At 70.8% G+C, this 55987-nt stretch carries 57 protein-coding genes and 3 pseudogenes (2 of these 60 running past the window's edge); 24 read left to right on the forward strand and 36 right to left on the reverse strand.

Going from position 1 to position 55987, the window contains the following annotated elements; all coding sequences use genetic code 11:
* The 4 genes from BT341_RS31545 to mgtA form a co-directional block, all read right to left on the reverse strand.
* Window positions 1-762, reverse strand: the 5' portion of a protein-coding gene (locus BT341_RS31545; protein ID WP_245805175.1) for an aspartate kinase. 426 nt of this gene lie to the left of the window's left edge; 762 of the gene's 1188 nt are visible here — the first part of the coding sequence; the start codon lies at window positions 760-762; the stop codon falls past the left edge of the window.
* 723 nt (window positions 763-1485) lie between these two features.
* Complete coding sequence (locus tag BT341_RS31550; protein WP_072479730.1) at window positions 1486-2787, reverse strand: ABC transporter ATP-binding protein; 1302 nt, start codon at window positions 2785-2787, stop codon at window positions 1486-1488.
* Window positions 2788-2799: 12 nt separating this feature from the next.
* Window positions 2800-4539, reverse strand: coding sequence for an ABC transporter permease (locus tag BT341_RS31555; protein WP_072479731.1), 1740 nt, complete (start codon window positions 4537-4539; stop codon window positions 2800-2802).
* Window positions 4540-4606: 67 nt separating this feature from the next.
* Window positions 4607-7186, reverse strand: a complete 2580-nt coding sequence (gene mgtA, locus BT341_RS31560) for a magnesium-translocating P-type ATPase (RefSeq protein ID WP_072479732.1) — start codon at window positions 7184-7186, stop codon at window positions 4607-4609.
* Window positions 7187-7444: 258 nt separating this feature from the next.
* Here mgtA and BT341_RS31565 point away from each other — a divergent pair, with 258 nt between their 5' ends.
* On the forward strand, window positions 7445-7801 hold the full coding sequence (locus BT341_RS31565; RefSeq protein ID WP_072479733.1) for an ArsR/SmtB family transcription factor: 357 nt from the start codon (window positions 7445-7447) through the stop codon (window positions 7799-7801).
* 19 nt (window positions 7802-7820) lie between these two features.
* Here BT341_RS31565 and BT341_RS31570 read toward each other — a convergent pair whose 3' ends face one another.
* Entirely contained in the window at window positions 7821-8441 is a 621-nt protein-coding gene (locus tag BT341_RS31570; protein WP_072479734.1) for a transglycosylase SLT domain-containing protein, read from the reverse strand.
* A 42-nt stretch (window positions 8442-8483) separates the two neighbouring features.
* On the opposite strand from BT341_RS31570, the gene tatB reads away from it, so the two are divergent.
* Together tatB and BT341_RS31580 are read left to right on the forward strand one after the other, a co-directional pair.
* A complete protein-coding gene (gene tatB / locus BT341_RS31575; protein WP_072482288.1) occupies window positions 8484-8807 on the forward strand; it encodes a Sec-independent protein translocase protein TatB in 324 nt (107 codons plus the stop codon).
* Window positions 8808-9070: 263 nt separating this feature from the next.
* Window positions 9071-9868, forward strand: coding sequence for a hypothetical protein (locus BT341_RS31580; RefSeq protein WP_245805176.1), 798 nt, complete (start codon window positions 9071-9073; stop codon window positions 9866-9868).
* Between the two features lie 54 nt (window positions 9869-9922).
* Here BT341_RS31580 and BT341_RS31585 read toward each other — a convergent pair whose 3' ends face one another.
* Both BT341_RS31585 and BT341_RS31590 read right to left on the reverse strand, forming a co-directional pair.
* Window positions 9923-10339 carry a ribonuclease domain-containing protein gene (locus BT341_RS31585; RefSeq protein WP_084743055.1) on the reverse strand — a complete coding sequence of 139 codons (417 nt, stop codon included), beginning with the start codon at window positions 10337-10339 and terminating at the stop codon, window positions 9923-9925.
* Window positions 10340-10474: 135 nt separating this feature from the next.
* Window positions 10475-14278, reverse strand: a complete 3804-nt coding sequence (locus BT341_RS31590; RefSeq protein ID WP_084743056.1) for a Pls/PosA family non-ribosomal peptide synthetase — start codon at window positions 14276-14278, stop codon at window positions 10475-10477.
* A 320-nt stretch (window positions 14279-14598) separates the two neighbouring features.
* On the opposite strand from BT341_RS31590, the gene BT341_RS44570 reads away from it, so the two are divergent.
* A complete protein-coding gene (locus BT341_RS44570) occupies window positions 14599-15375 on the forward strand; it encodes a UbiD family decarboxylase domain-containing protein (RefSeq protein WP_177328940.1) in 777 nt (258 codons plus the stop codon).
* Between the two features lie 130 nt (window positions 15376-15505).
* On the opposite strand, the gene BT341_RS31600 is transcribed toward BT341_RS44570, so the two are convergent.
* Entirely contained in the window at window positions 15506-16090 is a 585-nt protein-coding gene (locus tag BT341_RS31600; RefSeq protein ID WP_072479737.1) for a TetR family transcriptional regulator, read from the reverse strand.
* Between the two features lie 122 nt (window positions 16091-16212).
* On the opposite strand from BT341_RS31600, the gene BT341_RS31605 reads away from it, so the two are divergent.
* From BT341_RS31605 to BT341_RS47945, 7 genes are all read left to right on the forward strand, one after another.
* Window positions 16213-17175 (forward strand): SDR family oxidoreductase, encoded by a 963-nt coding sequence (locus BT341_RS31605; RefSeq protein WP_072479738.1) that lies wholly within the window; start codon window positions 16213-16215, stop codon window positions 17173-17175.
* Window positions 17176-17218: 43 nt separating this feature from the next.
* Window positions 17219-18061 (forward strand): enoyl-CoA hydratase/isomerase family protein, encoded by an 843-nt coding sequence (locus BT341_RS31610; protein WP_072479739.1) that lies wholly within the window; start codon window positions 17219-17221, stop codon window positions 18059-18061.
* A 747-nt stretch (window positions 18062-18808) separates the two neighbouring features.
* On the forward strand, window positions 18809-19912 hold the full coding sequence (locus BT341_RS31615; protein WP_072479740.1) for a sensor histidine kinase: 1104 nt from the start codon (window positions 18809-18811) through the stop codon (window positions 19910-19912).
* On the forward strand, window positions 19905-20987 hold the full coding sequence (locus tag BT341_RS31620; RefSeq protein ID WP_072479741.1) for a hypothetical protein: 1083 nt from the start codon (window positions 19905-19907) through the stop codon (window positions 20985-20987). The genes BT341_RS31615 and BT341_RS31620 overlap by 8 nt, the downstream gene beginning before the upstream one ends.
* Complete coding sequence (locus BT341_RS31625; protein ID WP_072479742.1) at window positions 20972-21622, forward strand: response regulator transcription factor; 651 nt, start codon at window positions 20972-20974, stop codon at window positions 21620-21622. The genes BT341_RS31620 and BT341_RS31625 overlap by 16 nt, the downstream gene beginning before the upstream one ends.
* 171 nt (window positions 21623-21793) lie before the next feature.
* Complete coding sequence (locus BT341_RS31630) at window positions 21794-22417, forward strand: hypothetical protein (protein ID WP_072479743.1); 624 nt, start codon at window positions 21794-21796, stop codon at window positions 22415-22417.
* Window positions 22418-22472: 55 nt separating this feature from the next.
* The gene (locus BT341_RS47945; RefSeq protein WP_425426408.1) at window positions 22473-23315 is read left to right on the forward strand and encodes a hypothetical protein; all 843 of its coding nucleotides are present in this window, start codon (window positions 22473-22475) and stop codon (window positions 23313-23315) included.
* A 188-nt stretch (window positions 23316-23503) separates the two neighbouring features.
* Here BT341_RS47945 and BT341_RS47950 read toward each other — a convergent pair whose 3' ends face one another.
* From BT341_RS47950 to BT341_RS46875, 3 genes and pseudogenes are all read right to left on the reverse strand, one after another.
* The gene (locus tag BT341_RS47950; RefSeq protein ID WP_425426497.1) at window positions 23504-23632 is read right to left on the reverse strand and encodes a hypothetical protein; all 129 of its coding nucleotides are present in this window, start codon (window positions 23630-23632) and stop codon (window positions 23504-23506) included.
* A gap of 59 nt (window positions 23633-23691) precedes the next feature.
* Complete coding sequence (locus tag BT341_RS46870; protein ID WP_245805371.1) at window positions 23692-24648, reverse strand: DEAD/DEAH box helicase; 957 nt, start codon at window positions 24646-24648, stop codon at window positions 23692-23694.
* A gap of 144 nt (window positions 24649-24792) precedes the next feature.
* A pseudogene (locus BT341_RS46875) lies at window positions 24793-24921 on the reverse strand (hypothetical protein); the annotation flags it as partial.
* A gap of 137 nt (window positions 24922-25058) precedes the next feature.
* Between BT341_RS46875 and BT341_RS47460 the strand changes: the two are divergent.
* Window positions 25059-25184, forward strand: coding sequence for a hypothetical protein (locus BT341_RS47460; protein WP_281256018.1), 126 nt, complete (start codon window positions 25059-25061; stop codon window positions 25182-25184).
* Between the two features lie 362 nt (window positions 25185-25546).
* Here the strand turns inward: BT341_RS47460 and BT341_RS31650 are convergent, their stop codons facing one another.
* The 9 genes from BT341_RS31650 to BT341_RS31690 are packed head-to-tail and all read right to left on the reverse strand — an operon-like array spanning window position 25547 to window position 32229.
* Window positions 25547-26713 (reverse strand): pyridoxal phosphate-dependent aminotransferase, encoded by a 1167-nt coding sequence (locus BT341_RS31650; protein ID WP_245805177.1) that lies wholly within the window; start codon window positions 26711-26713, stop codon window positions 25547-25549.
* Window positions 26710-27105 carry a PPOX class F420-dependent oxidoreductase gene (locus BT341_RS31655; RefSeq protein WP_072479744.1) on the reverse strand — a complete coding sequence of 132 codons (396 nt, stop codon included), beginning with the start codon at window positions 27103-27105 and terminating at the stop codon, window positions 26710-26712. The genes BT341_RS31650 and BT341_RS31655 overlap by 4 nt, the downstream gene beginning before the upstream one ends.
* Before the next feature lie 16 nt (window positions 27106-27121).
* Window positions 27122-27694 carry a type 1 glutamine amidotransferase gene (locus BT341_RS31660; protein ID WP_072479745.1) on the reverse strand — a complete coding sequence of 191 codons (573 nt, stop codon included), beginning with the start codon at window positions 27692-27694 and terminating at the stop codon, window positions 27122-27124.
* A 25-nt stretch (window positions 27695-27719) separates the two neighbouring features.
* Window positions 27720-28139, reverse strand: coding sequence for a RidA family protein (locus BT341_RS31665; RefSeq protein WP_072479746.1), 420 nt, complete (start codon window positions 28137-28139; stop codon window positions 27720-27722).
* Window positions 28140-28162: 23 nt separating this feature from the next.
* Entirely contained in the window at window positions 28163-28978 is an 816-nt protein-coding gene (locus tag BT341_RS31670) for an amino acid kinase family protein (protein ID WP_072479747.1), read from the reverse strand.
* A complete protein-coding gene (gene argC, locus BT341_RS31675) occupies window positions 28975-30033 on the reverse strand; it encodes an N-acetyl-gamma-glutamyl-phosphate reductase (RefSeq protein WP_072479748.1) in 1059 nt (352 codons plus the stop codon). The genes BT341_RS31670 and argC overlap by 4 nt, the downstream gene beginning before the upstream one ends.
* Window positions 30030-30887, reverse strand: coding sequence for an ATP-grasp domain-containing protein (locus BT341_RS31680; protein WP_072479749.1), 858 nt, complete (start codon window positions 30885-30887; stop codon window positions 30030-30032). The genes argC and BT341_RS31680 overlap by 4 nt, the downstream gene beginning before the upstream one ends.
* Window positions 30884-31060, reverse strand: coding sequence for a hypothetical protein (locus BT341_RS31685; protein ID WP_218177786.1), 177 nt, complete (start codon window positions 31058-31060; stop codon window positions 30884-30886). The genes BT341_RS31680 and BT341_RS31685 overlap by 4 nt, the downstream gene beginning before the upstream one ends.
* A complete protein-coding gene (locus BT341_RS31690) occupies window positions 31060-32229 on the reverse strand; it encodes a beta/alpha barrel domain-containing protein (protein WP_072479751.1) in 1170 nt (389 codons plus the stop codon). The genes BT341_RS31685 and BT341_RS31690 overlap by 1 nt, the downstream gene beginning before the upstream one ends.
* 329 nt (window positions 32230-32558) lie before the next feature.
* On the opposite strand from BT341_RS31690, the gene BT341_RS31695 reads away from it, so the two are divergent.
* A complete protein-coding gene (locus BT341_RS31695; RefSeq protein WP_245805178.1) occupies window positions 32559-33317 on the forward strand; it encodes a LysE family translocator in 759 nt (252 codons plus the stop codon).
* Window positions 33318-34053: 736 nt separating this feature from the next.
* On the opposite strand, the gene BT341_RS31705 is transcribed toward BT341_RS31695, so the two are convergent.
* Together BT341_RS31705 and BT341_RS31710 are read right to left on the reverse strand one after the other, a co-directional pair.
* A complete protein-coding gene (locus BT341_RS31705; protein ID WP_072479753.1) occupies window positions 34054-34236 on the reverse strand; it encodes a suppressor of fused domain protein in 183 nt (60 codons plus the stop codon).
* Window positions 34237-34587: 351 nt separating this feature from the next.
* The gene (locus BT341_RS31710) at window positions 34588-35553 is read right to left on the reverse strand and encodes a helix-turn-helix transcriptional regulator (protein ID WP_072479754.1); all 966 of its coding nucleotides are present in this window, start codon (window positions 35551-35553) and stop codon (window positions 34588-34590) included.
* A gap of 117 nt (window positions 35554-35670) precedes the next feature.
* Between BT341_RS31710 and BT341_RS31715 the strand changes: the two genes are divergently transcribed.
* Both BT341_RS31715 and BT341_RS31720 read left to right on the forward strand, forming a co-directional pair.
* Window positions 35671-36348, forward strand: coding sequence for an alpha/beta fold hydrolase (locus BT341_RS31715; RefSeq protein WP_072479755.1), 678 nt, complete (start codon window positions 35671-35673; stop codon window positions 36346-36348).
* Between the two features lie 34 nt (window positions 36349-36382).
* Entirely contained in the window at window positions 36383-36949 is a 567-nt protein-coding gene (locus BT341_RS31720; RefSeq protein ID WP_143168691.1) for a GNAT family N-acetyltransferase, read from the forward strand.
* A gap of 965 nt (window positions 36950-37914) precedes the next feature.
* Here BT341_RS31720 and BT341_RS47465 read toward each other — a convergent pair.
* Both BT341_RS47465 and BT341_RS44590 read right to left on the reverse strand, forming a co-directional pair.
* Window positions 37915-38127 carry an ATP-binding protein gene (locus BT341_RS47465; RefSeq protein ID WP_072479757.1) on the reverse strand — a complete coding sequence of 71 codons (213 nt, stop codon included), beginning with the start codon at window positions 38125-38127 and terminating at the stop codon, window positions 37915-37917.
* 2940 nt (window positions 38128-41067) lie between these two features.
* Complete coding sequence (locus BT341_RS44590; protein ID WP_143168693.1) at window positions 41068-41355, reverse strand: hypothetical protein; 288 nt, start codon at window positions 41353-41355, stop codon at window positions 41068-41070.
* Window positions 41356-41395: 40 nt separating this feature from the next.
* Here BT341_RS44590 and BT341_RS31740 point away from each other — a divergent pair, with 40 nt between their 5' ends.
* Together BT341_RS31740 and BT341_RS31745 are read left to right on the forward strand one after the other, a co-directional pair.
* Window positions 41396-41767, forward strand: coding sequence for a GGDEF domain-containing protein (locus tag BT341_RS31740; protein WP_072479760.1), 372 nt, complete (start codon window positions 41396-41398; stop codon window positions 41765-41767).
* Between the two features lie 38 nt (window positions 41768-41805).
* Window positions 41806-41997: a hypothetical protein gene (locus tag BT341_RS31745; RefSeq protein ID WP_143168694.1), complete on the forward strand. Its 192-nt coding sequence runs from the start codon at window positions 41806-41808 to the stop codon at window positions 41995-41997.
* Window positions 41998-42538: 541 nt separating this feature from the next.
* Here the strand turns inward: BT341_RS31745 and BT341_RS47470 are convergent.
* The 7 genes and pseudogenes from BT341_RS47470 to BT341_RS31775 all read right to left on the reverse strand — a co-directional run bounded on the left by BT341_RS47470 (window position 42539) and on the right by BT341_RS31775 (window position 48875).
* Window positions 42539-42661 (reverse strand): hypothetical protein, encoded by a 123-nt coding sequence (locus tag BT341_RS47470; protein WP_281256019.1) that lies wholly within the window; start codon window positions 42659-42661, stop codon window positions 42539-42541.
* Window positions 42662-43046: 385 nt separating this feature from the next.
* The gene (locus BT341_RS31750; protein ID WP_084743058.1) at window positions 43047-43979 is read right to left on the reverse strand and encodes a proline iminopeptidase-family hydrolase; all 933 of its coding nucleotides are present in this window, start codon (window positions 43977-43979) and stop codon (window positions 43047-43049) included.
* Between the two features lie 775 nt (window positions 43980-44754).
* Entirely contained in the window at window positions 44755-45411 is a 657-nt protein-coding gene (locus tag BT341_RS31760; RefSeq protein WP_072479764.1) for a response regulator, read from the reverse strand.
* Window positions 45408-46526: a sensor histidine kinase gene (locus tag BT341_RS31765; RefSeq protein WP_245805179.1), complete on the reverse strand. Its 1119-nt coding sequence runs from the start codon at window positions 46524-46526 to the stop codon at window positions 45408-45410. The genes BT341_RS31760 and BT341_RS31765 overlap by 4 nt, the downstream gene beginning before the upstream one ends.
* 343 nt (window positions 46527-46869) lie before the next feature.
* Window positions 46870-47043, reverse strand: a complete 174-nt coding sequence (locus BT341_RS45615; RefSeq protein WP_177328943.1) for a hypothetical protein — start codon at window positions 47041-47043, stop codon at window positions 46870-46872.
* Between the two features lie 139 nt (window positions 47044-47182).
* A pseudogene (gene ligD, locus BT341_RS31770) lies at window positions 47183-47455 on the reverse strand (non-homologous end-joining DNA ligase LigD); the annotation flags it as partial.
* A 589-nt stretch (window positions 47456-48044) separates the two neighbouring features.
* On the reverse strand, window positions 48045-48875 hold the full coding sequence (locus BT341_RS31775) for a helix-turn-helix transcriptional regulator (protein WP_072479766.1): 831 nt from the start codon (window positions 48873-48875) through the stop codon (window positions 48045-48047).
* 101 nt (window positions 48876-48976) lie between these two features.
* Between BT341_RS31775 and BT341_RS31780 the strand changes: the two genes are divergently transcribed.
* The 4 genes from BT341_RS31780 (at window position 48977) to BT341_RS47955 (ending at window position 51626) form a co-directional block, all read left to right on the forward strand.
* Window positions 48977-49252 (forward strand): Atu4866 domain-containing protein, encoded by a 276-nt coding sequence (locus tag BT341_RS31780; protein ID WP_072479767.1) that lies wholly within the window; start codon window positions 48977-48979, stop codon window positions 49250-49252.
* A complete protein-coding gene (locus BT341_RS31785; protein ID WP_072479768.1) occupies window positions 49249-50022 on the forward strand; it encodes an SDR family NAD(P)-dependent oxidoreductase in 774 nt (257 codons plus the stop codon). Before BT341_RS31780 ends, BT341_RS31785 begins: the two co-directional genes overlap by 4 nt.
* A 35-nt stretch (window positions 50023-50057) precedes the next feature.
* A complete protein-coding gene (locus BT341_RS31790) occupies window positions 50058-50813 on the forward strand; it encodes an SDR family NAD(P)-dependent oxidoreductase (RefSeq protein WP_072479769.1) in 756 nt (251 codons plus the stop codon).
* A gap of 438 nt (window positions 50814-51251) precedes the next feature.
* Entirely contained in the window at window positions 51252-51626 is a 375-nt protein-coding gene (locus BT341_RS47955) for a lipoyl protein ligase domain-containing protein (RefSeq protein ID WP_425426409.1), read from the forward strand.
* 7 nt (window positions 51627-51633) lie between these two features.
* On the opposite strand, the gene BT341_RS31800 is transcribed toward BT341_RS47955, so the two are convergent.
* Together BT341_RS31800 and BT341_RS47960 are read right to left on the reverse strand one after the other, a co-directional pair.
* Window positions 51634-51894: an MDR/zinc-dependent alcohol dehydrogenase-like family protein gene (locus BT341_RS31800; protein WP_072479770.1), complete on the reverse strand. Its 261-nt coding sequence runs from the start codon at window positions 51892-51894 to the stop codon at window positions 51634-51636.
* Window positions 51830-52192 (reverse strand): zinc-binding dehydrogenase, encoded by a 363-nt coding sequence (locus BT341_RS47960; RefSeq protein WP_072479771.1) that lies wholly within the window; start codon window positions 52190-52192, stop codon window positions 51830-51832. The genes BT341_RS31800 and BT341_RS47960 overlap by 65 nt, the downstream gene beginning before the upstream one ends.
* Window positions 52193-52293: 101 nt before the next feature.
* On the opposite strand from BT341_RS47960, the gene BT341_RS47475 reads away from it, so the two are divergent.
* The 3 genes and pseudogenes from BT341_RS47475 to BT341_RS31815 all read left to right on the forward strand — a co-directional run bounded on the left by BT341_RS47475 (window position 52294) and on the right by BT341_RS31815 (window position 53834).
* On the forward strand, window positions 52294-52509 hold the full coding sequence (locus BT341_RS47475) for an aldo/keto reductase (protein WP_281256020.1): 216 nt from the start codon (window positions 52294-52296) through the stop codon (window positions 52507-52509).
* Window positions 52510-52609: 100 nt separating this feature from the next.
* A pseudogene (locus BT341_RS47480) lies at window positions 52610-52735 on the forward strand (aldo/keto reductase); the annotation flags it as partial.
* 241 nt (window positions 52736-52976) lie between these two features.
* Window positions 52977-53834, forward strand: coding sequence for an alpha/beta fold hydrolase (locus BT341_RS31815; RefSeq protein ID WP_072479772.1), 858 nt, complete (start codon window positions 52977-52979; stop codon window positions 53832-53834).
* 1 nt (window position 53835) lies between these two features.
* Here BT341_RS31815 and BT341_RS31820 read toward each other — a convergent pair whose 3' ends face one another.
* The 3 genes in view from BT341_RS31820 to BT341_RS31830 are tightly spaced (at most 17 nt apart) and all read right to left on the reverse strand, a layout consistent with a single transcriptional unit that may run on beyond the window.
* A complete protein-coding gene (locus BT341_RS31820; protein ID WP_072479773.1) occupies window positions 53836-54588 on the reverse strand; it encodes an SDR family NAD(P)-dependent oxidoreductase in 753 nt (250 codons plus the stop codon).
* A 17-nt stretch (window positions 54589-54605) separates the two neighbouring features.
* Window positions 54606-55940 (reverse strand): MFS transporter, encoded by a 1335-nt coding sequence (locus tag BT341_RS31825; protein WP_072479774.1) that lies wholly within the window; start codon window positions 55938-55940, stop codon window positions 54606-54608.
* Window positions 55937-55987 carry the end of a maleylacetate reductase gene (locus BT341_RS31830; protein ID WP_072479775.1) on the reverse strand. The gene runs 1002 nt beyond the window's last position, so 51 of the gene's 1053 nt are visible here — the last part of the coding sequence; its start codon lies off the right edge, out of view; its stop codon occupies window positions 55937-55939. The genes BT341_RS31825 and BT341_RS31830 overlap by 4 nt, the downstream gene beginning before the upstream one ends.

Below are 55987 nucleotides of genomic sequence, written 5' to 3' on the forward strand. Positions count from 1 at the left end.
GTGCGCGATGCCGACGACCTCGGTGCCGCGTTCCAGCGCGGGCGCACCGGGCCGGACCGTGGTGGCGGGCCCGGTGCGCGACGCGTGCGTGACCCGGACCGTCACGCCGTGCCGCCCGGCGAGCTCGACCGAACGCGGGTGCAGCACCGCCGCGCCGCCACGGGCGAGCTCGGCCATGACGTCGGCCCGGATGGACGGCACCGGGCGGCTGTCCGGCACTATCCGCGGGTCCGCGGTGTGCACGCCCGGCACGTCGGTGCAGATCTCGCACCCGGTGGCCCCGAGCGCCGCCGCGAGCGCGACGGCGGTGGTGTCCGAACCACCCCGGCCGAGCGTGCGCAGCTCGCCGGCGGCGTCCCGGCCTTGGAAGCCGGCGACCACGACCACCTGACCGGCCGCCAGCCGGCCGAGCACCGGCTCCGGGTCGACGCGCACGACCCGCGCCGCGCCCGGCTCGCCGTCGGTCTCGATGCCGGCCTGGCCGCCGGACAGGGAAACCGCGGCGACCCCGTGCTGCCGCAGGGCCAGCGCCATCAGGGCGGCCGAAACCTGTTCACCGGTGGCCAGCACCTGGTCCAGCTCACGGGGATCGGGCCGATCGGCGAACCCGCGGGCGAGCGCGACGAGCCGGTCGGTGGTGTCGCCCATCGCGGACACGACGACCACGACCCGCGCGCCCGCGCGGGCGCAGGCGGCCAGGTCGGCGGCCGCGTCACGGATGCGGCCGGGCGTGGCCAGCGACGTCCCGCCGTATTTGCGCACGACCGGCCCCGGTGGTTGCCCGGTAACCATGGTCCCGGTTTTCCCTGCCCTGAATGCGTTGTTCACCGGCCGTCCTTCCGTTTCGCGGCAAACCGGCATTACGAACACTCCGGGCTGGAATTCCTCGTCGGCACGCCCCGCTCCGGGGCCCACGGGATGGATCAGCTCGGCCGAGAGTTAAGTTAGTGCACCGGCCCGGCGGCTGGTACCTCCGTCCGCGCCAGGCAGAAAGTCGTGCTCGAGACGCGGCGGAGAGCACGCATTCCGCCACTCGGACGGTTATGAAGTGCCGGATCCATCGATGTGCTCCGCGGAATTTCCGCGAATTCTCCGCAATTCGTGGATCCCCTCGCGCGGAGATCGATCCGGATCGGTTCACGCGGCCGGGAACCGCGGAATCCGCGGCTGCCCGGCGGTTCTGCGGACAAGGCCGGTCGCCGCGACGGGAATTCCCGAAAAAACGGGCATAGCACGCCCGGTCTTTCCCCGGCCGGGACTTTCCCGTGCCCGGTGCGGGTCCAGCGCGTGAGCCCCGGGACCGACGGGCGAAGTCGGCCGGCGCGCGCCGGCGGTGCGGTCGCAATCCGGCCACCGCCGCTTTGCGAAATTCTTCGGTGTGAAATTACGTGTTCCCGCCGTCCTGTTCATGTCGCTTGCCGCCGCGCTCGGGCATCCGCCGAAGCGCGTTGCGAGACTCCGTCCGCCGGGCGAATGTCCGTTCTCTCAAGAAACGCGCCGGCCGTCATCCGACGCCGCCGTCCGGGCGGGGTCGAGGGTGATCTGGCCGGTGTCGGTGTCGTAGTCGAACAGCTCGGCGTAGCGGCCCCAGTCGATGGCGGTGTCCAGCTGCCGCCGGGCGTCGCCGGCGGAGAAGCCGCGGCGGAGCAGGTCGAGGATGAAGCCCTCGCGGAGGCGGCCGCCGGTGGTGAGCGCCTTGTCGATCGTGCGCACCAGCGGGGCGCGTTCGCGGGCCTGGGCCGCGAAGATCTTCTTGCTCTCCTGGATGCCCGCGGTGGTGAACGCGCTGCCGGTGGGCGTGAGGTGCAGGTCGCCGCCGGCGACGGCCAGGAAGTCCAGCATCGCGGCGGCGTCGACGAGCGGGAGCAGGTGGTCGACCTCGAAGCCGATGTCGGCGGCCATGCCGGGCAGGTCGGCGCGGCCGCCGCGGGCGTGGACGAGCTCCACGAGCCCGGCGAGGCCGCCGACGGAGACCTCCGGCAGCGGGCGGGCGGTGGGCGTGGCCTGCGACGGCTCGGCGACGCCGGGTTCGCGGCCGGTGAGCAGGTCGTAGAGCCGGTCGACGAGCGCCGCGAACGCCGGCGCCTTGCGGTCGCGGGGCCGGGCGAGGTCGACGGTCACCTCGGCGCGGAGGTGGCCAGGGCCGAGGACGAGGACGCGGTCGGCGAGCAGCACGGCTTCCTCGATGTTGTGGGTGACCAGGCAGATTCCCTTGGTGGGGAAGGCGTCCTGCGCCCACAGGCTCATCAGCTCGGTGCGGAGGTTCTCGGCGGTGAGGACGTCGAGGGCGGAGAACGGCTCGTCCATGAGCAGCACGTCGGGCTCGAGGACCAGCGCGCGGGCGAAGCCGACACGCTGGCGCATGCCGCCGGAAAGTTCCTTCGGGTAGGCGGATTCGAACCCGTCGAGGCCGATCAGGTCGATGGCCGCGAGCGCGCGTTCCCGGCGCCGCGCGGGCGGGACGCCGCGGGCGGCGAGGCCGAGTTCGACGTTGTCCTGCACCGTGAGCCACGGCATGAGCGCGAAGGTCTGGAAGACCATGGCGGTGCCGGGGTTGGCGCCGTTGAGCGGGGTGCCGCGGTAGCGGACGTGGCCCGTCGTCGGGCCGATCAGACCCGCGATGGTGCGCAGCAGCGTCGACTTGCCGGAGCCGGACCGGCCCAGCAGCGCGACGATCTCACCGGCACGCAGCTCGAGGCTGATGTCGTCGAGCACGCGCAGCTCGTCGCCTTCGGCACCGGTGAAGCTCTTGCTGACGTTCTCGACGGAGACGAGCACTTCGGACACGGGAGACCTCTCTCAGGACAGGGAAAACCGGCGTTCGGCGAGCGTGTACAGCCGTCGCCAGACCAGCCGGTTGAGGCCGACGACGTAGAGACTCATCACGGCCACGCCGACGAGGATGCGGCCCGCGTCGCCGGCGCCGGTGGCTTCCTTGATGTAGGCGCCCAGGCCGGTCGCGGTCAGCGTGACGCCGTGGTACGACACGATTTCGGCGACGATCGAAGCGTTCCACGCACCGCCGGCCGCGGTGATCCCGCCGGTGACGTAGCTGGGGAAGATCGCGGGCAGCACCAGCTTCCGCCACCACAGCCCGCGCGGCAGCCGCAGGTTCGCCGAAGCCTCGCGCAGGTCGTTCGGGATCGCGGACGCACCGGCGATGACGTTGAACAGGATGTACCACTGCGCGCCCAGCGCCATCAGCAGGATCCCGCCCCAGTCCAGCGAAATCCCGGTGGCCACGAGGACCGCGGAGACGAGCGGGAAAAGGAAGTTCGCCGGGAACGACGCGAGCACCTGCACCACCGGCTGGGCCAGCCGCGAGACGCGGGGGTCGAGCCCGATCCAGACGCCGACCGGTACCCACACGACGGTGGCGACCACGACCAGCACGAGCACCCGCCCGAAGGTCACCAGCCCCAGCAGCAGCGCGTGCCCGGCTTCGGCGAACCCGGTCGTGTCGCCGACGAACACGACCGCGCGCACGAGCCCGTAGGTGATCACGGCGAGCACCGCGGCCGCGAACACGACGTCCCCGGCGCGGCGGCGCACCGCCGAGGTCCGCAGCGGGTACTCGGCGAGCCCGAAGACGGCCAGCGCGCGGTCGAGCGGGAACACCAGCGGCCCGAAGACCCGGCCGAGCAGCGCCGGGACGCGGGACCGGCGCAGCAGGCCCAGGACCAGGCTGCGGGGCGCTTCGGCGGCTTCGGACTGCTCGATGCGGAAGCGCTCGGACCACGCGGTCAACGGGCGCCAGAACAAGACGTTCACCCCGGTCACCATGACGACCATCACCGCGATCGCCAGCAGCACCTTGCCCGGCTCGCCCGCGTCGGCGGCCGCGGCGACGTACGCGCCGATGCCCGGCAGGGCGAAGTTGTGGTTGTCGACGCTGAGGGCTTCCGACGCGGTGAGGAAGAACCAGCCGCCGCCGAAGCTCATCATCCCGTTCCAGACCAGCGGGATCATCCCGCTCGGCACGTCCACGCGCCAGAACCGCTGCCAGCGCGACAGCCGCAGGTCCCGCGCGGCTTCGTCCAGCTCGCGCGGCTGCGAGGTCAGCGAATGGTGGAAGGCGAACGCCAGGTTCCACGCCTGCGAGGTGAAGATCGCGAAGACCGACGCGCACTCCAGGCCCAGTTCCGAACCGGGGAACAGCGCGATGAACCCCGTGATCGTCACCGCCAGGAACCCGAGGATCGGCACCGACTGCAGGATGTCCAGCAGCGGGATCAGGACCTTCTCCGCGCGCCGCAGCCGGGCCGCGGCTGTCGCGTAGCAGAAGGTGAAGACCACCGACAGGGCCAGCGCGAGGAACATCCGAAGCAGCGAACGCCCGGCGTAGTACGGGAGTTCGGCCGGGTCGGTGGACACTGTGGACGGTGCCGTCTCCGGGTTCCACGGGACGGCGGTGCCGTGCGCCAGCCGCACGATCAGCCACAGCAGCGCGGCGGCGCCGAGGAACACGACCACGTCGGCGCCCGTGCGCCCCGGCCGCGCGAGCGCGCCCTTGGTCGGGAAGGTGCGAAGCAAAGCCATGCGTCATCCGTCTTTCGTGGTCGGCGCGCGGGCGCGCGGCAGTCGGGCTCGGCCGGGGCGGCCCGGGCTACCACCAGCCGGGGTGGCGCCGGGCGTACCACCGTTTGACCAGCAGGCCGGCCACGACGTAGGACGCCAGCACGGCGGCCAGCCACAGCAGGAAGGCGGCGGGCAGCGGCCGCATCAGCACCAGGCCGGCCGCCGGCGACCACGGCAGCAGCACCCCGGCGAGCGCGGCCGCCGCGGCCGCGAGCTCGACCGGCCTGCTCCCCCGGATGCCGCGCCCGCGCAGCACGAGCACGACCAGCAGCTGCGAGAGCAGGCTCTCGGCGAACCAGCCGGTCCGGAACAGCAGCGGGTCGGTGCCCGCGCCGAACACCCACCACAGCACCGCGAACGTCGACAGGTCGAACAGCGAGCTGACCGGGCCGAACACGAGCATGAACCGGGTCAGGCCGCGCGCGTCCCACCGGCGCGGGGCGTGCAGGTAGGCCGCGTCGACCCGGTCCCAGGCCAGCGCGATCTGGGCGGCGTCGTAGAGCAGGTTCGCCACGACCAGCTGGAGCGGCAGGATCGGCAGGAAGGGCAGGAACGCGCTCGCCGCCAGCAGCGTCAGCACGTTGCCGAAGTTCGAGGCGGCCGTGATGTTGACGTACTTGAGCGTGTTGCCCAGCGTCCGGCGCCCCTCGGCGACCCCGTGGGCGAGCACCCCGAGGTCGCGTTCCAGCAGCACGAGGTCGGCGGCGTCTTTCGCCGCGTCCGTGGCGGTGTCCGGGGCGATCCCGGCGTCGGCGGTCCGCAGCGCGGCGACGTCGTTGACGCCGTCGCCGACGAACCCGGCCACCCGGCCGTTCGCCCGCAGCGCCGTCACGATCCGGGCCTTCTGCGCCGGGGCGAGCTTCGCGAACACCGTCGTGCGTTCGACCAGGGCGCGCAGGCCGGCGTCGTCGGCCGCTTCGACGTCGGCGCCGAGCACCACGTCCCCGGCCGGGACGCCGACCTGTTCGGCGACCCGGGCGGCGACGTGCGGGTTGTCGCCGGTGAGGATCTTGACCGCGATGCCGTGCGCCGCCAGCGTTTCCACGGCCGCGGCGGCCCCTTCGCGGACCGGGTCGACGAACCCGGCGAAGCCCACGAGCACGAGCCCGGACTCGTCGTCCTCGGTGTAGCGCCCCAGCCGCACCGGCCCCTGGCGGGCCGCCACGGCCAGGATGCGCATCCCGTGTTCGGCGTAGGCCCGCACCAGGTCGGCGACGTCGCGGCGGGCCGCCGCGGTCAGTCCGACGACCTCCCCGGCCCGCCGGGCGTGCGTGCAGCGCGGCACGATCTCGTCCGGATCGCCCTTGCTGACCAGGATGTCGGCTCCTGCCCGGCGCACGACGACCGTGGCGCGGCGGCGGGCGTGGTCGAAGCCGATCTCGCCGGCCTTGGTGAACAGCGCGTCGGTCAGCACGTCCTCGCCGTCGCCGGCGAGCAGGCCGGCGATCGCTTCGTCCAGCCGGTCGGGCCGGCCGGTCTGGAAATGCACCGCCAGGTAGGCGTATTCGGCCGCTTCGCCGTCGGGGCGTCCGTCCACGTCGATGCTGTGCGCGAAGGCCACCCGGTCTTCGGTCAGGGTGCCGGTCTTGTCCACGCACAGCACGTCCATCGCGGCGAGGTCCTGGATCGCGTCGAGCCGCTTGACGATCACCTGCCGCCGCGAAAGCGCCGAGGCGCCCCGGGCGAGGTTGGTCGTCACGATGACCGGCAGCATCTCCGGGGTCAGGCCGACGGCGACGGCGACCGCGAACATCGCCGCCTGCGCCCAGTTCCCGGTCACCGTGCCGTTGACGGCGAGCACGATCGGCACCATCACGAGCATGAACCGGACCAGCGTCCAGCCCACGCGGCGCACTCCGGCGTCGAAGCTCGACTCCGCGCGCGGCGCATCGGCCTGCGCGGCCAGCGAGCCGAAGTACGTGGCCGCGCCGGTGGCCACCACGACGGCGGTGGCGTTGCCGCCGACCACCGACGTCCCGGCGAACGCGAGCGCGGGCGTGTCCACCGGCTGCGGCGGCTTCGCCCGGCGCCGAGGCCGCGACGGCAGCCGTTTCCGGACCGGCAGCGCCTCGCCGGACAAAGCGGACTGGTCCACCACGAGATCGGTGGCGGCAACCACCCGGACGTCGGCGGGCACGACGTCACCGGGGCCGAGCAGCACGACGTCGCCGGGCACCAGGTCGGCCGTCGGCACCTCGCGCTCGGTGGCGGGGTAGCCGTCACCGGCCCGGCGCCGGACGGTGGCCGTCGTGGTGACCCGCACCCGGACCGCGCCGACCGCCCGTTCGGACCGGGTGTGCTGCCAGAACCGCAGCAGCACGCTCAGGACGACCATCACGGCCACGGTGACCGCGCCGCGCACGTCCCCGACCGCCGCGAAAACCACGCCCAAGCCGGTCAGCAGCGCGACGAACGGGCTGCGCACCGCCGCCCGGATCCGCCGCGGTGCGCCGGCCCGGGTGGGTTCCAGGTGGTTGTCGCCGTGCTCGCGCAGGCGCTCCTCGGCCTCGGCTTCGGTGAGGCCCTTCGGCGAGCCGGCCAGCCGCCGGAAGACGGTGAGGACGGGGGCGTCGCCCAGTTCGGGCGTCACGCCGGGGAAACCGATCATGGGGGGAGGTCCTGTCCATCGAGGTCAACGCGGAGACACGCCGACGCGGACCGCGGCACCTACCCCAAGCCGGCCGGGGAGGGCGGGACGGCCGCGCGATCGCGGGGACTACTTCCTTCGCCGGTCACCCGGCTCACCTCCCTCCGTGGACGGGCCGCCGCACGCGGCCGGGGCCCAGTAGACCGCATCCGAGCCGAAACAGTCAAACACTTGTCGAAGTGAAGGGGTGTACGTCACGCTGGCGGAACCCGCGAGAGGATGACCCCCGTGCCCGCACCACCAGAACCCAGCCCGCTGCCGCCCGACCTGCTCCAGGACGCCGCGGCGGTGTTCGGCCTGCTGTCCGCGACCGTCCGGCTGCACCTGCTGTGGCTGCTGGCCCTGGGCGAGCGCGACGTGGGGACCCTGGCCGACGAGACGGGCCAGAGCGTGGCGACGGTCAGCCACCACCTCGGCAAGCTGAAGCTGGCGGGCCTGGTGCGCGCCCACCGTCAGGGCAAGCACCAGATCCACTACGTCGACGACCCGCACGTGGTGGAGATGGTCCGCCTCGCCGTGCAGCGGCAGCGGGAGACGCGGAGCGGCCCGGCCCGGTCCCCGGCGCGCGGGGCCTGAGGGCACGAGGGATACGCGGTCACGGCTCGCCGAGCGCGTGTCCCGCCTTCGCCCGGTTACCGCGCAAATTGTCCAAATAGGACTGCGCCGCCGGTCCTGGCCGCGCACCGCGGGCGAACGCCTTCATGGTGGCCGGACCCGCGTTGTAGCCGAGCGCCAGCAGTTCGTCGGAACTCAGGCCCTTGACGTGATCCGCCGGCAGCTGGGTCGCCAGGTCGTGCAGGTACCAGGCCGCCGCCTCGATGGCCAGATCGGGGTCGTCCGGAAGCTGCTCCCACGTGCGCGCGGCGAACGCGCGGCCGCGCTTGGTCGCGTCGAACGTCGCCCGGTGCATGTTCGCCACCCCGAACGCCGCGTCCGGCTTCCACTGCTGCCAGGCCCGTTCGAGCTGCGGGTCGTGCGGCTTGTACGACTCGTTGTACAGGATCGCCATCACCAGCCACGGTGTGACGCCCGCTTCCCGCGCCCGGGCCAGCACCTGCGGGGCGAACCGCGCCGGATCCGGATCGGCGGCCGCCGGGGTCGGCGCAGTCGTCGCGGGAGCGGGCGTGGGCGCAGGCGGGCTCGGCGTGCCCCCGCAGGCGGCCAGCCACAGCACGGGCACCAGCACCACCCATCCGCGCCACCGCCGCGCCGTCATCCGCTCCCCTTCCCGCCGCCGACCGGCTCTACCATGGCGGTCATGTTCGGTCTCAGCATTGAGCACCTGCTGATCCTGCTCGTCGTGGGGCTGTTCGTGCTGGGCCCCGAACGCCTCCCCGAGTCCGCCCGGTGGCTGGCCCAGACCCTGCACAAGGTACGCAGTTTCGCCGCGGGCGCCCAGGAGCAGCTGAAATCCGAGCTCGGACCCGAGTTCGAGCAGCTGCGCAAACCACTGCAGGACCTCCAGGCGATCCGCGGCTTCGACCCGCAGCGCACGCTCCGCCGCTACCTGCTCGACGAACCGACGGCGACGACGCCGCTCCGCCCGGGCGAACGGCCCCCGATCGACCCGGACGCCACCTGACCCGACACCGCACCACCCTCGTGCGGCACCCAGGGACCCGGTCCGCTCGGCATCCCCTCAACAGCTTCGGCCCAGTGTCGGCCGTGGCGTACCGGTTCGCGACGGGAGGTCCGATGCCGGCAGGCGCGATCGTGGCCGTCATTCGTTCCTGTGGCACCGCCGCGGCGGTCGACGACCGACCTCGCCCCGTCCTCTCAGCGTCCTCACAGGGGTCCGCTCAGTACATTCGCAGCGGCGAACGCCCTGGCACCGAGAGGACACCCATGGACGCGGCAAGACCATCGCCCGACCACGTACACCGGCTGAGGACGATCCGGGCGGAGCTGACGCACCTCGAGGAACTGCTCTGCCACGGCGCGCATCCGGTGTCCGACGCCGCGCACACCGTGGTCGACACCGCCAAGCGGGCCCCGGCCTGGCTGCGGGTCACCCGCGGCGAACAGCGGTGGGCGGTCACGGCGGCGATCGCGCTGGCCGTCACGCTCCAGCTGGTCCTGCCCGACCGGCTCGCGTTCCACCCGCACTGGCTGCTGCCGGCGCTGGAGGTCGCGCTCGTCGCCGTGCTGATCGCGTTGAACCCGGTGCGCATCTCCCGCGGCCACCCGTGGCTGCGGCCGCTGTCGGTGGCGCTGATCGCCCTGATCAGCCTCGCGAACGGCTGGTCCGCCGCGTTGCTCGTGATCGACCTGCTGGCCGCCCGCGCCGGTGAGGAACCCGGGCCGCTGCTGGGCAGCGGGGGCGCGATCTGGCTGACCAACGTGATCGCGTTCGCGCTGTGGTACTGGGAGTGGGACCGCGGCGGCCCGGTCGCGCGCGCCCAGGGCGAGCACCCACGCCCGGACTTCCGCTTCCCGCAGATGGAGGATCCCCAGCTGCACCCGGACTGGGAGCCGCACTTCGTGGACTACTTCTACCTGTCCTTCACCAACGCGACGGCCTTCAGCCCGACCGACGTGATGCCGATGTCGCGGTGGGCGAAGGTCCTCATGCTCAGCCAGTCCGCCGTCTCGCTGGTGACCCTCGCCGTCGTGGTCTCCCGGGCGGTCAGCCTGTTCAAGTGACGGCGACGCCGCCGCAACAGTCCACTTGGGACCGGCGGCGGCGCTCAGCGCGGCCTACAGGTGGTAGAAGTCGCTGTAGTGGTCGGGCGAGTACCAGACCTCACCGGTGTCGAGGTCGACGACGATCCGGTAGGCGTCCCGGTGCGCCCCGCACGCCCGCGGGTAGACGTCGTACTCCTGGAACGAGTCGCCGGCCGGCAGCTGCCCGTCGTTGTTGTAATAGGTGCCGCCGGCGAAGTTGCACTGCCCGTCCGGCCAGTCGTACCACCCCCGGGTGCCGGGATAGCCGTCGGACTGCCAGATGGAATTGGCCGACCGGGCGGCGGAGCAGCCGGAGACGGTGCACGAATCGTAGGTGGAGGCGTTCGCCGGCGTGGTGAGCGCCGAGATGCCCAGCGCCGAGACGAACACACTCGCCGTCACGCCGAGCCGCTTCGCCCACAACCGCCGGGGACGTTGCCGAGTCTGCACAGGTCCTCCTCGGGAGAGTTGCCGATCGCACCGATATTGGCTTTTCGTTCGGCCGCAGACAGGAAAATCACCGCCAAATGTGAATGAACTTCAGCCGGATCTCCGGCAAGCACCCCAAACCACCCGGACCGGTTTTCAGTGGACGGCGGGAAGGTGCCGTTCTTCCTCCGGCGCGATCGGGTTGCCCGCGAACCGCCGTCCGGCCGGAACGCGCTCACCGCGCATCACCAGGGAGTTGGCCCCGATCCGGCTGCCCGCGCCCAGGCTCGTGTCGAACAGCGTGATCGCGTGCGGGCCGAGCGTGGCGCCGGGACCGAGCGCCACCGGACCGAGCTGCAGCACCCGGTCCTGGAACAGGTGGGTCTGGACCACGCAGCCGCGCTCGACGACGGCGCCGTCGCCGATCTCCACCAAGTCCGGTTCCGGCAGCCATTTCGTCTCGCAGACGACTCCGCGTCCGATTTTCGCGCCGTAGGCCCGCAGCAACGCGGTGTGCAGCGGAGTGCCGACGATCCCGCCGCCGAGCCAGCGCATCGGCAGCTCTTCGTGGTACACCGCGACGAGTTCGTTGCGCCAGACGAATCCGCTCCAGAGCGGATGCCGCCCGGGATCCACCCGGCCCAGCAACAGCCACTTGGCCGCGACGGACACCAGTGCGGCGACCAGCCCCGCCGCGAGCACGACCGGACCGGAGGCGGCGACCGCCCACGCCACGCCGTCGCGGGCGTCGATCCCGGCCAGGGTGGCGAAGACGGCGTACGCCAAGCATGCCCCCAGCGCCACCGGCACCAGGCGCGTCAGCTCCACGGCCCCGCGCGCGAGCACGAGCCGCCGGGGCGGGGCGCTGGTGCGTGCCCGGTCGGCGGTCACCGGCGTGCGGGGAATGCGCCGGGCCGGCCGGCCGAGCCACGACGTTCCCTCCTCGGCCTGGCGCGGCGCGTGCGACAGGACTCCGATCAGTGAACCGGCCCCGACGGTGTGCCCGGGTGCCACTTCCGCCGAGTTCCCGACGAACGTCTTGTCTCCCACGGTCGCGACGTCGCACCGGAGCCGGCGGCCGCCCAGCCGGTACGGCGCGACGAGACTGTCGTCGGCGAGGAACCCGCCCGCCCCGACCGACATCAGCCGGGGCACGCCGGACACCGTGGACGCTTCCGTTCCGCGGCCGATCTTCGCGCCGAGCAGCCGGAGCCAGCCGGGCGTGGCGAGGCCGGCGTAGAGCGGGAAGAGGCTCTGCCGGGCGCCGTCGGCCAGTTGCGCGGTGAGCCACGCCGCCCACGCCGCCCGGCTGTGCACCGGATGCTCACCGGGACGCACCCACCGGCCCGCGAGCCGGGCCATGGCCGCCGTCAGCAGCGCGCCGAGCACGAGCGTCACCGGCCCCAGGACCGGCACCAGCCACCCCGCCGACGCCCCGGCGGTGTCGAGCCAGGCGAACACGACCGTGGCCGGCAGCACCGCGGCGAGCAGGACCAGGCCGGTCAGCAACGGCGTCGCGGTGTAGGCCGCGGCCCACCACCGCGAACCGGGCGCCGGCGCCGGCCGGCTCGGCACCGCGGGGACGCTGCCGGCCACGGGGGTTCCGGGCTCGACCACGGCTCCCGCCCCGACGACCGCGCCCGGCAGCAAGGTGGCCCGGGCGCCGACGGCCGCGCCGGGCCCGATCTCCACTCGGCCGACGCGGACCACCGCGCCGTCGACGTGCCAGCCCGCGAGGTCGGCGCCGGGTTCGGCCGCGCACCCCGCGCCGAACACGCCGAGCCCGGTGACCGGCGGCAGGGCGTGCAGATCCGTGCCGGGCCCGACCCGGTTGCCGAGCAGCCTGGCGTACCAGGCGTTCCACGCCGTGCCGGGCAGGCTGCCGACGCCGGCGATCGCGGCCACCCGCTCCGCCGCCCACAGCCGCAGGTGCGCACTGCCGCCCTTGCGGTACTCCCCCGGCCGCAGCCCCGCGGTGAGCAGCCGGGCGCCGGCGGCCGCCAGCGCGACCCGGCCCGGAGCCGAGACCAGCAGGACGAACCCGGCCGCCAGGAGCAGCCAGTGCGCCGCCGGGACGACCCGGCCGCCGAAGAACTGGTCGAAGACGGCGGTGCCGAGCAGCACGGCCAGCACCCAGCGGGCCCCGGTGACCCAGGTGGTCATGCCGTACACCGCGGTCCGCGCCACCGCGGCGCGTCGGGACAGCGGCCGCACCGGCTCGGCCGCAGCGGGAACCGCGCCGCCGGCACGGGACACGGCGGTGGTCAACGCGGCGAGCGTCGGGTTCCGGTAGACGTCGCCGATGGCGGCGTGCGGGAACCGGGCGCGCAACGCGGAGACGAGGCGGGCGGCGGCGAGGCTGGTGCCGCCGAGGGCGAAGAAGTCCGAGCCGGGCCCGGGACGGACGCCGAGCAGCTCATGCCAGAGCCCGGCGATCCAGGCCCGGTCCTCGTCCGGCTCTTCCCCGTTCGCGGACGCGGTGGGCAGCGGCCAGGGCAGGGCCCGCCGGTCGATCTTCCCCGCCGGGGTGAGCGGCAGCTCGGGGACCACGGCCAGCACCGGCACCAGTCCGTGCGGCAGGCGCCGCGCCAGCCGGGCCCTGGCCTCGTCCCCGTCGAACGTCCGATCAGGACGGTCGAGCCGCAGGTAGCCGGCGAGCACGGTGCCGTGGTGCACCGCCGCGGCCGCCGCGGCCACCCCGGGCAGCTCGCGCAGCGCGGCTTCGACCTCCCCGAGCTCGATGCGGCGGCCGGCGATCTTCACCTGACCGTCGGCCCGGCCGACGAAGGCGAGCCCGTCCGGTTCGGCGCGGACCAGGTCCCCGCTGCGGTAGGCGCGCGACCAGCCCAGCGCGGGCAGTGGCGCGTACGCCGTGGCGTCCTTGCCCGCGTCGAGGTAGCGAGCCAGGCCGGCGCCGGCGATCACCAGCTCGCCGGTCGCTCCGGGCGCCACGGGCCTGCCGTCCGGATCCACCACGGCGACGTCCCAGCCGGGCAACGGCACCCCGATCCGGACGGGCTCGCCGGCCCGCAGCCGGGTCGCCGTGCTGACGACGGTGGCCTCCGTGGGGCCGTAGGTGTTCCACACTTCGCGCTCGCCGTCGTCGAACCGCTCGACCAGTCCGGCGGGGCACGCTTCCCCGCCGAAAATCAGCAACCGGATGTCCCGCAGTGCTTGCGGTTCCCACAGCGCGGCCAGGCTCGGCACGGCGGACACGACGGTGATGCCCCGTCCGGCGAGCCAGGGACCGAGGTCGGGGCCCGACCGCATGACCGCCCGCGGCGCCGGGACCAGGCACGCGCCGTGCCGCCAGGCCAGCCAGATCTCTTCGCACGACGCGTCGAACCCGACCGACAGGCCCGCCAGGACGCGGTCGCCCGGCCCGAGTGGCCGGTGGCGCAGGAACAGGGTCGCCTCGGCGTCGACGAACGCGGCCGCCGAGCGGTGCGTGACCGCCACGCCCTTCGGCGTTCCGGTCGACCCCGACGTGAAGATGACCCAGGCGTCGTCCCCCGGTCCGGGTGGTCGCGCGGCGCCTCGCGCGGGCGCACAGGCGTGCACGGCGGGACCCGCGCAGACCACCGCGCAGACGCCGGCCTCGGCGAAGATCCGCGCCGCCCGCTCGGGCGGCTCGTCGGCGTCGACCGGAACGTACGCCGCGCCGGCGGTGAGCGTCCCGAGGATCGCCACGTAGAGAGCGTTCGTCCCGGACGGCACCGAGATCCCGACCCGGTCACCCGGCCCGGCCCCGCAGGTGCGCAGTTTTCGCGCGAGCTGTTCGGCCCGCTCGGCGAGAGCGCGATAGCCGAGTGTCTCGGCGCCGTCATCGAGGGCGGGAGCATCCGGGTGGGCCGCCACCGTCGCGGCGAACACGTCGAGAAGGGTTCGCGCCCGCGCGGCCGGGCCCCCGGACAAATGCGACGGGACCGGCCGCGCTCCGGCGGCCACCGCAGACGTCATCAACTGCTCCTGGCATTCGTAAAAGAAGAGGTAAGCGACCGAAGCGAATTCCGGCGCCGCCGCCAGGATGGCAGGAAGGAGACCCGGTCGCAGGCGACGGTCACCACCATCTCAGCGTGCTCTCAGCGTTGATCGGCCGAACCGGATTCGCGGCACCAAATTGCTTTGACCGATTCTCGGCGTGACGGCGCGCAGTTCACCGGAATCCCACACCATTCACCTTTTCCGGTGATTCGGCACCACGGTCGGGCTGCCCGGTCCAGCCGTCCGGACACCCGGCTCCCCTCGCCGTGCGTTCCGGCTGGCCCGACACGACCGGGTTGAGCTCGCCCGAACCGGTCGACAAGATCGCGGGCGTGATCTTCCACGGCAAGCCGTCGGTGAACGCGCCCAAGATCCTGCTGGTCGAGGACGACGTCGACATCACCGACCTCAGCCAGGTCGTGTGGGCGTTCGCCACCCGCTCCCACCCCGACGTCGGCCGCGGCGAGTTCCACTACCAGCCCGCCGTCAGCGACCAGCTCGCCGTGTACCTGTCGCCCGGCGAAGCCCGCTCTTTCCTGGCCGGGAAGGTCGTCTACAACTGCCTGCTCGCCGACATCCACCCGGAAGGGCAAGCGACCCGTCAAAGGGAGCTTCGAAAACGGCTGGCCCGCACAGATCCGGGAACGCGTCCTGACCAACTGGACCAAGTACGGGTATTCCCGGGCACGATGAGCGCTTCGATCGGCACCGTGCGCGGCAGGCGGGTTCTGCTGCTCGCATCCAACCCCGCCGTCTCCCGATTCTGGTGGTCCGAACTGATCCACGCGCTACTTCAGCCGGGCCATCCCCGAGCACCGGGATCAGCAAGCCAACTGGCTACGCCGGGGCGGCCCGCCGGTCTCCGACCCCCGCCGCCCGCCAACGCCACAACATCGTCGGACGCTGCCTCAACCGCCTCAAGCAGTTCCGCGCTATCGCTACCCGACTCGACAAAACCGCGACTTCCCACCGAGGCATGGCCAACCTGGCCACGCTGCGCAATCGGCCGCGCCGAGGCCCGGGTCTTCGGCGGCCGGCGTCGCCCGGATCCGCTCCGGCACGGCACGTCGTGAGAGCCGGCCACGACGCCGTCACCGCATTGAACGGAATCGGCCGCTCGCCCGGCCGCATCGCATCGCATTGATCAGCAGCATCGGCAGAAGGTTCAGCCGCCAGCTCACCCTCGACGGGGACGGGCTCTGCTCACCCCGACTCCGGCGCCGGCAGGGCGGCCGCGGACAGGGCGCGTAGATCGTCGAAGGCCTGGCAGAGACGCGCGTCCAGCCCCCGCGCCGGGTCGTCAACCCAGGCTTGCACCGCGTGCTGGTAGGCGGCCCAGCCGGTCCGGGCGGCCAGGTCGGCCGTCCCGGCGCCGACACCACGCTGCCGCAGCGCCTCCGCGACGGCGTCCGTGAGCCACGCATGCTTGGCCAGCTCCCGTTCGCGGAGCGCCGGTGTGACCGCGATGACCTTCCACCGTGGATCCGAGGACGGGCGGTGGTTTTCCAGATTCCGTGCGGATTCCCGGAACGCGCACAGCAGTGCGTCGAACGGTTCCAGGCTCCCGGGAGCCTCGGCTACCGCCTGCATCAGCGTCGCCCGCAGGTCGGCCTCGCCGTCGAAGAGCACCTCGCGCTTGTCGGGGAAGTGCCGGAAGAAGGTGCGCTCGTTGACCCCGGCCCTGGCGGCGATCTCCGCCGCCGTGGTCTGGTCGAACCCCCGTTCCTGGTACAGCTCCAAGGCCGCCTGCTGCAGACGGCGGCGCGCTTCCGCTCCGCTTCGTGGCACCGTCCGATGCTACCGCAAGGTGTCAGTGACTGGCGTCACGTTGCGTCAGTCAGTGGCACTACCCGTAGAGTCAGTGACTGGCGCTACTTAGCGCCAGTCAATGGCATTACCGGAGGTGCTCCATGCGTGTATTCGTCACCGGTGGTACCGGCCAGACCGGCCCCACCGTCGTCGCCGAGCTCGTCGCGGCCGGTCACGCCGTGACGGGCCTGGCCCGCTCGGACAGCGCGGCCGCTCGGCTGGAGTCGCTGGGCGCCACACCCCACCGCGGCAGTCTGGACGATCTCGACAGCCTGCGCGCCGGGGCCGAGAACGCCGACGGCGTCCTCCACATGGCCTACGGCGGCGACTACGCCGATCCGGATGACCTGATCCGCCGCGACTGCGCCGCGATCGAGGCGCTCGGCCGGCCCCTGGCCGGGTCCGGCAAGCCGTTCGTGAGCACGTCGGGCACGTTGGTGACCAAGGCCGGCCGGATCAGCACCGAGCGGGACGCGCCGGATCCCGAGTCTGTCGCCGCCTTCCGCATCGCGGGCGAGCGAGCCTGCCTGGCCTTCGCCGATCAGGGCGTGCGAGCCAGCGTCGTGCGGCTTGCCCCGACCGTGCACGGACCAGGTGACCACGGCTTCATCCCGGCTCTCATCGCGGCCGCCCGCAGAACGGGCGTCTCCGCCTACATCGGCGACGGCACCAACCGGTGGCCGGCGATCCACCGGTCCGATGCCGCCGTCGTTTTCCGGCTGGCGCTGGAGAAAGCGCCGGCCGGCGCCGTGCTGCACGGCGTGGGCGAAAGCGCCGTCACGATCAAGAGCATCGCCGAGCAGGTCGCGCGGACACTCGACGTCCCCACGGCCTCGCTGACCGTCGAGCAGGCCGCCGAGCACCTGGGGAACCCCTTCCTGGCCCGATTCTTCTCCCTGGACGTGCCCGTCTCCAGCGAGCACACCCAGGCGCTGCTGGGCTGGGCGCCGGCGCACGCGACGTTGCTCGAGGACCTCAAGACCGGCGACTACTTCACTCCGGAGGCCAGCATCCGCGCCGAGGAGATCTGGTCGCCGCACCGGCGCGAGCACAGCCAGAGCTGACGCGCACACCCGACAACCTCAACCCCGCGCAGAAAGGCCAGCCATGCCCATCGACGACCTGCGCCCCGCCATCGACTGGGGCAAGTACCAGACGCTCACCATCGAACGCCGCGACACCGGGATCCTGCTCATCACGATCGCCGAGCCCGACGGCTACCCGGCCCCCACCCTCACCCGCCGCCACACCGAGATCAGCTGCCTGTGGCGCGATTTCGCCGACGATCCCGATCTGCGCGTCGCGGTCATCACCGGCAGGGGCGAGCGGTTCTGGACGGTGGAAGGCAACGACGGCATCGACGAGATGCTCCAGAACCCCGGCAACTACAACAACACTGTCAATCTCATCCGAGAGGGCCTCACCAACGCACACGGAATCGTCAACTGCGACAAGCCGATCATCTCCGCCATCAACGGCGAGGCCATGGGATCAGGGCTGGCGACCGCCCTGCTCGCGGACATCAGCGTCGCCTCGACCGACGCACGCCTGATCGACGGGCATCTTCTCCAGGGCATCGCCGCGGGAGATCACTCGGTGATGATCTGGCCGCTGCTGTGCGGGTTGGCCAAGGCCAAGCTCTACCTGCTGGCCTCCGCGGACCTCACCGGAGAGGTGGCCGAGCGCATCGGCCTGGTCAGCCTCGCGGTCCCGCCCGGCGACGTGCTCGACACCGCGCTCGGCATCGCGCAACGGATGGCGGCCGGTCCACAGCACGCCCTGCGCTGGACCAAACGCTCGCTCAACCACTGGCTGCGGACCGCGGTCCCCGCCTTCGAGGCCTCGATCGCCTTCGAGGCAATGAGCTTCTTCGGGCCGGACCTCGTCGAGGCACTCACCGCCCAAGTCGAGAACCGCTCACCGCGTTTCGCCGAACCGCTCCCCTGGTAACCGTCGCGCGGCCGCCCTCCTGCTCCCAGAGCAGACCCCGGCAGCCCCGGCACAACGTGTATGCGGCGCGTCGTGTGGCCACGGCGCGCCGCTCGATCACCCGCGAGGGGCTCAGGGTTCGAGTCCCCTTGGCTCTCCCGGACGGCGCCCCCCGCCTCTGCTGCGGGGCGCGGCCCACAACCAACCTCACCGTCCGCACTTACGGCCCAGAAGTCACCTCCAAGCACCCGTTGTACGACACCTACCGGGAGACGGCGATCGCCAAACGGCGTCGATCCCGACGACCCCGTCCTCGCGGGATGCCGCGGGCAGCCGCCCGTACATCGACACCGACAGCGCAGCCTCGCCCGCTGACCGTGCCGTCGCCGCTGGCCAGGCGGCCGAGACCGTCTCGCGTGCCCGGCGCCTCATCCGCGAGTTCGATCCGGTCGGTGTCGCGGCCTGGCCGACCTCGCAGGCGGCCCTATCAGCGGGGTCGTGGAGCGTTCCACGCGCGCCGAGCAGCCGGTACTTCAGCGTCCACGAGGATCATCGAGGCGACACTGCCCCTCGATGCCCCCCCGGACTGGCCGCGACCAGGCCGGGCAGGCGTGACCTGCCCGGCCCGCGACGGACACGAGGACCTCGCCGCTGCCCTGACCACTCGGTGGCCGCCGGCCCGACCCGGCACACCCGCCGATTCGTCCCGGAGGGGCTGGTACAAACGGTTCGACCGGTTTCCGTGGGCGAACTCCGGGCAGGAGGGCGATGACCAGCGAGGCCGGGCCGGTGGAGCGGCAGTTCCGGGCGTCCGTCGCGCACTTCGCCGGGCCCTCCCGGGCGGTCGCGACCGCTGTCGTCGGGGTATTCGGCGTTGTCGCCACGCCCGGCAGAGCGCTCCCGCTCGCCTTCGGGCTGCTTGTGCTCACCCTCGTCGCGGGGGCCGTCGACGTCGCCGGGGCCCCGCGGACCTCGTTCGCGCTGTCCGTCCTGCGCGTCGGGGCCGTCGGTGCGGCGCAACCGTGGCTCACGTCCGTTCCCGGCGAGGCGAGCCTGTGGGCTGTCAACGTCCTCACCCTCACCGCGATCACCTGGCAGTGGGAGCACCCGCCGCGGCTGACCGTCCCGGCTCTCGTCCTGGTGCTGGCCGTCGCGGTCGGTGCCGATGCCGGGGTGTGGCTGCCCGTGGTCCCGCGGGTCGTCGTGGAAAGCGTGCTGGCCCGGCTCGCCTTCGTCGTCCTGCTCCGGTCGACCGCGCGGACCGACTCCGCGCGTGCCGGACGGGCCGCCGCCGAGCAGGCCGCCGCCCTCGATCGCGACCGGCGCCGCCGCGAGCGGGAGTACCTCGCCCTGCTGCACGACACGGCGTCCGCGACGTTCCTCGCCGTGGCCTCCGGCGCGGTGACCGATCCGGCCGCGGTGGCCGGCTACGCGGCCCACGACCTGGCCGTCCTGACCGGCGGCCACGATCCCGGCGCCGAAGACACCCCGCTCGACCTCGAAGCCGGCCTGCGCATGGTGGTCGCCGGCCGCGCGCTGCCGGTCGACGCCGGCTGGGTGCCGGTGCCGCTGGTGCCGGCCTCGGCCGCCCTCGCCGTCCTCCGCGCGGCCGACGAAGCGCTGCGCAACGCCGAACGCCACTCCGGCGCCGGCTCCGTGACCGTGCGCCTGGCTCCGGCTCCGGCTCCCGGCGGTGTCACGGTGACGATCGCCGACGACGGCGTCGGCTTCGACCCCGCGCAGGTCCCAGCGGCCCGCCGAGGCGTCCGCGGCTCGGTGGTCGAGCGGATGCGGGCCGCCGGCGGCACCGCGGAGATCACCTCCCGCCCCGGCGCGGGCACGACGGTGACGCTGAGGTGGTCGCGTGCCTGAACCATCGGCCCGGCTCGCCGCGACGATCCGGATCGTGCTGCTCGGGGTCACCGCGGTCATCCAGCCGGGCCTGAGCCTCCCACCGTTGCTGCGCCACCACGCCGGCTACCGGCCGCCCTTCGCGGCCGGCCTGGCCTACGGCGTCCTCACGGCCGTCACGGTCGTCTGCGCGTGGTGGCTGCTGCGCCGGAAGCCGCTGCCCGCACCGATCGCCTTCGGCGGCACGCTGGTCGTGCTGGCGGCGTCTTCGCTGGTGACGGCCGCGCTGCCGCCGGACTCGTTCTTCCGCGAGCCGCACTGGTCCTTCGGCCTGGTCGGCTGGCACCTGCTGGTCCTGCTCGCCGACCGGACCCCGGTGCTGCTGACGGCGCTCGCCGTGCACGTCACCGCCAGCGTCGTCCAGTTCCTGCTCGCCGGCCCGATCGTCCGGACCGAACTCGGCGACGCGGCGATCGTGCTGTTCGGCGTGACCACCTTCCAGCTCGCCGTCGCCGGGCTGATCCGGCTGCTCGACCGGCGGGCCGGCGAGGCCGCCGCGGCCGCCGCCGAGCGCGACCGCCTCGCCACACGGGCCGCGGTCGCCGCGCAGGCCGGGCGCGATCTGCGGGCCGGCTTCGCCGAGCAGCTCGGCGCCACCCTGCCGCTGCTGGCCGGTCTGGCGGACGGCACCGTCGACCCCCGCACCGCCGGCGCCCGCGCCCGCTGCGCGCTCGCCGCCGCGCAGCTGCGGCGGCTGTTCGCGGAAAACGACGACGTCCCCGACCCGCTGGTGCACGAGGTCGCCGCCTGCCTCGACGTCGCGGAGCGGCGGGGCGTCGCGGTGGCGCTGGCCGTGAGCGGCGACGTCGTCGACGTCCCCACCGCGGCCCGCCGCGAGCTCACCGGTCCGGTGCTCACCGCCCTGGCCGCCGCCCGCACGCGGGCGCGCGTCAGCGTGCTGCGCACCCCCGAACTGGTGCGCGTCGCCGTAGTCGTGGACGGTTCCGCCGAAGTGACCGGATCGGCGGAGGTCCCCGTGACGTCCCACTCCCGGGACGGGCAAACCTGGCTGGAGGCACGATGGCGACCCGAGTGACGGCCGTCGTGGTCGACGACCACCCGGCAGTGCGCGCCGGCGTAGCGTACTGGCTGGCGGCCGGCGACCCGCCGATCGACGTCGTCGCCGAGGGCGAGGACGTCAAAGCCGCCTGGCTCGGTCCGGGCGCGGACGCCGACGTCGTGATCTTCGACCTGCACCTGGGCGGCCCCGCGCCGGCGTTCGGCGACCTGCGGCGGCTGGCCGAGGCCGGGCGCCGGGTCGTCGTCTACTCGATGCGCACCGACGACGAAGTCGCCTTGCAGTGCCTCGAACTGGGCGCGCTCACCTACCTGACGAAGGCCGAAGGCGCCGAGCACCTGGTGGAGGCGGCACGGGCCGCGGCGCAGGACCGGCCGTACACGCCGCCGTCGCTGGCCGGCGCGCTCGCCGGAGACCGGTCGGAGGCACGGCCCGCGCTCTCGGCCCGGGAGGCCGAAGTGCTCGTCGAATGGTTCCAGTCCGAGTCGAAGGAGTTCGTCGCGCACCGGCTCGGGATCTCCACCAGCACGGTGAACTCCCACCTCGAGCGGATCCGGGTCAAGTACGCCCGTATCGGCCGCGAAGCGCCGACCAAGGCCGCGCTCGTCGCCCGGGCCATCCAGGACGGCCTGATCGGCGTCGACGATCTGTGACTTCCGTGTGGTGCGAACGGCCCACACCGCCGGCGGCGCGCCCGGGTTAGCGTCCCGCTGACGGAGCCGCGAGGGCGCCCCGTACCGGCCGCCGCGACCGTTCCTGGGGGCGGCCGCGGCGCCCGGCTCCCCCGGCCGGAACCCGTCCGGCGGGGCTGTTCAAGGAGATCCATGAAGCACGTCCGCACCACCGCCCCATTCGCCGTCTGCGTCGCCGGCCTCCTGCTCGCCGCGTGCGGCAGCGAGTCCGGCCAGGCGGCACCCACCACCTCGGCCTCCGCCACGCCCGGGTCGAGTTCGGCCGCCCCGACCCCGGCGTCCTCGACCGGCGCGGCTCCGGCGGGCGAGGTCACCAAGCCCGGCAGCAAGCTCAAAGTGGGCCAGCGCGCGGTCGTCCCGTTCAAGTACGGCACGACCAAGTCGGGCACCATCGCGATCACGGTGACAGCGATCGAGAAGGGCGACAACGCGGACCTCGCGAAGTACGGCGACAAGGCGAACGGCATCACGCCGTACTACCTGCGCGCGACCGTCGAGAACCTCGACGGCGCCGACCTGGCCTACGCCTCGCTGAACCTGCACGCCCTCGGCCCCGGCGGCAAGTCCACCGGCGTCATCATCAGCGGAAGCACCGACCGCTGCGAGTCCGCCACGGCGGGCAAGGACTTCACCACGGCGGGCGCCAAGTTCGAGACGTGCACGCTGCAGGGCGCCCGCGAAGGCACCGCGGTCGAGGCCGCGACCTACGACAAGGGCGACGGGTACGACAAGTCCCCGGTGGTCTGGACGAACTAGCTTCAGGACGACCGCGCGCCGCGGCGGCTCCCCCCGGAGACCGCGGTGCCGTCCTGTGCGCGGGAAGCGGCTGCTCACCGAGACGTCGGTCCTCCCGGCGACGATTCCCGAACGCCGTGATCAGCAGGCCAACCGGCTACGCCGAGGCCGGGCCGGTGGCCGACCGCGCCGCCTACAAGCGCCACAACATCACCTCAAGCAGTTCCGCGCCATCGCCACCCGCTCCGACAAGACTGCGACTTCCTACCGGAGCATGGTCGACCTGCTCCTCCGGCTTCGAGGACAGGTCCCAAGGGAGACGAGCCCGGCCACGACGGGGATCCATTCACCGATGGTCGGCGACGCCCAGCCGGGCGAGCAGCAAGCGGGCGGCCTCGAGGTCGGGCCTGGTTCACGGTGGTGTTGGCCATTAGTCCGCCTCCCCAGCGGCAAGGGCGGTACGGAAGTCGCGCAGCATCGCCTGCACCACGTGGTCGGGGTGCACAACGGGAACGTCTTGGCCGAGGCCTGCCCCGAGCAGGACGCGGCTGCGTGCGCGAACGTGGCAGCCGTGCCGGACCGGTGCGGGAAGCACGACATAGGGCTTCGTGGTCATCCGGAAGACACCGTCGCCACGGCGGCAGATCACGGCCGACCAGCGGATCTGGGCGAGGACGAGTTGGCCGAGCTGTCGGTGCGGGTGGTGCTCTACCGCCGTAACCAGGACGGGGAGCTGAGCCCGGTGTATCCGGACTCGGATGATCTGCGGGAGTCGGCCACGGTGCTGGCGGCGCCGGTCAACGTGCCGACGGCGGTGGTGCGGGCCTTGCTGGACGTCGAGGTGCCCGCGGACTTCGCCGCGGATCCGTGGCTGAACCGGCATCGTGCGCTGGTGTTCACCGACGGCCGGATTCGCTGATGCCGCCGAGCAGGCTCATCAGCATGGTGTGGGAGGGGTTGCGAGGCTGGAAGGGGCCGCCGAGCTCGGGGACTCAGAGTTCGACGTTGTAGGCGGCCATGCGGTGCGCGGTGAGGGAGAACTGGTTGCCGAACCAGCATCGGGTGCCTTCGCCGACAACGACTGCCGTCCACTGACGCGATGCTGTTTTAAGCGTGTTCAGGACTCGCCACGGTCAACCGTCCCCGGTCGGCGATACGGCGGTGCCGATGCACCCGGCCCGCTCGTTGAAACACCAGATCGATCGGCGCGAGATCGGTGATCAGCGTATCGAAAATCGAGGTCGAGGCTCTGCTCGATCGCCTGCGTCCCGACCACGATCGCCCGGCGTGGCCTCCTACCGTTCTGACCGAAGAAGCCCTGCAACTCCTGCTCGACTCGATCGCTCGCCGGACCAAGTTGTGCACGACCGCCACGCAGCGGTCCTGCACGGCCTGCTCCAGCAACCAGTCAACCACTCCGTCGTCGGGAACGTGCTCGAGGTGGACGACGCGGTCCCGGTTGAGATCCGAGATCTCCACCGGATCGTCGACCACCCCGGCAGCGTCGGCCACGGTGATCCGCGGGTCCGGCTGCGACGCCGGCGGGACATCGATCTCCTGCGGGTAGCAGCCGCGGCCCCTGTCTGCCACGCGGCGATCAGCTCAGCTCGGCGGCTCGATGGCAACGTCGCCGACAACAACACCACCGGCACGCCCAGCGCGCCCAGCCACATCAGCAGCCGCTGCAGCAACGTCGACATGAAGGTCTCGTAGGCGTGGACCTCGTCGAACACGACCACCTTGTTCGCCAACCCCGCCAGCCGGACGAACACGTGACCAGACCGGAACGCTCCCTTCAACGCCTGGTCGATCGTCCCGCACCCGAGCACGGCCAGAAGATTCCGCTTACGCGTGAGCCACGCCTGCGCCTCGGCATCCTGCATGCCTGGTTCGTCCACCCCGACCTGAGATGGAGCCGCCACCGCCTCCCGAGCCGCCGAATGCACCAAGCTCACGGTGGTCACATCGCCGAGACCAGTCAGCATCTCGTGCACGACGTCGAAGACCTGATTGCTGGTCGCCTGCGTCGGCATCCCGACATAGAATCCTGCGAGGCCGAGCCGGCCCACCATCGCCGCCGCAGCCTGCAGCGCAGCCTTCGTCTTCCCCTCCCCCGTCGGCGCTTCGACCAGCACCGACGCAGGTCCCTCAAGACCAGCAGCAGCCCGCTCCACCACGAGCTGCAACGAGCGAGGCGGCTGCTCGAACAGCTCCTCGAATCGGGCCTCGGCAGGCGGAGACCACGGCCTCATGGCCAACTTCTCGACCGCTGTCGCCGCCCGTGCAGCCGCCGTGTCCGCATAGGCATCGGAGTTGACCTCGCCCTCAGCGAAGGCGAAATTGGTCGTGTCCGAGGCCACCCAGTCACTGATCGTCGTGAGCCCGGCCAGCCCTACCGCCGCCGGCACCGACAGCTCGACGTCTCCCCACCGCAGCGACCGCGGATCAGGCAGACCTCGCAGCCAGACCAGCTCCTCCACCATGCTCGTCCGCCATTTCGCCCACACGTGCTCACCGTGGGCGTTGACCTCCCACCGAGCCTGCGCAACGACCTCGCCCGCCGGGAAATGACGATGATGCCCACGACCGGCTCGGCACCGTCACCGCGTTTGCCGCGTCCACCGGATCCGCCTGCCACAGCGGTGTCCATAGCCCCTCCCCCGTGCTGACGGCCATGGGTATGGAACCCGCGCGTGCCCTCGCCGCGCTGCGGCTGTCGCTGGGGCGCTGGAGCACCGACACCGACATCGACGTCATCGCCGCCGCGGTCGCCGATGCCGCCCGCTGACGAGCCGGCAACGAACCTTCAGCGGACCGGTGTGGAATCTCATCATGAGCCTTGAGGACGTCGCGCTGGCCCACGGCAAGAATTACCGAGCCCGGCCGGTGTTCGAGCCGGAAAACCTTGTTGCGGGAAGCGCGCCGCCAGCGCGGGCTGCCATCGGTGCCGATACCGCAGGTGGCGCTCGAGTGCGGATTCACCGACCAGGCACCTCTTTCGCGCGATGTGCGCTTGCTGGCGGGCCTCACCCCGACCGGCGCCCGGGGTCTGTCGATTCCCGGTCGTGTGCCTGGGCGAGGCGTGACGTGAATCGCCGGTTCGCATCTGTCCAAGACCGCGCACCGAACAACTTGAGGTGTCGTCCCGTCCTAACCGTCCCTTCGCAACAACTCCAGGCGAGGCCGTACTGCAGTCACCTCGCGGGTCGCAGCGATTCTGACGTGACCGTGGCCCGCGGGTCCGTACTGCTGTCCGGCCGCCACGATCAGCCCGGCGCGTTCAGCCGCATATCGCGCGAAGGCGACACCGTCGCCATCCGGTACAGCCAGCCAGGCGAACATGCCGCCGTCAGGTACGGAGCACGGCAGGCCATGGACGGCGAGAGCGCTCACCAAGTACCGTATCCGGTACTTGTTCATCTCGCGAAGTGCCTGCGCGTGGGCGTCATCGTCGAGCAGCATGGCCGCTTGGGCCTGCGAGTCGGACGAAGCCATGAAGCCGGCCGCACGTCGATGCGTCACCAGACCCGCGACGACGGCCGGGTCACCCGCATAGAAACCCACCCGTAGTCCCGGGGCATTGGACCGCTTGGACATGCTCTGCACCGCCAGCACACCGTCGCAGCCGTGTTCGAGCGCGGTTCGAGGTACGTCGCACCACGTGGTCTCCGCGTAGGCTTCGTCGGACAATACGAGCACGCCGCGTTCTCGCGCCCACCGGACGATCCGACCCAGCTCCGTCACCACACCCGTGGGGTTGGCCGGACTGTTCACCCACAGGCAGAGAGCCCGCTCGGCAACAGTGTCTGGCAACCGGTCGAGACGCATCCGAAACTGTTCATCCGTCGGAATGCGGTGCACGCGCAGTCCGGCCAGCCGGGCGCCCACCTCGTAAGGGGGATAGCCCAGCGCGGGAATCAGTACCGTGTCGCGGGTCGTCGGGCCCAGCACCTCGCGCAGGAACAGCGGCGCCGTGGAGATGAACTCCTTCGACCCCGTGGACGCCGCGACCGCGTCCGCGCTGATGGTGATCCCGTATCGGCGCGCCAGGTAACCGGCGGCCGCGACACGCAGCGGGAGCGTGCCGCGGCTCGCCGGGTAGGCGGCCGCTACGCGGGACACCGGCGCACGGCACCACGTCGGTGGCGGTTCGCCCGGCACTCCCAGTGAAAGGTCCAACGGCGCGTGGCCGGCGGCGACTGCGATCTCGATCGCCCGCTCGCGCGTCCAGCCGGCCGGCGTCGGCGGATCGGTTTCGGCGGACGCCGAGCCGCCGGCGGTCACCGGGTCCGCGGCCGTCGGCCGGACCGGGCTCACGCCCGGAACACCACGTGGGCGGGGGATATCCTGACGATCACGCGCTGAGTTTCCGGGGTGTCGGCGGTGAACGGGCCACCGGTGTAGGCCTGGGACAGCTCTTGGATGAGCTCGCCGCCCGGATCCTCATCCACGAGGACCGTCCCGCGCACCTCGCAGTAGCGGTACGGATCACGGTCCTTCGGCACGAGAATCGTCGCCTGCGGCACCCGCATCAGGTTGTGGTACTTGCGCCGTTCTTTGGTGGTGGAGAACAGGATCTTCCCTTCCTTCACCGTGACCCACACCATCGACAACTGCGGCTGCCCGTCGGGCTCGATGGTCGCCACGAAACCGAAGTTGGGCGCGCCGAACCAGGCTGCGGCTTCATCGGTCAGCTGAGAACTGGTCATCACTCCTCCTTTCTTCTCACGCGACTGACACCGGGAGGAGCCGGGAGAACGCCCGGATGAGCGCGAAGCCGTCTTCGCGGAACTCCAGGTGCGCCTGGGTCCCCAGGATCCGCCCGTCGTCGGACAGGATGACTTCGACGGGGCAGTCTTCGGCCCGGCCGATGACCGAAAACCCGTCAGGCGCCCGGTCCACGTACAGCGTGTGCCGTTGAAACAAGGACAAGTTCCGCTTGACACCGGCCAGGAAACCAGCGCCGGTATCAAGGTCGACCGGGTAGGTACCGACACGCTGCCTGCCGCGTGCGAGCTTTGCGCCGTGCGCCAGGGCGAGTATGTGCATCCCCCCGCAAACGCCGAGTGTGGGTACTGCCGATCCCAGGACGAGGTCGACGACGTGCCGGTAGTCACCTTCGTGGGCCGGGACCTTGGTGCCGCTCAGCACCAGAGCTTGGTGCCGGCCAAGCAACCCGACCGGAGCGTCGGCGACGGGCACGACGTCGGTCTCCAGGCCGAGCCGTTCGAACTTCCGGCGCAGCGGTCCGATGGAGAGACTGCCGTTGTTGATGATCAGTACGCGAGGCGCGGTCACGACCTTGCCTTTCCGATGATGGGTGTCATGGCTTTCCGGCATCCCTCAGGACGGCGGTCGCCGTGATTTCGACCAGGAACTCCTCGCGGGCGAATCCTGAGACCTGGATGATCGAGCTGGTGGGCGGGCTGGCGCCCAACCGGTTGTTCCGCACGGTGGTGACGGCGGGGAAATCCGCCATGTCCACGATGTAGATGGTCAGGGCCGCGAGGTCGTCCACGCTTCCGCCGGCTTCTTCGAGGATCTCCTCGATGAGGTGGAAGATCCGCTCCGTCTGCCTTCCGGCGTCGCCGATCGCGGTCGGCGCGCCGTCCGGCCCCTTGGCGACCTGGCCGCTGATGAACAGCAAAGCCGCGCCGTCGGCCGGAATGCGGACCGCCGTCGAGTAGTTGCCCGCGGGGTCCGGGTGCGAGGCCGGCTGCACTACCGTGCGAGACGATGTCATGGTCGGTGCTCCGTTCTTCTTGCTCAATCGCGGGTGATCACAGTGCCGGACCCTTCTGACAACAGAGCCGTGACGGATCCGTTGCCCAGGACGACTTTCGGTGTTCCGCCTTCGAGCGCTTCGACCGCTGCCCGGAGCTTCTTCCGCATTCCGCCGGAGGTCTTGCCGTCGCGATGCCGGATCGCCTCCGTTGCCGGTAGCCGGTCGACCGGCTCGCCGTCGACGAAGAAATGCGAGACATCGGTCACCAGTACCAACGCCGCCGCGCCGAGGGCGCCGGCGACTGCCGCCGCGGCCCGGTCTGCGTCGGTGTTCACGGTCCGCCCGCCGGCATCGCGCGCCAGCGGCGTGACCAGCGCAGCCGCCGGCTCGGAATGATCATCCACCTTCAGCTGCGCCGCGTCCACCGCCGCCACCGGGCCGACAAGGTTGTCGATTTCCACGAGCCGGCCGTCTTGCCACCACAACCGCTCGCCCGGGCCCGCCTGCAGCAGTCCCTCACTGCCGAGCACGCCTTTGACGCGCACGCCCCGGTCGGCCAGTTTCCCGGCGATCGAGGTCCGCACCGATTCTGCGACGAGCGTGATGTCGGCGATCACCTGCGGTGTGGTCCACCGGCTGCGGTTGCCGTAGCGGTCACGCAGGAACGCGGTGGGCTCACCGTGACGGGGATCAAGCCGCCTCAAGGGCCCCGACCAGCCGTGCACGAGCACGACACGCCGGTTCCGGATGATTCCCGCGAGATCGGCCCACCACGGCTCGTCCAGTTGCTCCACGCAGCTGCCACCGAGCTTGACCACCAATGGGGGCGGCTCGTCCTTTCTGGCTGACGTGCTCATGCCGGAACCACCGGTTGCATGGTCAGCCCGAGTTCCGGCTGGTGGCCGAAACGATGGTTGACGGCTTGCACGGCTTGGCCGGCCGCCCCTTTGACGAGGTTGTCCAAGGCGGCCAACGCCACGATCCGGCCGCCTTCAGGATCGTGCAGCGCGGTGATGTCGCAGAAGTTGGAACCCAGCACTGCCTGCGGGTCCGGCATCGGGATCACGGTCTCCCGGTGATCGCGGACGCGGACGAAGGGGTGGGCCTTGTAGTACCGCAGGTAGGCGCGGGCGAGCGTGCGCGAGTCCATCGGCCAGTTCCCGGACACGTAGCAGCTGGCCAGCAGCCCGCGTACGTGGGCGACGCCGTACGCCGACATCGACACGGAAACGCCGGCGCCGGGTGCCCGCTCGGCGAAGAAGCCCTGGACCTCGGCGGCGTGACGGTGGCCGATCGGCGCGTACGGCGTGATGGCGCCGTGGCGATAGGGGTGCAGGTTGGCACGCCGCGCCCGGAGGCCACCGCCGCTGGACCCGCTTTTGCCGTCCACCAGCACCGTGCTGTCCGCGAGTTCCAGCCCGAACACCAGCGGAGCGAGCGCGAGCGTGATGGCGGTGGCGTAACAGCCGGGCAGGGAGATCAAGTCCGCGCTCGTCAGCTCGTCCGCGATGAGCTCCGGCACGCCGTAGGTGAAGCCGGCGACCAGTTTGGGATCCCGGGTCACGCCGGGGTACCAGCGGTGGTGGGCCTCGTCTGAGCGGAGCCGGAAGGCTCCGCTCAGATCGATCACCGTGGTGCTGCCACCGGACAAGGCCGGGACGAGTTCGGCCGAGACTCCCGCGGGGGTGGCGAGGAGCACGACGTCACACCGCCGGTGGATCTCGGACGCCGACACGGCCTCGATGACGGTGCCGGCGGTGCTTCGCAACCCCGGGTGCACTGCCACCAAGGGCTGGCCCACGTTCCGGGAACCACCCAGGAACGCCAGCTCCAGGTGTGGGTGCTGGTCGACGATCCGCACCAGTTCCCCGCCGGCCAAACCGGATGCTCCGATGATGCCGACGCGCGTCATGACAGGCTCGTCTGGAGGTAGCCACCGAGCACCGAAACGATGTCGACCTCCGAGATCTCGCTGATCGCCCGGAAGGCCGGCGTGTGGTTCACCTCGTTGACCACCAGGGATCCGGCGTGGTCGAACAGGTCCACTCCGTAGATGCCGGGGCCGAGGACGTCGATGACCCGCTCGACGATCTGCCGCAGCTCCGCGCTGTGAGCGAGACCGCGCTGCGTCGAGCCCGTTGCGGCGTTGCTTCGCCATTCGCCGTCACTGCTGTTCTCGAATTCCGCCGCGGCGACGATCTCGTGCCCGGCCACGAGGCATCGGATGGAGTGGCTACCCAGGTAACGCTCGACCAGGCACGCTTGCTCGAACGCGTGACCGAGGTCGTCGATGTAGTCGTACAGCGACTGGGCGGTGTCCGCGTCCCGGATGAGGAACACCCGGCGCCCCATGCCGCCGAAGACCGGCTTGATCACCAGTGGCAGCGGCAGCTCCTCGAGCACCGTGTGAAAGTCCTTGCGGGAGAGCACGAGGCGGAACTCCGGCACCGGGATGTTGTTCTCGTGCAGCACCGAACGGGTGAGCAGCTTGTTCTCGCTCGCGTGGATCGCGCCTGCGCTGTTGATCGTCAGCACGCCATGGGCCGCGAGGTTGCTGGCGAGGAGGCCGCCGCGGGTGTAGCTCCGGCTTCTGATGAGAACGAGGTCGTTCGCGTTGAGGGAACCGGTCGAGGGAACGCCGAGTCCCAGCGATTCGTCATTCAGCCACAGGGTGTCGACCCCTCGTCGTTCCAGTTCGGCGGTCAGCTCCCGCTCTTCCCAGCCGACTCTGTCGGCGACGATCGCGACCCTTTCGGCACGGCTCACTGTCCCCAGTCCCTGAGCTGCTTCTCCACCATCTCCAGAACGAGGACGCCGTCTTCGACGGCGTTGATCCGCAGCGTCAGCACGCATTCCGGGCAGGTGAAGGTTTCCCCGACGGTGAGGTCGGACACGGCCAGTTTCGTCTCGCACTCCGGGCAGGTCCCGGTGAGTTCCATCATCGCCCCCCGGTGACCAGGTTCAGCGCCGCGTACTCACGTGCCAGCCCTCGGATCGAGTCCCGATCGAGGAGCGGGTTTCCCCGCTGTTCCTGGTGCGCGGCGAGCCAGGAACAGAAACGATTGGCGTCGACGGCGGGGTCGTGGCCCTCCAGCGCGAACTCGACCAGGGCCGGCGACAGCCGGGAACGCACGCGCAGCGATCGTTCGTTCCCCACCACTTCGGCCGGGGTGGTTTCGTACGCTTCCGGGTGGATCAATTGCCCGAGCAGCTCGTATGCGTAGGCGTGCGGTGTGGTGGGGCCGGACATGAACGCCGAGCCGAACCCGCCCCGGCGGATCGCCTCCCGAGTCAGCTCGGTCAGCTGCGAGAGGTCGCGGCCGGTGTCGCCGTAGGCGGCGCGAAGAGTGCACAGGACTTCGGCGAGCGGGCTGTTGCCGCCCCGCTCCCCGATCCCGCCCACGGTCGTCGAAATCCACGCCGCGCCGGCGTCGAACGCCGCGAACGAATTGGCGACCGCCATCCCCAGCATGTTGTGGGAGTGGATCTCGATCTCGGCGCCGTCGATCGCCACGAGACCGGCGACCAGTTCGGCGCAGTCCTGCGGCCGCAACGTGGCGACGGTTTCGGCGAGCCTGAACCGGTCCGCTCCCGCAGCGAACCCCGCGGCCACATAGTCGTTGAGCCGTTCGACGTCGGTGCGTGCGGCGTCCTCGCCACTGAAGGTGACGTGAAAGCCGCGGTCCTTGGCCTGAGTGATCGCCGATTTCGCGAGAGTCTTCAGGTAGCCGAGGCTCGACGAGGCCAGCTTCAGCTCCGCGTGCCTGGCCGAAGTGGGTATCGAGAGCATGATCGAGCGGCAGCCGAGCCGGCCGGCCTCCTCGAGCGCCCCGGCGACCTGCTTGCGGTCCCGGACCATCACCAGGCTCAGGCTGCGTTCGGGGCCCACTTCGCCGTGCACCGCGGAGATGAGTTCGGCGTCCGGCGAACCGGCCGCCGAGATGATTCCCACTTCGACCAGATCGACTCCGACCCCGACGAGAAGGCTGGAGATGCGGGTCGCGTCCTCAGGAGTGAACTCCACGCCCGCCATGTGCGCGGAATCTCGCAACGTGGCGTCGGAAATATGCGGAAGCCTGTATTTTTGTGCAGCGTCTGCGGAATTCATTGGACAGCTTTCTACGACATGGGCAGCGTAATTGACGTTCGACATGATTGGCAGCGCCCGCTTGTTCACTCACCCCCCGGCGGAATCGCGCTTGGCGAAACTACGCATCATCCGGTATACCGCACGGATCTTGGCGGCGCAACCCGTCCCAGGCCGAACATCAGCGCGTTTACGTCGCCGATCGATCGCAGGATCGCGCCTCGACCCACCCGGCAGCACGACTGAACAGGCAAGAAAAAGATCTTTTTAATTCATGTTTATCGTCAGAATTTCGAATTCCAACCCCGCTTGGGGCTGAACTGCGGTTTCTGACGCGACGCGGGTGCGGTATGACGTTTTTCGTGCCCACCATGGCAGACCACGAATGGGTGATCTTGGCGCGACTCGCCGCTTTCCACCACCTGCCGTGCATGAGCAGGGTTCCAATGGCGTCGCATCGGTGCTTTAATGGCTTGATGGACCTGGGACTGATCCTCGGTTTCGCGGGAGCATGCGTGGCGCTCAACCTGGTGCCGGGGCCAGGGATGATGTTCATGATCGCTCACGGAATCGCCGGCGGGCGCCGCGGGGGGATCGCCGCCACGTTGGGGATGGCCAGCGGTACGGTCGTCCATACAGTGGCAGCCGCGTTAGGCCTGAGCGCACTCTTGCGCGCGGCTCCTGCCGCGCTTGAAATCGTAAAGATCATCGGCGCGGTTTTCCTGTTGTACCTGGCAGTGACGACATTGGTGTCAGCCAGGAGATCGGCCACACCTTTCACGCTGCGCGCGAGCGCACGGACCACGCTGCGCAGGACCTACATGTCGGCGGTGTTCACGAATCTCGCGAACCCGAAGGTCGTTCTCTTCTACCTGGCCTTCGTGCCCCAATTTCTCACGCCGGGCGGCTGGCCTGTATCCGCTCAGATACTGACGCTCGGAACACTGCTGATCGTCATCGGTATCGTCATGGACGGTGCGGTCGGGATCGCTGCCGGCACATTCTCCGCATTGCTGCTCCGAAAACCGAAGTTCCAGCGTCGCCTCAAGGAGCTTTCCGCAGCGATTTTCGGCGGCTTGGCGATCCGATTGTTCACCGAGAGTTTATGAGACGTACGTTCACGTCGATGTCAGCAAGGAGGGCCCCGCGACGATTCCGTCGGTAATCGCAGCCGGCGGGACGACGTTGACCAAGGGCGGAAGCGCCTGCGGCTGGAACGAACGGGCGTGGGCGGGTGCGGGCAGCGGCTGCTCCGGCTGGTACGACAAGCCGGCCTGGCAGCACGACACCAACTGCCCGATGCGCTTCGTCTCCGACGTCTCCGCGGTGGGTGACACCTTCGCTGATGCCTTCGGGCCTGGCGCTATGGATGAGCGGCCTCCGCGCTACCGGTGGCACGGGGGCGCTCAAGTCCGCTGCGAGGATCGCGTGGGCCAGGACCGGCGGGATCGCGTTGCCGATCTGCTGGAACACCGCCGGGTTCGCCGGGACGAGGTCCGGCGGCAGCGCCAGGTTTCGCGGGGCACGGATCGAGGGCGCCGCACCGACGGCGCACCGCGCCAACGCGATGCTGGTGGATGTGCCGTACCGGCGGAGGCCGACCGGCCACTTCGTCAGTGGCGCTCGCGATACTCGGCGTTCTGATCCTGGACCCCATGGACGATGACGACTGCTCCAGCGTCCGCTCATGCCGCGGGTGGCACGCTCCTCCCGGCCTCGTGCATGGAGCGTTCTCACCAGCATCCGGGGGCCGCGCAGCCACCAGAGCAGGACGACGGTGTTACGAATGGCGGCCGGGGCGTCCCCGGGTCGCTATACCGGCTCGACCGCCGGAACCTCCGGCGCTCACCGGCCGGTCAACGAGAGCTCCGGCCGGTGCCGGCCTAGGAGGTCGGGATCATCCTTGATCAACTCGTCCTCGAACGCCCGCCGGCCATTGATGCCTACAAACTCGGCTTCACGTCGGGAAATCGGCACCAACCAGACGATCACCGCGCGATGTCCGTCGTCAAGGTGCCGCGAAGTCATCGTCGTAACAAACCGGCGACGCGCCGTACCGAGCTTCCATCCGGCTCCCCGGTACGAGCGCCCGCCGAGGACCGATCACGTCGCCGCGCAGAACCGCCCGACCCGATCCCACCACCTCCTCGGCAACCTGTCCGACCAGGCCGGGAAGGAATCCGTCCCCGGTCCGCCTCGCTCACCTACCAGAAGTTCTAACCGCACCTTGCGCGCCCCGACCTCGGTGACACCAGGTCGTCTCTGCTCAGCCCGATCATCGAAGAAGGACTGGACCCCGGGCAGCGCTCCTTCGGCGGACGAAGCGACACGGAACGGCCACGGCCGCCCGTCCGCGTCCTTGGACCAGCCACGTGCTTCCTACATCTCCTTGGGTGTCAGAGCTGCGGCGAAGCGCGTGGCGACCGACGCGACCGCGGCGCGCAGTTCGTCTCCTCCGTCGACGCGGAAGTCGAACGGTATGGTGGCCAGCCATTCCTGCGCGTACATCGCTGGATTGCTGGTACTGCCGGTGAGCACACATCCGTCGCCTAATGGGCGAAGCTGTCCCATGGGAGGCCGGACCCAGGGCGCCACCTCGGCCGGCGGGGCGTCGAACACGATGCGGGCGGGAAACTCCCAGCCGGTGCCCAGGTTTTCTTCCAGCGCCGCGACGGGGTCGAGGTCGACGGGTGGCACGAACTCGTGTGCTGTCTGCCTGACCGCGCGGACTCGGTCGATCCGGTAGGTGCGGATGGCGTCCGCTCGATGGGAATGGCACAGCAGGTACCAGCGCCCGTGGCGGGCCACGACCGCCCACGGGTCTACCTCGGCCTCGCAGGCGTTGCCGGTCTCGCTCCGGTAGGCGATCAGCACCCGGCGCCTGGCTGCGACGGCGGCGACGAGTGCGCTGGTGGTCGCGGGATCCGGGCGGGCCGAGTGTCGGTCGGGCGCGGCTTTGGCATGCGCGCGCAGTGCGGCCGCCTGCCGGCCGACGTTCTCGGGCAGCGCCTGGATGACCTTGCCGAGGGCGGCACCGACCGGGTCGTCGGTTTCAGTCGCGGTCGGCTTGCCGTCGAGCACCGCCATGACCAGGTCCAGTGCCTCGGTCTGGGTGAACACGATCGGCGGCAGCCGTGTTCCGCGCCGGAGCCGGTACCCGCCGTGCGGGCCCCGGGCCGATTCGATCTGGATGCCGGCTTCGCGGAGGATCCCGACGTAGCGGCGAGCGGCGCGTTCCGTGACGCCCAGCTGCGCGGCGAGCTGGTTGGCCGTGGTGCCGGGGCGGCCCTGGAGGATCTCCAGTGCCTGCAGCGCCCGGGCGGTGGGACTGACCTCAGCCGACATCTAGGCAGGCTAAGCGATCAACACCCGTACCGGAAGCGGACTGTCCGGAATTGGCTTTAGCGTGATGGTCGACGCACCGCGGTGAGCCCACCGCGTGGATGGAAGAGAGAACTGATCATGGACATCTTGCTCATCGCCGGGCTGTGGTTGGACGGATCGGCCTGGGACGACGTGGCGTCCGCGCTCCGGTCGCTCGGCCACCGCCCCGTGCCGCTGACCCTGCCCGGCCAGGGTGACGGACCGAGCTCCGCCACGCTGGACGATCAGGTGGCGGCCGTGCTCGCTGCCGTGGACGCAGCTTCCGGTAAGCCCATGGTGGTCGGGCACTCGGCCGCGGCCACCCTGGCGTGGCTGGCCGCGGACGCGCGCCCGGACCAGGTTGCGAAGGTCGTACTCATCGGCGGTTTCCCGGTCGGCGACGGGAGGCCCTACGCCGACTTCTTCCCGCTGCGGGACGGCGTCATGCCCTTCCCGGGCTGGGACCCGTTCGCGGGGCCGGACTCGGCCGACCTGGATGAGGAGGCCAGGCACGCCTTCACCGCCGCCGTGATCCCCGTTCCCGGCGACGTGGCCACCGGCATCGTGCGGTTGACCGACGAGCGACGCTTCACGGTCCCGGTCGTCCTCGTGTGTCCCGAGTTCACCCCGGCCCAGGCCCAGGCGTGGATCAACGCCGGTGATGTAGCCGAACTCGCGCAGGTCACACACCTCGAATTCATCGACATCGATTCCGGCCACTGGCCTATGCACACCAAGCCGGCCGAACTCGCCCGGTTGCTCGCCGCGGCGGCCTGAGCGGCCGCTGGCGAGGTCGGGGAAGGAGACACGCGTGTCGTACATCATCCGGCCGCTGGACGCCGCGACGTGGGACGCGTTCGCGGAGCTCGTCGAGCGCAACAACGGGATCTTCGGGGGCTGCTGGTGCATCGGCTACCACCCCGAACGCGGCCAGAAAGGGATCAGCCACCGGGCGGTCAAACAGGACCGGGTCCGGACCGACCGAGCCCATGCCGCGCTCGTGCTCGACGAAAACGGCCTGGCACAGGGATGGTGCCAGTACGGCAGCCCCGAGGAACTGCCCGCCATCAAACACCGACGCGAGTACGACAAGGACGCACCACCGCGGCCGGACTGGCGGATCACCTGCTTCTACGTCGACCCGAAACATCGCGGCCAGGGCATCGCACGAGCGGCGCTCGGCGGCGCGCTCAACCAGATCTCCCGAGCCGGCGGAGGTCTTGTCGAGGCGATCTCCGAGGTGACCACCGGTCGCCATGCTCCGGGCCGGTTCCTGTTCAGCGCGACCGTCGAACTGTTCGAGCAGTTCGGCTTCACCCGCGACCGGCAAGTCGGCAAGCACGCGTGGATCGTCAGCCGAATGGTTGATCCGATCTGAACACCGCCGCCCGGTCATCGGCCGCACGCCCGACAGGGCCGAGCCCGCAGAATCAGGTCATCCGCACACGCCGCTGTGTGCACAAGCACATGCCGCCGACCGCTGCTGCCGCCACGATGATCGGCTGGGTAACGCGGACGACCTCGCCGTATTCACACAGTTCCCCAGAACTGCCCGCCGGCCAGGTTGGGGACCGGGTCGGTCATGCCGCGAACGGCAAGGTACCCCAGCTGTGCGAGGTCGAGCCGGGCGGCGAGGCCGACATCGACGGCCCAGCGGTTGGCCGTGGTGATACCAGGTGGCCGGGTACCGGCCTGCGACGAGGCCAGAGCCTCCCACAGCAGGGTCAGCGCCGTTCCCGGATCGGCCGCGACAGCAGGGTGGCCCGCCTCTGATCGTCGATGCAGACGTAACCGGGGGTGGTCCGGGCGCGGATCACGACCAGTCGCGTGCTGTTCATCAGCTACTCGTGGTCAGGGCCATATCCCGCGCCGCGCAGCCGTGCGTCGAGCCGGTCCATCCACTCGGCGTCGTCGGACTGTCCCTCGCACAGGCCGGTCACCGGGGGGCAGGGTGACCCCGTCGGCCGTACCCACCATGCACATCTGCAGGCGCAGCAGGAATCCCCGCCATCCGGTAGCGCCAGGTCGCAGCGGGGGTGCACTGTGGAGAACATGCCCGGCCGGTCGCCGGCGTGCGCGAGCACGGCGTCCAGCAGCCGCTTGCCGGCTCCCTCTACCCTGCAGCCCGGTCCGCACGCCGTAGGTCGCCCTCCCGATGATGCCGGCGTCGAAAGTGAGTCGATCGGCAATCGCGGCGCATAGGCGCGGGGTCGGCGACGGTGCGCGCTCACCCACTGATCGCCGAGTTGCTCGCGATCGCGCTGCTCGAGCGTTCTCCCCCTCGGTGAAACCTGGAACGGCAGTTCTGCGCCGCACCGGTCCGGTTCGAGATGGCTCAGCCCATCAAGGCAGGGAGACCGGCGCGTCCGTAGCAGGCGATGGCTCTGGACAGGTGCTGTCGTTGGCGGCCTCGACGAGCTCGTTGACCAGCGCCGCGGCCGTGACGTAACAGATCCGGAACCCGGCCTCCGCCGCCGCGGTGCCGAAGCCGCGCAATAGGCGGGACTTGCCGGTGCCCGAGTCACCGTCCAGGCAGACCGGCCGCCCCACGTGCATCCCCGCGCCCTTCGGCCGGAGTGTGCACCTGAACCCTGCGGATGTGGGCCATGACACGTTCCCCTTCCTGGAAGTGTTGCTGAGCAACTGGTCGTAGGCCCCGACCGATGGCGGGGCGGCCAGGACTCGAGCGGCAGGTCGGTGATGCGGCGACGTTCGGGCAGCGAGAAGACATTGCTGCCGCTGCACCTCAGCGTGGACAGTTCCTCCGCGGTCCCGAACTTGTCTCCCGCGCGGACGCTGTGACCTCGGGTTTCCGGCGTCGAGCAGGTCGAACACGTGCCCGCCGCGGCCCGGCGCCGATGGGGGCTCGCCAAGGTAGAACATCGGGCGCTGCACGGTCCTGATGAACACTCGATCCTTCGGTCCGCCTGCGGCACGGAAGTCCGGCGCGACGAGGTAGTCGCCGCGGGTCATGACGACCCACAGCAACGGTGAGGTGGCCCGGTGCTTGTCCAGGCCCCAGTCGGCGCGGATCCCCGGGTCGCGGTGCCGCTGCTAGGCCTGCAGCTCGGCGGCGAACGGCCTCCCAGGAGGCGACCGGAATCCGCCAGCCGGCCGGTGCGCGGCACAAGCCTTACCGCTGAACCGGCGGGCAGGTTCCGGTAGCCTCGCCGATCGAATTGATCTCAGCATTGGCACGCGAATCCCCCGCGTAGTCATACAAGTTGGTGCACGACGCCTCCCCCGTCCGCGGCCCCGGCGGCGTGTTCACCTTGCCCCGCAGAACCGGCGGGCAGGTTCCCGTGGCCTCGCCGATCGAATTGATCTCAGCATTGGCACGCGAATCCCCCGCGTAGTCATACAAGTTGGTGCACGACGCCTCCCCCGTCCGCGGCCCCGGCGGGGTACGTCCACCCGAGCGCTTCACCGGTGCTTGTTTCTGCGTCGTGCCCGCGGCAGACGTGGCAGTGGTCGCGGTCGTGGTGGGCGCCGGCGACGAGACGAGTGCACTGCCGGCGGTGTTCGACGGCGACGAGCAGCCGGTCAGCAAAGCTCCGGCCAGAACGGCTCCCGTCGACAGCAGAGCGGCCGCGCGGAAGTTTCGCAGTGATTGCGGGAACATTGGTCTTCCCCTTCTTTCGATGCCGGCCGGGGCGATTTCCTCTTTGCTCGGAGGACGCCCCGTTACCGGCCGGGTTGCTTCGTCTGGGCGCGTTGCCCGAAGAGCCAGCCGGAGCTGCCCTCGATACCAACGCGGTTCCGGTCACCTCACCAGACCACGGGCGGCCACACGTGGTCGGGCGTCAGACCGTGGGAAACGGTTCCACCACGGCCAGCGTGCGCTCACGGGCCTCGCATGTGAGGCGATAGTCCTCAGTGGCCGCTGCCAGCTCCAGGTTTCCCGGGCAAGCCGGTACTATCCGGCATCACGCCACGCGATGCCCGCGTGCAACGTCACTTCCCCGGCTCGGCTCGTCAGGCCTTCGCGGGCGCACTCCGTACACATGTGTTGCGGCTGAACTCGTGCCGAACTTCGTTTTCCTGAGTCAGCCACCAGCACGGGGAGCTCGGCAATCGCTTGCTCGTAGCAGCCCAGTGCCTGCAGGACCCGGCCCGGCCGCAGGCGCGTGTGGACGGCCGGGCGGACCGCGGCCACCACCGCCCCGAGGATTTCCTTCGGTCAGTAGTCCGTCGCCGCCCTCCCGGGCCCGCCTGTGCGGCCTGGACGTATCGGCGGACGGTCTTGCGGTCCAGCCCGGCCACCTCACACAACGAGTGGCCCGTCAGCCACAGCACCTCCTTGATCTCGATCACACCACACGACACGTCCCATCAGCGGCAAACCCTGACTCGAGGCCCTGATCGAGGCGGGCCATCCACATGGCGAACAAGCGCACGGATGGTCCCATGCTCGTGGCAGACGACAGCGAGTCAAAGCACAAAGCGTCCGGTCTGTTCGGCGGCGTGTCCTATCTTCGTTGCCGGTCGGCAACGTTATAGGCCCGGCGGCCGGGAGTCGTCACCGTTTGGGGACATCTGTGCGTAGCTCGCGCGGGGCACAAAGTGCCACCTGGCCGGCGCCGTCGGCGTTGACACGCGGGACATTCGGGCAGGCTCGCGTGTACGGGAGTCTTTGCCGACGACTGGATCGAGTACGCCGCGGGAGCTGTCGTGTAGACCTGGTCCAGGCTTCCGCTACGAGTGAAGGAGTTCATTTGTTACGCAAGGTTGTCACCGGGTTCGGTGTTGCCCTGGCGATGTTCGTCGGCATGGTTTCGACTTCAGGGCTCGCTCAGGCCGCTCCGAACGACGGCAGCGTGCCGCCCGTTCCGGGTGGGGGGACCTGGGTCTACGTCCGGTGGTACGAGGGACACACCATGGAGTCCTATGCGCGCTGCAGCGACGATGGCGCTCACCTCTACCCCGGCCGCCTCTACCAGTGCAGGCAAGCGGACAATCCTGCCACAACCCAATTGTGGGTGCTGTACTGAAAACCAACGTGGTGTCGCGTTGCGGCAGAGCTTGACTGTGAGGCGCCACGGTCGCTCGGAGACTATCGGAGATGGTCCGGTCGGACCTGAAGGGAGTCGTCCGTGGCAGCACGAGGAAGTACCGCGGTGAGCTGAGGGCTCGGGCTGTCCGGTCGTGTCGGGAGTCGGATCCCAAGCCGGTGATCCGGCGGCCGACCGGGCAGCTCGGAGTGCGTCACGAGGGCGATCACCGTCCTGTCCGCGACCGGAGACACCATCAGCCGGCGGGAGCCGATCTGGTTCGCCATCCTGACGGCCGCGTCGATCGTGCACCTGGAAGCGGCGCGCATGATCGAGCGACGCCGCGAGCAGGCACCCAAGCATTCCCCCTACACCAACCTGAAGTCACTGTGGGTCTTCGCCGCGGTGCTGCTGGTCCCGTTACCGCTGGTCATCGCCTGACCGTCGTCTCCTACCTGTACTGCTGGCTGCGTGTCTACGGCCCGACCGTCGCCGTCCGGAAGGTCTACTCCGCGAGCACCTTCGTGATCGCCTCTGCCACCGCCGAGCCGTCCTGCACGCCGGCGGCCTTGTTACCGCGCCTCGCCTGCCGACCGGCGCCTGGTCCCTGCTCATGGTGGTCGCCGCGGCCGCGGCCTGGTGGCTGACCAATTACGCCCTTGTTGTACTGGCGATCGTGCTGTCCTCCGCCGAACGCATCAGCGCCAAAGCTGCCCTCGGACACCCCGCCGACCAGCTGGTCGTCGCGGCCGCGCTCGGCCTCGGGGTGACCATGGCGGTGGTGCTGGTGCACTCCCCGTGGGTGCTGCCCGCCCCCATGCTGGCCGTGCTGTGTGCGCACCGCGACCTGCTGCTGCCCCAGTACATGCACCAGGCCCGCACCGGCCAGAAACCGGCCTCGCCGCCCTGTCTACTGGTCCGACGCCCTGGCGGCCGAACTGCGCCGTGCCAAGCTAGCCCACACGTCAATCGGTGTTCTGTTCCTCGACCTGGACAGATTCAAAGAGATCAACGACATCTACGGGCACCCTGCCGGGGACCAGACCATCGCCAACCTGGTGCAGGCCGAGGTCCGCTCCTCGGATCTGGTAGCCCGCTGGGGCGGCGACGAACTGGCCATCATGCTGCCCGACCTCGGGCATCAGCAGCTCCTTGATGTCGCCGAACGCATCCGTTCCGGCTCGCCAGCACACCAATCACCCTGACCGCCACCAGCGACGGCAAGCAGCACATCCTGCGCGGAGTGACCACGTCCATGGGCGCCGCCTCCCTCCCCCAGGCCGGCGACACCCCCGACGAGCTTCTTCTCGCCGCCGCCCGGGCACTGCTGCACGCGAAAAAGACCGGCCGCAACCGCGTCGTTCTCGCGGTACCCACCGAACTCGCCACCGCGGATGGCTCCGCCGCCGACCCAACCACGACACCGACCGCGTAACGACCGCGCGCGTGCTGAGCAGGGCCAGCCCCGCCGCGGCTTGCCCGACGGCCCCATGCCGCGCTGGTCCACCGCAACGACCACCGGCGCCAGGCTATGGCCGCGTCCTGATTGCCGCGCGCTCGCCCGTACGCCCGAATACACGTGGACCGCGCCGTGCTGGGACCCGGCCACCCCACAACCACGCCACCCAGGCCGATCCGGACCATGCTGCCCCGGTGGCCTCGCGTTCTTCCCAGCGGCAGCTGCTACGGCCAAAGGGCGGCGGCGCGGGTCGAGGCGATCAAGACCGGTCTCGGGATCGGCGCGGGCACCACCGGCATCTTCGCGCTGCCGCTGGCGGTGCGGCGCCAGCAGCACAACGAGAGCGACGCGACGGAGAAGAACGTCACCGAGCTCTACACCAAGGCCGCCGACCAGCTCGGCTCCGACGAGGCCAGGTCCGGCTGGCCGGGTTGTACGCGCTCGAGCGGCTGGCCCACAACAACCCCGGCCAGCGCCAGAGCATCGTCAACGTCATCTGCGCCTACCTGCGGATGCCCTACACCCCGCCGGGGACACCCAGCCAGCCGCCGCGGCCGACGAGACGCAATTGAAGGAGCATCAGCGCCAGGTGCAGGAGCGGGAAGTCCGGCTCGCGGCCCAGCGCATCCTCGCCGAGCATCTCCAGCCCAAGGAACGCCGAACGACCTCGACCTCACCAACGCCCACCTGATCAACTTCACCCTGGAGAGCTGCCGAGTACGGACGACCTCCTTCAGCGGCGTGACCTTCACCGGCGGCGCTCGGTTCGACGGTGCGACCTTCGACGGCGCCACCTTCGACGGCCGCGCCCCGGTTCAACGACGCCACAGAGCCGGCAGCCGAAGACCTACACCTGCCCCTTTGCCAGGGGCGCTGCTCGCGATGACGCCGCACACGCTGCGCTTTCCCGAGAGCGACCGGGACCGCACGCGCCATGCGCACATCGCGTGCGTGGCGGCGCAGCACAAGGCCGGGAAGCTGCTGACCCGTGCCGAGTGGGAGCGCAGTCAGCGCCCGCAGAGCGCTCACTCAGGCACGTCGTGGCGGAGGTTCTCGCTCTGGATGCGGCGTTGGCCGGCGTCGGGAGACCCGGACTCGGTTCCTGCCAGGAAGTCGCGCAGCAGGCCGAGGTAGGCGTCGCCGACCTCGAAGAACGGCATGTGGCCGGCCTCGAGCACGACGAGCTCGGCGTGGGGAAGGGACGAGGCGAGCGTCGCGGCGAGCGAGGGGACGCACTGGTCCCGCGTGCCGCCCACCACCAGCGTCGGGACCTCGAGGGTGGCGAGCCGGCCGGTCGCATCCCAGGCCGACCACTGGCCGTCAGCGGAGAACCACGACGAGCCGTGCATCCGCTCGTACACCTCGCCGCCGGAGCTCATCTGTGCGCGCACGAGCGGCTCGGGCATCTCGCCGGGCAGGATGAAGCGCGAGACGAACTCGCCCAGTGCCGGCCCGTAGGCCTCGCCGGAGGGGCCGTCGCGCAGCGCCTTCCCGTGCTCCGGATCCAGCTCCGAGAGCCGCGCATCCCAGCCGGCTGAGAGGCCGGCGACGCTCGGGAACGTGTTCGACAGGGTCACCGAGAGCACGTCCGCGGGTCGCCGGCGCAGCAGGTACTCCAGCAGCAGGGGGCCGCCGTAGGAGTGCGCGAACAGGTGGACCGGCCCAGGTGCGAGCCGGTCGCGCACGGTGGCGAGCTCGTCGACGAACAGCTCGACGTCGTACTCGCTCGGGTCGGCGGCGCGGTCGGAGCGCCCGCAGCCGTACTGGTCGTAGAACACGACCGGGCGCTCGCTGCGCAGCGCCGCCAGCGGCTCCAGGCAGTCGTGCGGCATGCCGGGGCCCCCGTGCACCGTGAGCAGCGGCGGGGCGGTACCCCCGGGCGACTCGGCGCGTCCCCACCACACCTGGTGGCCGCGGTGCGAGAGAGTGCCCTCGGTGCTCATCTCCGGCGCTGTCATGCCAGCACTGTAGGGCCGTTCCACCGTCCGCGCCCGCGGATTCGGGAACCTGCCTGCCCGGCTTGGATCGTGGCCCGTGACGCACGGTGCCCGAGGATGACCGGGCGGTCTACGGCGCGATCTACCCGACCCGCTTCGCGCTCCCCTCCAGCGCAGCTGGTGCTCGACGATCGGGGACGTCTCCGGCTCGCCGATCGTGCTCGCCACGGACTTCCGCCACCCTTTTCGCCGAGCAGCGACAGCAGCACCGCCTTCACGACGGACCCCTTCTTCATCGGGCCGAGGCCGGTCGGGCACCGCAGCGCCAGCGCGGCGACGCGCTCGGGGCGCCGGGTCGTGTGGTCGAGGGCGAGCCAGCCGCCGAACGACGAGGTCAGGTACGCCGTTCGCGAGGCGCCGAAGTGGTCGAGCACCGCGTAGCGCGCGTACCGGTCGCTGTCCAGCGGCGGCGCGCCTCGGCGCTCAACCCCGGCTCGCCGATGATGTCGACGGCGTAGCCCCGGAACCGGTCGGTCAGCGCCGGGATCCGCGGCGCCCACTCCGCCGCGTTGCTGCCGGACCCGTGCAGCAGCACCAGGGGCGGGCGCCGGCCGGACCCGAGACCACGACGAACGTCTCGCCGCCCGGCGTCGGGACGCGCACCTCCTCGCGGGCGCCGGGCCACGCCTTCAGCGCCTCCCGGTAGCGCTCACGCAGGAGGCGCGCCGGCTTCGGACTTGTATATCGTCATGCAAAGTACTCTATCCTTCCTCATCAAGTGGATAATGAGGAGTGATCAAGAGCCTGGCCGCACCAGTCCGGACTCGTAGGCGAAGACGACCGCGTGCACCCGGTCGCGCAGCCGCAGCTTGCCGAGGATCCGCCCGACGTGCGTCTTCACGGTCGTCTCGCCGATGTACAGCTTCGCCGCGATCTCGGCGTTGGACAGCCCGCGCGCGATGAGCCCGAGCACGTCCTTCTCGCGTTCGGTCAGGACGCCGAGCTTCGCGACATCGACCGGGTCGCGGCCGTCGCCGAGGTAGCGGTCCAGCAGCCGCCGCGTGACGGACGGCGAGACCATCGCGTCGCCGCGCAGCACCCCGCGGATCGCGACGAGCATCTCGTCCGACGGCGCATCCTTGACCAGGAACCCACTGGCACCGGCGCGCAGCGCGGCATAGGCGTACTCGTCGAGGTCGAAGGTCGTGATGACCAGGACGCGCACGTCCGGCAGTTCGGCGCAGATCCGCCCGGTCGCGGCGACGCCGTCGAGCACCGGCATCCGGACGTCCATCAGCACCAGGTCCGGCCGCAGCTCACGCGCCTTCGCGACGGCTTCTTCGCCGTTCGCCGCCTCCGCCGCGACGACGAGGTCGTCTTGGCTTTCGACGATCATCCGGAGTCCGACGCGCACCAGTTCCTGGTCGTCGCAGAGCAGCACCCGCGTGGTCACGGCGCGACCACCAGGCTCGCGCTGACCCGGTACCCGCCGTCGGGCAGCGGCCCGGCGGCCAGTTCGCCGTGGTACATCTCGACGCGCTGGCGCATCCCGGCCAGCCCGCGCCCGGACGAGGGCAAGGCGGGCGCCGGCGGCGACTGCCCGCCGGTGTTCGTCACCTCGATCCGGATCTTCTCCCGTTCGAAGGCGACTTCGACGCGGCCGGTCGCGTCGGCCGGTGCGTGCTTGATCATGTTGGTCAGAGCCTCCTGGACGATCCGGTACGCCTGCAGCGCGGCGCTCGCGGGCAAGCCGCCGGGGTCGCCGGTGACCTCCAGCGCAACGGCGCGCCCGCACTGCTCGACGAGCCCGCGCAGCTCGGCGGTGGTCGGCTGGGGGCTGCACGCCGCCGGCCCGGCGTGCAGGACTTCGAGCAGGCGCCGCAGCTCCGCGAGCGCGTCCCGGCCGGTGCGGCCGATCGTGTCGAGCGTGCGGTCGACGGTTTCGGGGTCGCGGTGCCGCGCCAGCTTCGCGCCCTCGGCGTTCAGCACGATCACGCTCATGCTGTGCGCGAGGACGTCGTGCAGCTCGCGCGCGATCCGGGTGCGCTCCTCGGCGATCGCCGCCCGGGCCTGCGCCTCGGCGCGCCGGTTCTCTTCCGCGGTCAGCTGGGCCTTGGCGTGGAAGAACTCGCCGAGCGCCCACGCGGCGACGTGGACGGGGATGATGACGACGACGTTCAGGACCGGGTTCTGCGTGTCAGGGCCCCGGCCGATGCCCCACAGCACGTCGAGCGCGAGGATCCCGCCCGCGGTCAGCGCGGCGAACCGGCGGTCGCCGCGCCGGACGAGGTTGAACAGCACCACGGCCATGCTCAGCTCGGCGCGGCCCCGGTCGTAGGCCCAGATCCCGTTCGTGTAGGCGACGAGCGTGGCGGCCAGGATGAGCACCGCGACCGTGCGCGGGAACCGGCGCCGGACCAGCAGGGGAAGCAGGAACAACATCGGGATCGCCCGCAGCACCCACGGGTCCGGGCCGATCCAGCCGGGCGCGAGGAAGACGAACACGGCGTACAGCGGCAGGTCCACCGCCCACCGGTGCCTGCGCACCCACTTCACGAGCCGTTCCACGAGCCGAACGTAACGCGGCGACGGGGCCCGCGGCGTCATCCCGGCGGCTCGACATGGTCCTCCCGTGGGAGGACGCGAACCGGCCGGTCCGGCGGATTCGCGGCCACCCCGGCCGTACCTGGCGTCGCCGGCATGTCGATCACCAGGGAATTCCTCCGCCCCCCCGATGCTGACGGGCGCGCGTGCATCTGGTCGACGAGGCGCGGGTCCGTCTCGATGCGGCACGCCACCGCAGTCCTTCGGACGGAGCAGGGGCCGCGCGTCGGCGATGACACAGCGCCGGACGCGACTTGACAACTACATAGGGACGCCCCTTTACCTCGACAGGCGGCAACATCGGAGGTCAGCCAAATCTGCCACCAGCAGAATCCAGCACCTGTGCTGCTTCCCCATCGACTAACACGTGCCGATCGAATACGCGTCGTTTCCAGTACTTCACGTCGCGGTTTTCCTTGCTGCTGGGATGGGAGCGTGCCAGTAGCAACTCCACGCCGGTCGGCGTGAACCGCCAGTTCATGGGGCCGTCCGGGTACGTCCGAAGGTCCGGCACGCCCGCTTGAGCGTCTCGATCACAGAGGGGTTCGGCTCGGCGGCAGAACGCCCCCGTCTGCCGCCGAGACCTACCGTCGCTGCCAACCGGAATGACGGAAACTATGTCACCGTGCGGGCAGCGGAGCCCTGGTCTCGTCGAGCTCGGCGAGAAGGTCGCCGTGCTGCTGCACGCGGTCGAGGACGTCGTCGGCGGCGAAAGTCAGCTGACTGACGTGCTCGCACGACTCGACTTCGTCCCAGGTGATCGGGGTGGACACGGTCGGGGTGTCGCGCCCGCGCAGCGAGCACGGCGCGATCGTGGTCTTCGCCGGGTTGTTCTGGCTCCAGTCGATGAACACCCGCCCGGTGCGCTGGGCCTTGGTCATCACCGCGGTCACGACCAGCAGCGTATCCGGCAGCGGCAGCGTGCCCAGCTGTAGTTTCCCGGCCTATCCAGGGCTGTAACCCGGCGATCAGGCAGCTCGCCGGCTAGTCCGCCGTCGTGCTCGCCGCCACCTGCGGCGGTACGTTGGTGCCAGGAATCGATCCACAACCGGTCCCGATCGGCCGTGGCGTCCCTATCGATCTCGATCGCGGGGGTCAAGGGAGTGCTCTGCACAGCGCGCTGCAGGCGGGCGGACAGCACCTCGGTGTCGATGACTTCGTGGTCACGGGTTCGTCCGGCTCAGCGCGCCACGCGGCGCCGCCGATGATCGCGGCGGTGCCGACGCCGCCCGGCAACGCGCCGTACGCGAGCCCGCAGTCGGGCTCCAGCCGGGTCGCGCAAAAGACGTCCGCGACCGCGGTGCGCCCGTGGCGCGCCCTTGCAGCGCGAGCGCCATGTCCTCCATCAGGCGCCGGGCTCCGGCCTGGACCGCGTCGAAGTCGGCGCTGCGACCAGCGCGGCCAGCTTGCCGGGCAGCAGCAGCGCGGGCGCTGCAGCCGCGGTTCGTCAAGTGCGAACCACGGGAAGAGCGCTCGGCCCGTTCAACGCGCGTGGTGTGTGGTGGCCTGGAGGCTGCTGAGCAGTGCGAGGGCGTGGGCGCTGGGTGTGCCGGGTTCGGCGTGGTAGATGATCAGTTGTTGACCGGGGACGCTGCGCACGTCGAATGCCTGGTAGGTGAGGGTGAGCGGGCCGACGTCGGGGTGCACGAGGTGTTTGGATTCGCGTGTCTTGCCGCGCACCTGGTGGGTTTCCCACAAGGCGCGGAAGTGCGTGCTGCCCTCGCTGAGTTCGGCCACTAGGCGCCGCAGATCAGGATCGTGTGGGTCGAAGCCCATGGCGACCCGCAGGTTCGCCACGGTGGCCTGTGCGGTCCAGTCCCAGCGTGCGTAGAACCGTCGTCCCGCGGGGTCGAGGAAGGTCATGCGGGCGAGGTTGTCCACCGCGCGGAATGGTGAGAACAGCGCGTCGGCGAGGGCGTTGGTGGCCAGTACGTCAAGGATGCGGTTGAGCACGAAAGCGGGCGTGTGCGGGTAACCGTCCATGAGTTGCCGCAGTTCGGGGCTCACGGCCTGAGGCGTCGGCGCGGGGGTGTGGTCTGGTGTGGCGCCGGCCAGCCGGTACAGGTGCTCGCGAGCGTCGCAGCCGAGATCCAGCGCGCGGCAGAGGGCATCGAGCACGTGCGGGGACGGGTGGGTCTCGCGGCCCTGTTCCAGGCGGGTGTAGTAGTCGGCGTTCACCCCGGCGAGCACGGCGACTTCTTCGCGGCGCAGTCCGGGCACCTTGCGCCGGCCGGAGTAGAGCACGCCCGCGTCTTCCGGAGACCGCCCCGCGCGACGCGCTCGCAGGAACGCCCCCAGCTCACCACTGGCCATGTCACGAGAGTAGATCGCTCGCCGCCCGGTTGGGAGGGTGCGGCACACCCAGCCACCACAGGTCCTGCCATCGCCTGTCACCGTCGCCGACGCTGGACGGTATGACGAGCGAAATCCACGTGGTCGGCCTGTGGAGCACCGCGGACGGACACATCCGGCAACAGCTGCGCGCTGACAGGCGCTACCACGAAGCGCGCGGCGAACGGCGCGGCGCCTACACCAGTCGCTACACGGTGACCGGGAACCACCTCAACCACGTGGACGACACCGGCTCCACCGCGACGGGCGACATCAGCGACGGCGTGCTCTACCACGAGCATCTCGTCCTCTATTGCGAGTCCGCCGCTGCTGATCACCGAGGGCAGGCACGGCGATGAGCGTGCCACCCACCGGCAGCGAGTTCGTGGGCCATGACCTGCAGGGCAAAGTCGCGCTGGTCACCGGTGCCGCCCGCGGGGTCGGTGCGGCCACGGTCGCCTGGCTGCACGCCCGCGGCGCGCGAGTGCTGGCCACCGACCTCCGCCCTGAAGTGGGCGATCTCGCCACCCGGTCCAACGGCGTGTCCACCCTGGTCGGCGACGTGTCCCGGGAGGACACCGCGGTGCGGTCGGTCGCCGCGGCGATCGACCGGTTCGGCAGCCTGGACATCCTGGTCAGCAACGCCGGCCGATCGGTGAACAAGCCAATCACCGAGACCACCGCGTCCGACTGGGACGAGCTGATGTCGATCAACGCCCGCGGGGCGTTTCTGCACGCCCGGGAGGCATTCCGGGCGATGCGCGAACGCGGCGGAGGTGTGATCGTCACCGTCGGGTCGTTCGCCTGCACCGTCGGGATGGTCGAAGCCGCGGCCTACAGCGCGTCCAAGGGGGCACTGGCGCAGTTGACCAAGGTGCTCGCGCTAGAGGGCGGCCCGCACGGCATCCGGGCCAACGTCGTCGCCCCCGGTGTGATCGAGACCGACATGCTCGACAACTTCCGGGCCGACAGCCGGGAGTATCTGCGCTCCTTCGGCGACGCCCACCCCTTGCGCCGGGTCGCGCAACCCGAGGAGATCGCCGAGGTGATCGGTTTCCTGGCCTCGCCCCGCTCCGGCTTCATCACCGGCGCGGTCGTCGCCGCCGACGGCGGCTACACCGCGGCCTGACACCCCACAAACCCAACGAGAGGAAAGAGCACATCATGCCTGGACGCCTCGCCGGCAAAGTCGCGTTGATCACCGGCGCGACCGGCGGCATCGGACAAGCCACCGCGGAACTGTTCGCCCACGAAGACGCCCACCTGGTCGTCACCGACATCGCCCAGGACGCGGCGCGGGAGCTTGCCGCGCGACTGAAAGCCACCGGCACCGAGGTGCTGGCTGCCCGCTTGGACGTCTCCTCATCCGAGAACTGGCGCGAGATCATCGAACTGACCCGGCAACGATTCGGCCGGCTCGATGTCCTGGTCAACCTCGCCGGCATCGTGGACTGGCCCGGCGTCGAGGACACCACACAGGACTCCTGGGACCGGGTGATCGCGATCAACCAGACCGGCACCTGGCTCGGAATGAAGACCGCCATGCCTTTGCTGCGCGCCTCCGGTAACGCCTCGGTCATCAACACCTCCTCGGTGCTGGGCCTGGTCGGCAGCGGAGCCGCCGCCGCGTACCAGGCGTCCAAGGGAGCAGTGCGGCTGCTGACCAAGACCGCCGCCGTCGAATACGCGACCCGTGGCGTCCGGATCAACTCGGTGCACCCCGGAGTCATCGCCACCCCGATGATCCAAGAACTACTCGACGAGCAGGGCGACCAACAACCCGACATCATGCGCACCCCCATGCGCCGCGCAGGCAGCCCCGCCGAGGTCGCTCCCACGATGCTCTTCTTGGCCAGCGACGAATCCTCGTTCGTCACCGGAACCGAACTCATCGTCGACGGCGGACTCACCGCGCACTGAACCCCGAGGGACCAAGTAGGGCGGACACCTTTCGCCCATCGAGCGATCATGTCATGGGGAAACACCAGGTCGTGCGGCCCGCCGGAGCTGCACCTTTCCTGTCGAAAACCACACTTTCCCGTCGGGTTTACCGGCACGCCCGGCGGAGGCAAGCTGGTTCCATAGATTTACTATTCCACTTCAAGACGGCGAGAACCCAGATATACTCGGGCCGTGGAACACCACCTTCTGTCACCGGAAAGCGTGAACACCTCTCCGCCGATGAAACGGGTCGATCTGGGGAGGTTTCCTACGACCGCGCCATCGCGGATATGCGGCGCTGGGTCGAGGAACGGCGGGCGGGCGCGTACGGGGACCGGCTGTTCCTGCTCACCCATCCACCGGTGATCACCTACGGCAAGCGCACTGACCCGCGAGACGTGCCCACCGCGCTGCCGGGTGTGCCGACCGTGCCGGCGGACCGGGGCGGCCGTCCGCCGGTTCGAACGAGGGCTGATCCAAGCGCTGGACACCCTCGGGTTCACCACGCTGCGGCGGGATACACCGCGCGGTGCGAGCAGTCTGGCCGGAGTGTGGACGCCCGAGCACCGCAAGCTCGTGTCAATCGGCATGCGCATCCGGTCCGGCGTCACCAGCCACGGCTTCGCGGTCAACGTCGACCCCGACATGTCGGCGTTCCGGAGGTTCACCGCCTGCGGGATGCCCGACGTGGAGATGACGTCCCTGCGGGAGATCTCCGCCGAGCGAGGCCTGCGCATGCCCTCCGACAAGGAGATACGAGATGCGATAGCGACAGCTCTCGGTGCCGCCTGAGCGGCCGTCAGGCCACGTCCAGCACCGCCTTGCCGTGGAGCCGCCGGCCGGCGATGAGCGCCGCGGCCTCGACCAGGCCGGTCCAGTCCCCGCGCCGGGAGATCCGCGGATCCAGCGCGCCGGATGCCACCCGCGCGGCCAGCCAGCCGAAATCGCCGGCCAGATCCCCCAGCGCCAGCAGGAAGAACGTGGTGATCGTGCGGTCATGGCCGTGTTCGTCGGCGAAGAAGGCGCCGTAAGTCGAACACCTCGGCCTCGCGGGCCGCATGACCGATCGCGACGAGCATGCCGCCACGGGCGAGCCGCCCGTGCGCCGACACCAGCTGCCGGCCGCCGACCATGTCGAGGACCGCGGACACCGGCTCGGTGAGCTCGCCTGGCGAGCCGAGCACGTGGTGGGCGCCCAGCGCGTGCGACCCGTCCCGTTGTGCCACGTCACCAGTCGTCGCGATCACTTCCGCGCCACCCGCCGCGGCGAGCTGCACCGCAAACCGGCCGACCCCGCCCGAGGCACCCGTGACGAGCACCCGCCTGCCCAGGATCGAACCCACCGGCGCAGTGCACACAGCGCGGTCGTCGCGGCGACCGGGATCGTGCTCAAGCGACCGAAATCGGTGCGGGTGGGCGCGTCGATCCCGAGGTGCCCACCGAAGACGCAGCAGGCACAGTGAAGGAGTTGATCACCGAAGGCAAGGTCAAACACTCCGGTTTGTCGGAGGCCGGTGTGACGACTACCAGCCGCGCCCACGCCGTGCAGCCGGTGGCAGCGCTGCAAAGCGAATACTCGCTCTGGATGCGAAACCACGAAGCCGAGATCATTCCGACCTTGGAGAGCTGGGCATCGGTCTGGTGCCGTACAGCCCGCTGGGCAAGGGATACCTGACCGGCACCCTCGACTGCCACACATCGCTGGCCGACGACCTCCGTCGCATGCTGCCGCGCTTCACTCCCGAAGCACGACAAGCCAACGGACACTGGTCGACTTGCTGCGGCAGATCGCCGACGACAAGGGAGCCGCACCAGCCCAGATCGCTCTCGCCTGGGTGCTGGCGCGGAAGCCGTGGTTCGTGCCGATCCCCGGCACCACCAAACTGCATCGCTTGGAAGAGAACCTGGGAGCACTCGATGTCGAATTGACGTCCGGCGACCGCCAGCGCATCGAGGCGGCTGCGAGCCAGATCCACGGTGAGCGTGTCCCCGAGCGGTTGAATTCTCTGTTCCGCCGCTGGTCCGCGCGCGATTCTCGGTGGCGCTGTGTCCAACTGCCACTGAGTGACCCGACGTCCTTGGGAGACAGCGCCCGGACCGGCATGGTGGACCTTTCGAGCATCGTCATCACGAAGGAGAGAAATGACCTGGGACACCTTCGACTCGGTTCGGCTGGCCGACGTGGAACTGGCTTACCGCGTCGTCGGGGACGGGCCGCGCCTGATCGTGCTACTGCACGGGTGGCCGCAGACCGGCGAGTGCTGGCGCCACGTCGTGGAGCCGCTCGGCCGGGACCACACGGTCGTCGTCCCGGACCTGCGCGGCTACGGCGCTTCCGGCCTCACCGCAGCCGGCTACGACAAGCGCTCGACCGCCGGTGACGTCAGCGGGCTCATCCGCCACCTCGGCCATGACGCGGCCGTCGTCGTCGGGCACGACCGCGGCGCCCGGGTCGCGCACCGGTGGGCCCTCGACCACCCGTCCGAAGTGGACGCCCTGGTGCTGCTGGACATCCTGCCGACGCGAGTGGTGATGAACTCGTTCGACCGCCAGTCGGCGGCCGCGATGTGGCATTGGTTCTTCCACCGCAACCCCGACCTCGCCGTCGAGCTGGTGTCCGGTAACGTCGAGGCCTACCTCGGGCACTTCTTCGCCGCGGTCCGGAAATCCGGCGCCGTCGACGAGAAAACGTTCCGGCACTACGTTTCCGCGTTCAGCGATCCCGGGCACCTCCGGGCGTCCTTCGAGGACTACCGCACCGGCTTCGACGTCGACCTCGCGCGCGACGAGGACGACCACGCGGCCGGGCACCGGCTGGCGGCGCCCTTGCTGGTCCTGTGGGGCGCCGAGGGTGGTCTCGCCACGAGCGACGTCGTGGGCGTCTGGCAGGACCACCACGCGGACCCGGCCATGGTGAGCGGGCACGCCGTGCCGGGCGGGCACTACGTCCCGGAGGAGGCACCCCAGGAGCTGGTGCGCGCCCTCCGGGAGTTCCTGTGAGTCAGACCGCGGTGTAGCCGCCGTCGACGAGGATTTCGGCGCCGGTGACGTAGGACGCTTCGGCGCTCGCGAGGAACAGGATCGTGTCGGCGACCTCCCGCACCTCCCCTTCCCGCCGCATCGGCACCGCCGCGATCTGCTGCGCACGCCAGGCCGGGTCGGCGGAGCCGCGTGACGTGCGCATCGGCGGCAGCATGCCCGGCGCGACGGCGTTGACCCGGATCCCCTGCTCCGCGTACTGCACCGCAGCCGTCCGCGTCATCGCCTTGACCGCGGCCTTGGACGCGCCGTAGCCCAGGTGGATCCCGAACTGGCCGACGGACGCGGAGATCGACGACAGGTTGACGATCGAACCCCCGCCGGTGCGCGCCATGGCGGCCGCGGCGTGCTTGATGCCGAGGAAGACACCCTTGGCGTTGACGAGCATCAGCTGGTCGTAGAAGGCCGTGCTGCTGGGGTCGGGGTCGAACGAGCCGCTGATCCCGGCGTTGTTGACCAGCACGTCAAGCCGGCCGAACCGGGCGGTGACCTCGCCGATCACCGCGGTCCACGCGTCCTCGTCGGTGACGTCCAGGTGCCGGTACTGCGCTTCGCCGCCGGCGGCGCGGATTTCCGCGGCGGTCTTCTCGCCGTCCTCGTCGAGGATGTCGGCGACCACGACCGTCGCGCCTTCGCGGGCGAACGCCTCGGCGGTCGCGCGTCCCATTCCCCCGGCCGCGCCGGTGACGAGCGCGATCTTGTCCTTCAACCGCATGGTGGTTCCTTTCGTGGTCAGGCCGCGACGGGTTCGGGCTGGGTCGCCCGCGCCGAGCGGGCCTTGAGGACGACCGCGAGGACGCAGCAGGCAGCGGGCAGCAGCAGGGCGAGGAAGACCTGCCGGTAGTTCAAGCCGACGGCGACGAGCACGGTACCGGCGGCCGCGCCGGCGATCGCGCCGAACCGGGCGATGCCGGTCGCCCAGCTCGTCCCGGTGGCGCGGATCGACGTCGGGTAGAAGTCCGCTGACAGGATCGGGAAACCGGTACCGACGGTGTTGGTGAACATGCCGAGCACGAAGATCAGGATGCCGACGACCAGGACGTCCTGCGGCGCGACCGCGACGAGGACCAGGAGGACGGCGGCGCAGCCCATGGCCGCCGCGACCGTGCGGTGCAGGCCGAAGCGGTCCATCAGCCAGCCGATGCCCAAGTTGCCGACCGTGCCGCCGGCCTGCAGCAGCAGCCCGATGGTCGCGGCGGCGGTCAGCGAAAAGCCGACGTCGGTCATCAGGATCGGCAGCCAGCTGTTCATCAGGTAGACGATGAAGAACGCGGCGACGAACCCGGCCCAGATCGTGAGGGTGCCGGTGCGGAACCGGCGGGTCAGCAGCCCGGCCACCCGTACCTTGGCGGCGACGGCCGGCTCGTCCAGCACGAAGCGCGTGCCGGCGGGAAACGTCTCGGGCACGAGGCGGCTCACCAACGCGGCCAGCTCGGCGTGCCGTCCTTCCTGGCGGGCGAGGAACTTCGGCGATTCGGGCAGTGCGGCGGCGATGACCACGGCGTAGGCCAGCGGGAGCGCCCCGCCGGCGACGAGCGCCCAGTGCCAGCTCGCGACCTGGACGAGCGCGTTGGTGAGGTACCCGGCCACGGCACCACCGAGGGTCATCCCGCAGTAGGCCAGCGACATCATCGCACTGCGGCGGCGCGCGGGGGCGTACTCGGACACGAGCGTGGTCGCGTTCGGCAGGGCGGCCCCGAGACGGAACCCGGTCAGCACGCGCAGGATCGAGAAACCGGTGACGCCCGTCGTCAGCGCGGTCGCGGCACTCATCAGGCCGAAGAACACGAGCGAGGCGATGATGACCTTGCGGCGGCCGAGCCGGTCGGCGAGCGGCCCGGCGACGAGGGAGCCGAGGGCGAGGCCGAGCAGCCCGCTCGTGACCACCGGGCCCAGCTGGGCTTTGGTGATGTGCCAGTCGGAAATGAGCGACGGGCCGAGGTAGCTGACCATCGCGACGTCGATCCCGTCCAGCGTCACCACGCCGAGGCACAACAGAAGGACACGCCGTTGCAGGCGGCCGACCCGGTGGCGGTCGATCAGGGCGTGCAGTTCGAGAGTGCTCATGAGTCCTCCGTTGGACGTCCGCCGGTGAAGGCGGTGTGGAGCAGCCG

It is taken from the genome of Amycolatopsis australiensis (assembly GCF_900119165.1).
Classification (GTDB): domain Bacteria; phylum Actinomycetota; class Actinomycetes; order Mycobacteriales; family Pseudonocardiaceae; genus Amycolatopsis; species Amycolatopsis australiensis.

What these genes read in the sequence shown, in the direction of transcription:
- BT341_RS31555 (WP_072479731.1), bottom strand. Translation starts at nt 4,539, where the DNA reads ATGGCTTTGCTTCGCACCTTCCCGACCAAGGGCGCGCTCGCGCGGCCG.
- mgtA (WP_072479732.1), bottom strand. Translation starts at nt 7,186, where the DNA reads ATGATCGGTTTCCCCGGCGTGACGCCCGAACTGGGCGACGCCCCCGTC.
- BT341_RS31565 (WP_072479733.1), top strand. Translation starts at nt 7,445, where the DNA reads ATGACCCCCGTGCCCGCACCACCAGAACCCAGCCCGCTGCCGCCCGAC.
- BT341_RS31570 (WP_072479734.1), bottom strand. Translation starts at nt 8,441, where the DNA reads ATGACGGCGCGGCGGTGGCGCGGATGGGTGGTGCTGGTGCCCGTGCTG.
- tatB (WP_072482288.1), top strand. Translation starts at nt 8,484, where the DNA reads ATGTTCGGTCTCAGCATTGAGCACCTGCTGATCCTGCTCGTCGTGGGG.
- BT341_RS31580 (WP_245805176.1), top strand. Translation starts at nt 9,071, where the DNA reads ATGGACGCGGCAAGACCATCGCCCGACCACGTACACCGGCTGAGGACG.
- BT341_RS31590 (WP_084743056.1), bottom strand. Translation starts at nt 14,278, where the DNA reads ATGACGTCTGCGGTGGCCGCCGGAGCGCGGCCGGTCCCGTCGCATTTG.
- BT341_RS31605 (WP_072479738.1), top strand. Translation starts at nt 16,213, where the DNA reads ATGCGTGTATTCGTCACCGGTGGTACCGGCCAGACCGGCCCCACCGTC.
- BT341_RS31610 (WP_072479739.1), top strand. Translation starts at nt 17,219, where the DNA reads ATGCCCATCGACGACCTGCGCCCCGCCATCGACTGGGGCAAGTACCAG.
- BT341_RS31615 (WP_072479740.1), top strand. Translation starts at nt 18,809, where the DNA reads ATGACCAGCGAGGCCGGGCCGGTGGAGCGGCAGTTCCGGGCGTCCGTC.
- BT341_RS31625 (WP_072479742.1), top strand. Translation starts at nt 20,972, where the DNA reads ATGGCGACCCGAGTGACGGCCGTCGTGGTCGACGACCACCCGGCAGTG.
- BT341_RS31630 (WP_072479743.1), top strand. Translation starts at nt 21,794, where the DNA reads ATGAAGCACGTCCGCACCACCGCCCCATTCGCCGTCTGCGTCGCCGGC.
- BT341_RS46870 (WP_245805371.1), bottom strand. Translation starts at nt 24,648, where the DNA reads ATGAGGCCGTGGTCTCCGCCTGCCGAGGCCCGATTCGAGGAGCTGTTC.
- BT341_RS31655 (WP_072479744.1), bottom strand. Translation starts at nt 27,105, where the DNA reads ATGACCAGTTCTCAGCTGACCGATGAAGCCGCAGCCTGGTTCGGCGCG.
- BT341_RS31665 (WP_072479746.1), bottom strand. Translation starts at nt 28,139, where the DNA reads ATGACATCGTCTCGCACGGTAGTGCAGCCGGCCTCGCACCCGGACCCC.
- BT341_RS31670 (WP_072479747.1), bottom strand. Translation starts at nt 28,978, where the DNA reads ATGAGCACGTCAGCCAGAAAGGACGAGCCGCCCCCATTGGTGGTCAAG.
- argC (WP_072479748.1), bottom strand. Translation starts at nt 30,033, where the DNA reads ATGACGCGCGTCGGCATCATCGGAGCATCCGGTTTGGCCGGCGGGGAA.
- BT341_RS31685 (WP_218177786.1), bottom strand. Translation starts at nt 31,060, where the DNA reads ATGGAACTCACCGGGACCTGCCCGGAGTGCGAGACGAAACTGGCCGTG.
- BT341_RS31690 (WP_072479751.1), bottom strand. Translation starts at nt 32,229, where the DNA reads ATGAATTCCGCAGACGCTGCACAAAAATACAGGCTTCCGCATATTTCC.
- BT341_RS31695 (WP_245805178.1), top strand. Translation starts at nt 32,559, where the DNA reads ATGACGTTTTTCGTGCCCACCATGGCAGACCACGAATGGGTGATCTTG.
- BT341_RS31705 (WP_072479753.1), bottom strand. Translation starts at nt 34,236, where the DNA reads ATGACTTCGCGGCACCTTGACGACGGACATCGCGCGGTGATCGTCTGG.
- BT341_RS31710 (WP_072479754.1), bottom strand. Translation starts at nt 35,553, where the DNA reads ATGTCGGCTGAGGTCAGTCCCACCGCCCGGGCGCTGCAGGCACTGGAG.
- BT341_RS31715 (WP_072479755.1), top strand. Translation starts at nt 35,671, where the DNA reads ATGGACATCTTGCTCATCGCCGGGCTGTGGTTGGACGGATCGGCCTGG.
- BT341_RS47465 (WP_072479757.1), bottom strand. Translation starts at nt 38,127, where the DNA reads ATGCACGTGGGGCGGCCGGTCTGCCTGGACGGTGACTCGGGCACCGGC.
- BT341_RS47470 (WP_281256019.1), bottom strand. Translation starts at nt 42,661, where the DNA reads ATGCTCGGCGAGGATGCGCTGGGCCGCGAGCCGGACTTCCCGCTCCTG.
- BT341_RS31750 (WP_084743058.1), bottom strand. Translation starts at nt 43,979, where the DNA reads ATGACAGCGCCGGAGATGAGCACCGAGGGCACTCTCTCGCACCGCGGC.
- BT341_RS45615 (WP_177328943.1), bottom strand. Translation starts at nt 47,043, where the DNA reads ATGAACTGGCGGTTCACGCCGACCGGCGTGGAGTTGCTACTGGCACGC.
- BT341_RS31775 (WP_072479766.1), bottom strand. Translation starts at nt 48,875, where the DNA reads ATGGCCAGTGGTGAGCTGGGGGCGTTCCTGCGAGCGCGTCGCGCGGGG.
- BT341_RS31780 (WP_072479767.1), top strand. Translation starts at nt 48,977, where the DNA reads ATGACGAGCGAAATCCACGTGGTCGGCCTGTGGAGCACCGCGGACGGA.
- BT341_RS31785 (WP_072479768.1), top strand. Translation starts at nt 49,249, where the DNA reads ATGAGCGTGCCACCCACCGGCAGCGAGTTCGTGGGCCATGACCTGCAG.
- BT341_RS31790 (WP_072479769.1), top strand. Translation starts at nt 50,058, where the DNA reads ATGCCTGGACGCCTCGCCGGCAAAGTCGCGTTGATCACCGGCGCGACC.
- BT341_RS31800 (WP_072479770.1), bottom strand. Translation starts at nt 51,894, where the DNA reads ATGCGGCCCGCGAGGCCGAGGTGTTCGACTTACGGCGCCTTCTTCGCC.
- BT341_RS31815 (WP_072479772.1), top strand. Translation starts at nt 52,977, where the DNA reads ATGACCTGGGACACCTTCGACTCGGTTCGGCTGGCCGACGTGGAACTG.
- BT341_RS31820 (WP_072479773.1), bottom strand. Translation starts at nt 54,588, where the DNA reads ATGCGGTTGAAGGACAAGATCGCGCTCGTCACCGGCGCGGCCGGGGGA.
- BT341_RS31825 (WP_072479774.1), bottom strand. Translation starts at nt 55,940, where the DNA reads ATGAGCACTCTCGAACTGCACGCCCTGATCGACCGCCACCGGGTCGGC.